The sequence below is a fragment of the Limnohabitans sp. Rim47 genome (genome assembly GCF_001517545.1).
Lineage (GTDB): Bacteria > Pseudomonadota > Gammaproteobacteria > Burkholderiales > Burkholderiaceae_C > Limnohabitans_A.
Map to the genome: position 1 here is coordinate 228,894 of NZ_FBYA01000002.1, position 57,079 is coordinate 285,972.

52 protein-coding genes and 1 pseudogene (2 of these 53 only partly in view) are annotated in these 57,079 nt (G+C 59.7%); 21 read left to right on the top strand and 32 right to left on the bottom strand.

Annotated features, from left to right (window positions below; all coding sequences use genetic code 11):
• From BN3544_RS06000 to BN3544_RS06060, 13 genes are all read right to left on the bottom strand, one after another.
• A protein-coding gene (locus tag BN3544_RS06000) for a formate dehydrogenase subunit alpha (RefSeq protein WP_019430050.1) crosses the window boundary here: on the bottom strand, positions 1-1,880 show its 5' portion. 1,081 nt of this gene lie to the left of the window's left edge; only the first 1,880 of its 2,961 coding nucleotides appear in the window; the start codon lies at positions 1,878-1,880; its stop codon lies off the left edge, out of view.
• A gap of 46 nt (positions 1,881-1,926) precedes the next feature.
• Entirely contained in the window at positions 1,927-2,133 is a 207-nt protein-coding gene (locus tag BN3544_RS06005) for a hypothetical protein (protein ID WP_019430051.1), read from the bottom strand.
• A 252-nt stretch (positions 2,134-2,385) separates the two neighbouring features.
• Positions 2,386-3,012 carry a TorD/DmsD family molecular chaperone gene (locus BN3544_RS06010; protein WP_019430052.1) on the bottom strand — a complete coding sequence of 209 codons (627 nt, stop codon included), beginning with the start codon at positions 3,010-3,012 and terminating at the stop codon, positions 2,386-2,388.
• A 10-nt stretch (positions 3,013-3,022) separates the two neighbouring features.
• Positions 3,023-5,140 carry a 4Fe-4S binding protein gene (locus tag BN3544_RS06015; RefSeq protein ID WP_019430053.1) on the bottom strand — a complete coding sequence of 706 codons (2,118 nt, stop codon included), beginning with the start codon at positions 5,138-5,140 and terminating at the stop codon, positions 3,023-3,025.
• Complete coding sequence (locus tag BN3544_RS06020; RefSeq protein ID WP_026036664.1) at positions 5,100-5,798, bottom strand: DUF3306 domain-containing protein; 699 nt, start codon at positions 5,796-5,798, stop codon at positions 5,100-5,102. Before BN3544_RS06020 ends, BN3544_RS06015 begins: the two co-directional genes overlap by 41 nt.
• Complete coding sequence (locus tag BN3544_RS06025; protein ID WP_019430055.1) at positions 5,795-6,352, bottom strand: DUF3305 domain-containing protein; 558 nt, start codon at positions 6,350-6,352, stop codon at positions 5,795-5,797. Before BN3544_RS06025 ends, BN3544_RS06020 begins: the two co-directional genes overlap by 4 nt.
• Before the next feature lie 30 nt (positions 6,353-6,382).
• Entirely contained in the window at positions 6,383-7,855 is a 1,473-nt protein-coding gene (locus tag BN3544_RS06030; protein ID WP_197409904.1) for a sensor histidine kinase, read from the bottom strand.
• Positions 7,856-7,943: 88 nt separating this feature from the next.
• The gene (fdhF, locus tag BN3544_RS06035; protein WP_019430057.1) at positions 7,944-10,730 is read right to left on the bottom strand and encodes a formate dehydrogenase subunit alpha; all 2,787 of its coding nucleotides are present in this window, start codon (positions 10,728-10,730) and stop codon (positions 7,944-7,946) included.
• A complete protein-coding gene (locus BN3544_RS06040) occupies positions 10,727-12,451 on the bottom strand; it encodes an NADH-ubiquinone oxidoreductase-F iron-sulfur binding region domain-containing protein (protein ID WP_019430058.1) in 1,725 nt (574 codons plus the stop codon). The genes fdhF and BN3544_RS06040 overlap by 4 nt, the downstream gene beginning before the upstream one ends.
• A 122-nt stretch (positions 12,452-12,573) precedes the next feature.
• Positions 12,574-13,866: a benzoyl-CoA 2,3-epoxidase subunit BoxA gene (gene boxA, locus BN3544_RS06045; RefSeq protein WP_019430059.1), complete on the bottom strand. Its 1,293-nt coding sequence runs from the start codon at positions 13,864-13,866 to the stop codon at positions 12,574-12,576.
• A gap of 392 nt (positions 13,867-14,258) precedes the next feature.
• Entirely contained in the window at positions 14,259-15,686 is a 1,428-nt protein-coding gene (gene boxB / locus BN3544_RS06050; RefSeq protein ID WP_019430060.1) for a benzoyl-CoA 2,3-epoxidase subunit BoxB, read from the bottom strand.
• A gap of 88 nt (positions 15,687-15,774) precedes the next feature.
• Positions 15,775-17,433 (bottom strand): 2,3-epoxybenzoyl-CoA dihydrolase, encoded by a 1,659-nt coding sequence (gene boxC, locus BN3544_RS06055; RefSeq protein WP_019430061.1) that lies wholly within the window; start codon positions 17,431-17,433, stop codon positions 15,775-15,777.
• A 158-nt stretch (positions 17,434-17,591) separates the two neighbouring features.
• Positions 17,592-18,506, bottom strand: coding sequence for a helix-turn-helix transcriptional regulator (locus BN3544_RS06060; RefSeq protein ID WP_019430062.1), 915 nt, complete (start codon positions 18,504-18,506; stop codon positions 17,592-17,594).
• Between the two features lie 208 nt (positions 18,507-18,714).
• Here BN3544_RS06060 and BN3544_RS06065 point away from each other — a divergent pair, with 208 nt between their 5' ends.
• Together BN3544_RS06065 and BN3544_RS06070 are read left to right on the top strand one after the other, a co-directional pair.
• Positions 18,715-20,286, top strand: a complete 1,572-nt coding sequence (locus BN3544_RS06065) for a 3,4-dehydroadipyl-CoA semialdehyde dehydrogenase (protein ID WP_019430063.1) — start codon at positions 18,715-18,717, stop codon at positions 20,284-20,286.
• A gap of 80 nt (positions 20,287-20,366) precedes the next feature.
• On the top strand, positions 20,367-21,935 hold the full coding sequence (locus tag BN3544_RS06070) for a benzoate-CoA ligase family protein (protein ID WP_019430064.1): 1,569 nt from the start codon (positions 20,367-20,369) through the stop codon (positions 21,933-21,935).
• Between the two features lie 40 nt (positions 21,936-21,975).
• Here BN3544_RS06070 and apbC read toward each other — a convergent pair whose 3' ends face one another.
• Entirely contained in the window at positions 21,976-23,064 is a 1,089-nt protein-coding gene (apbC, locus tag BN3544_RS06075) for an iron-sulfur cluster carrier protein ApbC (RefSeq protein ID WP_019430065.1), read from the bottom strand.
• A gap of 83 nt (positions 23,065-23,147) precedes the next feature.
• On the opposite strand from apbC, the gene BN3544_RS06080 reads away from it, so the two are divergent.
• The 6 genes from BN3544_RS06080 (at position 23,148) to panC (ending at position 30,541) form a co-directional block, all read left to right on the top strand.
• Positions 23,148-24,338 carry a patatin-like phospholipase family protein gene (locus BN3544_RS06080; RefSeq protein WP_026036665.1) on the top strand — a complete coding sequence of 397 codons (1,191 nt, stop codon included), beginning with the start codon at positions 23,148-23,150 and terminating at the stop codon, positions 24,336-24,338.
• Positions 24,339-24,432: 94 nt separating this feature from the next.
• A complete protein-coding gene (gene metG / locus BN3544_RS06085; protein WP_059355983.1) occupies positions 24,433-26,514 on the top strand; it encodes a methionine--tRNA ligase in 2,082 nt (693 codons plus the stop codon).
• A 179-nt stretch (positions 26,515-26,693) separates the two neighbouring features.
• Positions 26,694-28,373, top strand: a complete 1,680-nt coding sequence (locus tag BN3544_RS06090) for a SulP family inorganic anion transporter (RefSeq protein WP_019430069.1) — start codon at positions 26,694-26,696, stop codon at positions 28,371-28,373.
• A gap of 75 nt (positions 28,374-28,448) precedes the next feature.
• Entirely contained in the window at positions 28,449-28,655 is a 207-nt protein-coding gene (locus BN3544_RS06095; protein ID WP_019430070.1) for a DUF3460 family protein, read from the top strand.
• Between the two features lie 65 nt (positions 28,656-28,720).
• The gene (locus tag BN3544_RS06100) at positions 28,721-29,578 is read left to right on the top strand and encodes a segregation and condensation protein A (RefSeq protein ID WP_019430071.1); all 858 of its coding nucleotides are present in this window, start codon (positions 28,721-28,723) and stop codon (positions 29,576-29,578) included.
• Between the two features lie 114 nt (positions 29,579-29,692).
• The gene (gene panC / locus BN3544_RS06105) at positions 29,693-30,541 is read left to right on the top strand and encodes a pantoate--beta-alanine ligase (protein WP_019430072.1); all 849 of its coding nucleotides are present in this window, start codon (positions 29,693-29,695) and stop codon (positions 30,539-30,541) included.
• A gap of 27 nt (positions 30,542-30,568) precedes the next feature.
• Here panC and BN3544_RS06110 read toward each other — a convergent pair whose 3' ends face one another.
• The 4 genes from BN3544_RS06110 to BN3544_RS06125 form a co-directional block, all read right to left on the bottom strand.
• Positions 30,569-31,570 (bottom strand): NAD(P)H-dependent glycerol-3-phosphate dehydrogenase, encoded by a 1,002-nt coding sequence (locus tag BN3544_RS06110; protein ID WP_019430073.1) that lies wholly within the window; start codon positions 31,568-31,570, stop codon positions 30,569-30,571.
• An 18-nt stretch (positions 31,571-31,588) separates the two neighbouring features.
• A complete protein-coding gene (gene secB / locus BN3544_RS06115; RefSeq protein ID WP_019430074.1) occupies positions 31,589-32,053 on the bottom strand; it encodes a protein-export chaperone SecB in 465 nt (154 codons plus the stop codon).
• Between the two features lie 141 nt (positions 32,054-32,194).
• Complete coding sequence (gene grxC, locus BN3544_RS06120) at positions 32,195-32,455, bottom strand: glutaredoxin 3 (protein WP_019430075.1); 261 nt, start codon at positions 32,453-32,455, stop codon at positions 32,195-32,197.
• Between the two features lie 15 nt (positions 32,456-32,470).
• Complete coding sequence (locus BN3544_RS06125) at positions 32,471-32,872, bottom strand: rhodanese-like domain-containing protein (protein ID WP_026036667.1); 402 nt, start codon at positions 32,870-32,872, stop codon at positions 32,471-32,473.
• A 124-nt stretch (positions 32,873-32,996) separates the two neighbouring features.
• Between BN3544_RS06125 and gpmA the strand changes: the two genes are divergently transcribed.
• From gpmA to BN3544_RS06140, 3 genes are all read left to right on the top strand, one after another.
• On the top strand, positions 32,997-33,740 hold the full coding sequence (gpmA, locus tag BN3544_RS06130) for a 2,3-diphosphoglycerate-dependent phosphoglycerate mutase (RefSeq protein WP_019430077.1): 744 nt from the start codon (positions 32,997-32,999) through the stop codon (positions 33,738-33,740).
• Between the two features lie 98 nt (positions 33,741-33,838).
• The gene (locus tag BN3544_RS06135; protein WP_019430078.1) at positions 33,839-35,290 is read left to right on the top strand and encodes a S41 family peptidase; all 1,452 of its coding nucleotides are present in this window, start codon (positions 33,839-33,841) and stop codon (positions 35,288-35,290) included.
• An 18-nt stretch (positions 35,291-35,308) separates the two neighbouring features.
• Positions 35,309-36,067: a HesA/MoeB/ThiF family protein gene (locus BN3544_RS06140; protein WP_019430079.1), complete on the top strand. Its 759-nt coding sequence runs from the start codon at positions 35,309-35,311 to the stop codon at positions 36,065-36,067.
• Between the two features lie 77 nt (positions 36,068-36,144).
• Here the strand turns inward: BN3544_RS06140 and BN3544_RS06145 are convergent, their stop codons facing one another.
• A complete protein-coding gene (locus BN3544_RS06145; RefSeq protein ID WP_036075120.1) occupies positions 36,145-36,642 on the bottom strand; it encodes a thermonuclease family protein in 498 nt (165 codons plus the stop codon).
• Positions 36,639-37,163, bottom strand: a complete 525-nt coding sequence (locus BN3544_RS06150; RefSeq protein WP_019430081.1) for a MarR family winged helix-turn-helix transcriptional regulator — start codon at positions 37,161-37,163, stop codon at positions 36,639-36,641. The genes BN3544_RS06145 and BN3544_RS06150 overlap by 4 nt, the downstream gene beginning before the upstream one ends.
• Positions 37,164-37,278: 115 nt before the next feature.
• On the opposite strand from BN3544_RS06150, the gene BN3544_RS06155 reads away from it, so the two are divergent.
• The 4 genes from BN3544_RS06155 (at position 37,279) to BN3544_RS06170 (ending at position 42,407) form a co-directional block, all read left to right on the top strand.
• Positions 37,279-38,289, top strand: a complete 1,011-nt coding sequence (locus tag BN3544_RS06155) for a Bug family tripartite tricarboxylate transporter substrate binding protein (RefSeq protein WP_019430082.1) — start codon at positions 37,279-37,281, stop codon at positions 38,287-38,289.
• Between the two features lie 88 nt (positions 38,290-38,377).
• On the top strand, positions 38,378-39,352 hold the full coding sequence (locus tag BN3544_RS06160) for a Bug family tripartite tricarboxylate transporter substrate binding protein (protein ID WP_019430083.1): 975 nt from the start codon (positions 38,378-38,380) through the stop codon (positions 39,350-39,352).
• Between the two features lie 5 nt (positions 39,353-39,357).
• On the top strand, positions 39,358-40,698 hold the full coding sequence (locus tag BN3544_RS06165) for a sulfatase family protein (RefSeq protein ID WP_026036669.1): 1,341 nt from the start codon (positions 39,358-39,360) through the stop codon (positions 40,696-40,698).
• Positions 40,699-40,721: 23 nt separating this feature from the next.
• Positions 40,722-42,407, top strand: coding sequence for a SulP family inorganic anion transporter (locus tag BN3544_RS06170; protein WP_036075122.1), 1,686 nt, complete (start codon positions 40,722-40,724; stop codon positions 42,405-42,407).
• A gap of 6 nt (positions 42,408-42,413) precedes the next feature.
• On the opposite strand, the pseudogene BN3544_RS14265 reads toward BN3544_RS06170, so the two are convergent.
• From BN3544_RS14265 to nudB, 8 genes and pseudogenes are all read right to left on the bottom strand, one after another.
• Positions 42,414-42,497 (bottom strand): annotated as a pseudogene (locus BN3544_RS14265) (polyketide cyclase); the annotation flags it as partial.
• A 64-nt stretch (positions 42,498-42,561) separates the two neighbouring features.
• Entirely contained in the window at positions 42,562-43,518 is a 957-nt protein-coding gene (locus BN3544_RS06175) for a putative transporter (RefSeq protein WP_026036670.1), read from the bottom strand.
• A 280-nt stretch (positions 43,519-43,798) separates the two neighbouring features.
• The gene (locus tag BN3544_RS06180; RefSeq protein WP_019430088.1) at positions 43,799-44,614 is read right to left on the bottom strand and encodes a DUF429 domain-containing protein; all 816 of its coding nucleotides are present in this window, start codon (positions 44,612-44,614) and stop codon (positions 43,799-43,801) included.
• 4 nt (positions 44,615-44,618) lie between these two features.
• Complete coding sequence (locus BN3544_RS06185; protein ID WP_019430089.1) at positions 44,619-45,041, bottom strand: BLUF domain-containing protein; 423 nt, start codon at positions 45,039-45,041, stop codon at positions 44,619-44,621.
• Between the two features lie 3 nt (positions 45,042-45,044).
• A complete protein-coding gene (gene folE, locus BN3544_RS06190) occupies positions 45,045-45,773 on the bottom strand; it encodes a GTP cyclohydrolase I (RefSeq protein WP_019430090.1) in 729 nt (242 codons plus the stop codon).
• Between the two features lie 85 nt (positions 45,774-45,858).
• Complete coding sequence (gene clsB / locus BN3544_RS06195; protein WP_019430091.1) at positions 45,859-47,088, bottom strand: cardiolipin synthase ClsB; 1,230 nt, start codon at positions 47,086-47,088, stop codon at positions 45,859-45,861.
• A 2-nt stretch (positions 47,089-47,090) separates the two neighbouring features.
• On the bottom strand, positions 47,091-47,843 hold the full coding sequence (locus tag BN3544_RS06200; protein ID WP_019430092.1) for an endonuclease/exonuclease/phosphatase family protein: 753 nt from the start codon (positions 47,841-47,843) through the stop codon (positions 47,091-47,093).
• Positions 47,843-48,310 carry a dihydroneopterin triphosphate diphosphatase gene (gene nudB / locus BN3544_RS06205; RefSeq protein WP_036075126.1) on the bottom strand — a complete coding sequence of 156 codons (468 nt, stop codon included), beginning with the start codon at positions 48,308-48,310 and terminating at the stop codon, positions 47,843-47,845. Before nudB ends, BN3544_RS06200 begins: the two co-directional genes overlap by 1 nt.
• A gap of 41 nt (positions 48,311-48,351) precedes the next feature.
• Between nudB and BN3544_RS06210 the strand changes: the two genes are divergently transcribed.
• Together BN3544_RS06210 and BN3544_RS06215 are read left to right on the top strand one after the other, a co-directional pair.
• Complete coding sequence (locus tag BN3544_RS06210; protein WP_019430094.1) at positions 48,352-48,960, top strand: ABC transporter ATP-binding protein; 609 nt, start codon at positions 48,352-48,354, stop codon at positions 48,958-48,960.
• A 166-nt stretch (positions 48,961-49,126) separates the two neighbouring features.
• Complete coding sequence (locus BN3544_RS06215) at positions 49,127-49,555, top strand: RNA recognition motif domain-containing protein (protein ID WP_019430095.1); 429 nt, start codon at positions 49,127-49,129, stop codon at positions 49,553-49,555.
• A 240-nt stretch (positions 49,556-49,795) separates the two neighbouring features.
• Here the strand turns inward: BN3544_RS06215 and aspS are convergent, their stop codons facing one another.
• The 3 genes from aspS to BN3544_RS06230 form a co-directional block, all read right to left on the bottom strand.
• Complete coding sequence (aspS, locus tag BN3544_RS06220) at positions 49,796-51,610, bottom strand: aspartate--tRNA ligase (protein WP_019430097.1); 1,815 nt, start codon at positions 51,608-51,610, stop codon at positions 49,796-49,798.
• Between the two features lie 66 nt (positions 51,611-51,676).
• Entirely contained in the window at positions 51,677-52,348 is a 672-nt protein-coding gene (locus BN3544_RS06225; protein ID WP_019430098.1) for a DUF502 domain-containing protein, read from the bottom strand.
• A 24-nt stretch (positions 52,349-52,372) separates the two neighbouring features.
• Positions 52,373-52,705: an FmdB family zinc ribbon protein gene (locus BN3544_RS06230; RefSeq protein WP_019430099.1), complete on the bottom strand. Its 333-nt coding sequence runs from the start codon at positions 52,703-52,705 to the stop codon at positions 52,373-52,375.
• Positions 52,706-52,923: 218 nt separating this feature from the next.
• Here BN3544_RS06230 and BN3544_RS06235 point away from each other — a divergent pair, with 218 nt between their 5' ends.
• The 4 genes from BN3544_RS06235 (at position 52,924) to BN3544_RS06250 (ending at position 57,028) form a co-directional block, all read left to right on the top strand.
• Positions 52,924-54,063 carry an extracellular solute-binding protein gene (locus tag BN3544_RS06235; RefSeq protein ID WP_026036672.1) on the top strand — a complete coding sequence of 380 codons (1,140 nt, stop codon included), beginning with the start codon at positions 52,924-52,926 and terminating at the stop codon, positions 54,061-54,063.
• Positions 54,064-54,150: 87 nt separating this feature from the next.
• The gene (locus tag BN3544_RS06240; protein WP_019430101.1) at positions 54,151-55,269 is read left to right on the top strand and encodes an ABC transporter ATP-binding protein; all 1,119 of its coding nucleotides are present in this window, start codon (positions 54,151-54,153) and stop codon (positions 55,267-55,269) included.
• Complete coding sequence (locus tag BN3544_RS06245) at positions 55,266-56,207, top strand: ABC transporter permease (protein ID WP_019430102.1); 942 nt, start codon at positions 55,266-55,268, stop codon at positions 56,205-56,207. Before BN3544_RS06240 ends, BN3544_RS06245 begins: the two co-directional genes overlap by 4 nt.
• The gene (locus BN3544_RS06250) at positions 56,204-57,028 is read left to right on the top strand and encodes an ABC transporter permease (RefSeq protein WP_019430103.1); all 825 of its coding nucleotides are present in this window, start codon (positions 56,204-56,206) and stop codon (positions 57,026-57,028) included. Before BN3544_RS06245 ends, BN3544_RS06250 begins: the two co-directional genes overlap by 4 nt.
• Before the next feature lie 29 nt (positions 57,029-57,057).
• Here the strand turns inward: BN3544_RS06250 and ubiB are convergent, their stop codons facing one another.
• Positions 57,058-57,079, bottom strand: the final stretch of a protein-coding gene (ubiB, locus tag BN3544_RS06255) for a ubiquinone biosynthesis regulatory protein kinase UbiB (protein ID WP_019430104.1). The gene runs 1,544 nt beyond the window's last position; the window shows 22 of its 1,566 coding nt (coding positions 1,545-1,566); its start codon lies off the right edge, out of view; the stop codon is at positions 57,058-57,060.

The window sequence follows — 57,079 nt, forward strand, 5'->3', positions numbered from 1 at the left end:
TAGCCGATGGTCCAGACGCACTTGTTGATTTCGCGCAGGATATCTTCGGGCATGGGCTCGTCCATGCCCTTGACCTTTTGCATTTTGTAGTTCTTGGACAGCTCTTTGCCAAAGCCCAGCTTGTCGGCGAACTGCTGCATGATCATGTGATCGCTGCGGCTTTCCCACAAAGGATCAATGACCTTCTCGCGCCACTGCAAGGAGCGGTTGGACGCGGTGCACGAACCGCTGGTTTCAAACTGCGTGGCTGCTGGCAGCAGGTACACGGCGCGGTTAGGGTTCAGGTCTTCGGCCTTGCCCGGCATCGCGGCCATGGCGGCTGTGGCCGATGGATAAGGATCAACCACCACCAACAAGTCAAGCTTGTCCATGGCGCGCTTCATGTCCAGACCGCGGGTCTGCGAGTTGGGGGCATGGCCCCAATAAAAGACGCCGCGCAGGTTGCTGTCTTGGTCAATCAGCTCGTTGTTCTCAAGCACACCGTCAATCCAGCGGGACACGGTGATGCCGTTTTTGCCCATCATGGCGGGGCTGGCAAACTGCTTTTTGATCCACTCAAAATCAACGCCCCAAGCCTTGGCGAAGTGCTTCCACGAGCCTTCGGCCAAGCCGTAATAACCGGGCAGAGAGTCCGGGTTGGGGCCAACATCGGTCGCGCCTTGCACGTTGTCGTGGCCACGAAAAATGTTGGTGCCGCCGCCGGACTTGCCGACGTTGCCCAAAGCCAGCTGCAAGATGCATGAAGCACGCACGATGGCGTTGCCAATGGTGTGTTGGGTCTGGCCCATGCACCAGACGATGGTGCCGGGATTGTTCTCGTGCAGCATCTTGGCGATCTTGAAGACTTGGTCTTCTTTGACGCCACAGGCTTCTTCCACCTTATCGGGTGTCCATTTGGCCAGCACCTCGGCTTTGATCGCGTCCATGCCATAGACACGGTCGTTGATGTATTTTTTGTCTTCCCAGCCGTTTTTGAAGATGTGAAACAACACACCAAACAGGAACGGTATGTCGGTGCCTGAACGGATGCGCACGTACTCGTCAGCCTTGGCTGCAGTACGGGTGAAGCGTGGATCGACCACGATCATCTTGCAGCCGTTTTCTTTGGCGTGCAGCATGTGCAACATGGAAACAGGGTGCGCTTCGGCCGCATTGGAGCCAATGTACAAAGCGACCTTGCTGTTTTGCATGTCGTTGTACGAGTTGGTCATGGCGCCATAACCCCACGTGTTGGCCACACCGGCCACTGTGGTGGAGTGGCAAATGCGGGCTTGGTGGTCGCAGTTGTTGGTGCCCCAGAAGCTGACAAACTTGCGCAGCAAATAGGCCTGCTCGTTGTTGTGCTTGGAAGAACCGATGAAGTACACGCTGTCTGGGCCGCTGGCTTTGCGCAGCTCCAACATCTTGGCACTGATCTCGGTCAGGGCTGTGTCCCAGCTGATGCGCTCGTACTTGCCGTTGACCAACTTCATGGGGTAACGCAGGCGGTATTCGCCGTGGCCGTGCTCGCGCAGAGCAGCACCTTTGGCGCAGTGGGCGCCGAGGTTGATTGGCGAATCAAAGACCGCCTCTTGGCGGACCCAGACACCGTTTTCGACAACCGCATCGACCGCGCAACCCACAGAGCAGTGTGTGCAGATGGTGCGTTTGACTTCAACCTTGCCAGCCCCCAGGATGGCTGCGCCAGTCGCGGCTTGGGCTTTTTGCACCAAGCTCAGCTGCGATGCGGCCAGGCCCACGCCGACACCCAAACCAGAACGGCGCAAAAAGCTGCGTCGATCCAATGTGGGCAAAGCTTGCGACAAACCACGGCGCAGGCTGTGGATGAAAGGGGAAGATGCGACACCGGCCGTGCCGGTTTGTTTTTTGGTCAGCAACATGGAGGGCTCCAGTTGGAAATGAACAGGAAAGAGAGCGAAGGAGAAATCAGACGCGGGTGGTCTTGTAGTACTGCTGAACGTGTTCACTCAGCATGTAACCACCACCGCGTGTAGGTTTTGGCAAGGCCACAGCCACGGGGACTGCCTGCTTGACAACACCCGGCAAAACAGCGGACACAGCGGCTACAGCGCCAACGGTTGCAGCGCCCGAAAACAGGCTGCGACGCGAAAGAGGGGAAGTTTTGGAAGACATCAGAGACTCCAGGTAATGTTCAGCAAAACAACTAATGGCCTAGGCAATTAGTTTCATAGGACATGTTAACCGCGTCAATGGTGCTGCTCAAGGTCATAAACCCTTATGTGACTTGGGTACATGCTCAAATAATGAGCACCAAAAAGCTCATTTTCAACACGGCCAACTGCAGGACTCAGCGCAAGTGCTTGATCTTTTTAAGATTCAACTTTCAGATGACAGTTTCTCAACTCAAAACACAAATTTTTTCAATCAAGCAACCAAGTCGAATCCTTGTGACTCCACGCTGATGAAGGCTTCGGTGAAGGCGGCCAGCCGCGCATAAAAAACCGCCCGGGGCTGGGATTGCAGGGTCTGGCACATCGCGGGCAACCAAGATTGGACATGCTGGGTAAAAAACGCCTGCTGGCGGGTCAGGTTGGACACCGCTACGTCATCGCCCGCGATCAGGAAGCGCATGACCTCAAACACATAAGCCACATGGTCTTCGGTTTCAAACATGTCCTCGCTGCGGGCCAAACCGAGTTCGGCCAAGTCATCGCGCAAACGCACCAGTGGTTTTTCATTCAGAAAACCACTCAGGTAATGCGAGCCAAACAGATACACCTCGGGCTTGCCCACGCCGCCAAAGAGGCTGGTGAATTCTGCGGCAATCTGAGATTGGCTCAGGCTGCGGGCACTGGACACCAGCTCGCGCCAGGGCTCCTCCAAAAAGCCGCCGGCATCGGGTGCTTCGGTCACGGCCACTTGCAACTGGCTCAGCAGCTCGGCGCTGGGCGCTTGGTAATACAGCAGCGACAGCAGGCCATAGACTTCGGCGCGGGCGGTCTCTTCGTCCAGCGCGTGGCTGCTGGTGGACAGGTTCAGGTCTTGGCTCATGGCAAAAAAATCATTGGGGTTTGGAAGGCGACTGGGTGCCGCTGATGTGGACCTGGTTGGCGTCGGTGAACATGTCCACGACGCGACAGTCACCACACATTTTGAGGCGCTCGAGGGCCGCGCCCTGGAACATGCTGTGCCCTGCCAGACGGCCCAGCATAGTCTCGATGCCTTTGAGGGTGCCAAAAGGTTTGCTGCAACGAATGCAGGCATAGGGCGGGCTGCCGTGCAGCACGCGCGGTTGCTGGCGCTCGGGCACCAGCGACAGCCTAGACTGCAGCGCGATCGCGTCTTCAGGGCAGGTCTTGGCACACAAACCGCATTGCACACAGTTCTTCTCGACAAACCGGATCTCGGGCTGTAGCGGGTTGTCCTGCAGGGCTGACGACGGGCAAGCGCCGACGCAGCTCATGCACAGCGTGCATTTGCTGCCGTCGACCGTGATGGTGCCCAGTGGCGACCCTGCGGCGGGCAAGTCGAGTGCTTTGGGGCGAGTGGTTTCGTCCAGCGCCATCACGGGGGACTGGGCCATCAAATGGTCGATGACCAGCTCTAGGTTGCTGCGCTTTTCGGCTTGCACCGCATGGCGGGCGGCGATGGCCGGGCCTGTGGGCATGGCAGAAGCCTTGCGGCTGCGGGCACACAGTCGCTGCAAATCCCCGTCCAAAGAAGATGCGGTTTTTGCCTCGATTAATTGGAAGTGAACGCCGGTATAGCCCAGGCCGTTCAGCAGGCTTTGGGCCACGGCCATTTGTTCCATCAGCGCAGCGCGGTACTGCGGCGCTTCTTCGTGCGTGAGCAAGACCATGACTTGCCGTGCGCCATAGGCCACAGCCGACAGCCACAGCTCCATGCCCACGCTGGCCGTGTGCCACAAGGCCACTGGCATCACGCGGGCGGGCACACCTTGCATGACGCCCAGCCGCGCACCCCGGCCCAGCTCGTCGATCAAGGCCTGGCCACCGTCCTGGCTGTGCAAGAGCAAAGCGGCATCTCGCCCGCCTGCGGCCTGGTAGGTACCCAACAAGCTGCGGATCTTGGCGCCCTGCTCTGCCGGGCGCGGGTAGGCGTAGGTGAGTGCGCCTGTGGGGCAAGCCGTGGTGCAGGCACCACAGCCCACGCACAGGTTGGGGTTGACCACGATTTGCTGGCGGCTTTTGTCGGAGCGCACGGCTTCGGCCGAGCAGATGTCGATGCACGCATTGCAGCCGACTTGCTCGTTGCGGCTGTGAGCGCAGAGCTTTTGTTTGTACGCAAAGAAACGGGGTTTTTCAAACTCGCCAACCAGTTCACGCACTTTCAGCAAAGTTTTCAGGTCTTGGCCATCCCAGCGGAAATAGCCTTGGGGCAAAGCGTGCGCGCTGAAAGTAGGCGAGGCTTGGTCACCGCGCAAGTCCAGCACCACATCGAAGCGCTCGGTTTGGGGACGGGCAGCGCGGGTGAAATCGATGGCGCCTGCGGCCTCGCACACCTTGACGCAGTCGCGATGCGAGCTGCAGCGCGACAAGTCGATCTGGTAGTCAAGGCCAATGGCCTGTTCCGGGCAAGCGGCGACGCAAGCGTTGCAGCGGGTGCACAGGTCCAGGTCAATCGGGTTGCTGGCGTCCCACGACACGTCAAACGCGCCCAACCAGCCCTTCAGGCTTTGCAAACGCCCGGCCAACACCGGAAAGCGCCGCTCTTGGCTGCCGCCGGCCTTGCCCGGGCCCTGGGTAAATACGGTGACTTGCATCGCATCCGACAAGAAGCCCGCCGCGTGCTCGGCGGCATCCATGGCACCGATGATGAGCACGCGCCCTTCGCTTTTGTAAGTGACGGTAGGGACCGGCTCGGGCTCGGGCAGACGGGCTGCGGCCAGCAAGGCGGCCATTTTGGGCATGGCGTATTCGGCTTCACGGCCCCAACCACCGGTTTCGCGGATGTTGACAAAGCGAATGGGGGAGATCGCGCCCTCGGTCTGCTCGGCCAGTTCACTGAAAAGGCGTTTTTCCTGGGTGCAGGCCACCACCACGGTCTCACCGGTTTTCACGGCTTTCTGAAATTGCCCAGCCTCACGGCGGCACAAGGTCGTGTGCAGCGTCAGGTCTTCACCCAGTGCTTTGCCCAGGGCTTGGGCTTGCAGGGGCATGGTTTGGTTGCAGTTGCAAATCAGGGTGGTCATGTTCTATCGGTTCGGATGCCTGCAGCGCCGGAGTGGGCTGCGGTGCCTGGGTCATTGGGGATGGCGGCGACTGTGCCACAAGTGGCGAGCCTTCCGGCGCGTCAGGACTTTGGTCAGGGTTTTCCTGTACGTCGGTCGCATCGGCATGGGGCGTGTCGATCTGGGCCTTTTTAGGGAACAGGTTCAACAACTCGGCACCGACCATTTTTTCGAGCATGCCCGCAGGCAAAGGGTCTGGGGTGTTGTAGTCGCCGATGTAGATGTCGAGTCCATCCATCACGTTGAAGTGCGGATCGGTGAAAAGTTTTTTCATGGCCGCGTTGCGCACCTCACCAGGCACCCCTTGGCGCATGAACGTCTGAAAGTCAGAGGATGGCGTCAGCCCTTGCACGTCTTGCATGGTGGGCACTGGGGCTTGCGGCCCCTCGGCAGGTGCATTGGTGGCAACCAAGGCCGATCTCGCTGCGGTGCTTGGCTGTGGCTGTGGTTGTTCGTTAGCCCGAAGCTGGGGCAAAACGGCTGACGGAGCCGTTTGAGGTGGCTTGGCGGGCTCGGTCTTTGGCGTCTCGTTGGTATCAAGGCCCTGCTTGCGACGCGACCAACGACTTAAAAAGTGATCGCTCATGGGACCGGCCTTGCGCCTTTGCGTTTGCTGTCGGTGCTGACAGAGACGGGTTGGCCAAAACGGTCGGTCAGGCGCTGAAAACTCTGCGGGCGTTGGCGCTTTTTTTCTTCAGGTACAAAGTGCTGCTCGGCGAAAGCACGCATCCACTCGACCACGTCGGGAGAGGCCACTGCGGTTTCTACGGTTTCCTGTGCGTCCAGCCAACGGCCTGCATCGTGGTAACTCAGGCTCACGGCTTGTGGCACGGCCAGCGGCTCGCTGCCGTCTTCGGCGTCGATGACTCGCCACATGACGAAGTAGCACGGTGTGGGCGAGGTGGCATTGAGCCAATAGCCTTCGGCATCGTCGGCAAAAAGCGTCACCGACCAGCCAGGGTGAAGCCAAAGCGACTCCGTCTCAGCTTGGCGCAGCTTGCGGGGGGCTGCGCCAAAGCCGGCTTCGTTGGGCACCACATCGGCCAGCACCCAACGCCAAGCTTGCCAACGCGCCATGGGCCCTTGCACCGCCTCTCGGCGCATCAAAACAGCCACGTCAATTTGCGGACGAGAAGACATGAACAGCTAAACCCTTGGAGAAATGGAACATCAAGATGCCAACACATCGTCGCGTGTGGGCAAACTCAACAAGAATACCGTACCTTGGCCTGGCTCGCTCTCGAAGCTCAAATGACCGCCATGAGACGCCACAATCGACTGGCTAAGCCACAAACCCACGCCCATCCCTTTTGATTTGGATGTTTTGAACAGGGCAAATACGTCCTGTTTTTGAGCGTCATCGATGCCGCAACCGTTGTCTGCAATGCGCAAATCGATCCAGTCAGGGCGAACCTGCCCGGAAATTGAAATGCGGGAGGGCTGCACCGACTTTTCGACCAGTGCATCGATGGCGTTGTTCAGCAAATTGAGCACCACTTGCTGCAACTGGGTGGCGTCCCCTGTCAACAGCAAAGGCTCGTTCAAATTGAGGTCGATTTCGATGTCACACCGCTTGGCATGGGTGCGTGCGATGTTGACCACGTTTTGCACCTTTTGGGCCAGGTCAATTCGGGCATATTCACCCTTGCCGGTGGCAAACATGCTGCGCAAGGTGCGAATGATGGCGGCGGCTTGGCGTGTGTCTTCCCGGATAAGGTCGGCCAATTTGTGGGCTTCGGCCAGTGCGGCTTGCGGGTCACGGTTGCGCTGAAGGTGTGACTCAATCAGCTCGGTCTTGAGCACGATGGTGGTCAGGGGTTGGTTCAGCTCATGGGCGATGCTGGCCACCAACGCCCCCATGCCCGCACTTTTGTTAGACAGTGTCAGCTGTCGGATGATTTCTTCGCGTTCACTGAGAAGCACCGACAAATCTTCTGAGTGTTGCAGCAACAAAGCCGAGCGTTCCTGCTCACGCGCCAGGCCCTGCTCAGCCTGAATCTGACCTTTGTGAATCTGGTCCACAAATATTTGCATGAAGCCCACACTGAGCATGGTGACGGCGACAAACTGGCCCCCAAACACCACCGCTTGGTCCCAGGACATGTCGTACAAATCCACAGCACCCCAACCGCCCAATAATGCCAAGGTCTTGATGCCCAGACTACCCACCAGCAACCACCCGGCCAACTGCACGGCCCTGGAGCCAAAAGGGTCGTGCGTGACGCCAATGCGCCGTCCTGACACCACATATTCCAGGCAATTGAGGGTGTAAAACCCGTAAAAAAGAAGAATCACGCCGGCCTCGGAGCCACCCGAAAAGTAAAAGCCGTACGTGGCCAGCAGGTACACCCCGTAGAACGAACCCATGCCCCATAGCCAGCGGCGGTCGGCAGGTCCATCCAGAGAACGCAATGCGGCCTGCCTCCCGAAATTGCCCAAGGCCATGAACAACACGCCCCAAAAGACCACCGCATCGGTGGGCAAGAGGCCCCGGCAACCCAACACCCAAACCCCCAGCGCACTGAAGATGCCCGAGACACTCCACAACGTGACCAGCCCACTGCGGTAGCGCGCCATGCCATACCAGATGGCCGCGTGCAGCACCAGGTAAAGAAAAGCATCCATCCAGAAAATGGTTTGCACGTCAATGTTCAAGCGAAATCCCCCCCGGTGGTCTGGATGAAGCCCATGTGCTGCAAGGCATGCAGCACAAGAGGTGGGCAGCGCCGGATTATGAGGGCTGGAGCGCCGAGACCCGCACCGCGCAGTATTTGAACTCCGGGATCTTGCCAAACGGATCAAGTGCCGCATTGGTCAGCTCGTTGGCTGCCGCCTCGACATAGGCAAACGGAATGAACACCGCGCCCAGCGGCGTGCCGTCATCGCAGCGAACTTGCAGCTCAACTTCGCCCCGGCGTGACGCAATGCGCACGCGTTGCCCGGCTTGCAGGCCGAGTCGGGCTAAGTCGGCGCTGCACATCGACGCGGTGGCCGCAGGTTCGAGCGCATCGAGCACCGTGGCCCGGCGCGTCATGCTGCCGGTGTGCCAGTGCTCCAGCTGCCGCCCGGTAATGAGCACCATGGGGTAGTCGGCATCGGGCTGCTCGTTGGCCGGGATCACCTCGACGGGCACCAGCCAAACACGGCCATCTTGGGTAGGGAAATGGTCATGGAAGACGATGGGTTGACCGGGATCGTCAGCACTCACACAGGGGTAAGTGACCGAGCCCGCGTTCAGCCGCGCCCAGTCAATGCCGCCAATCGCCGGGGCCATGGCCTGACGCATTTCGTCATACACCGCTGCCACGCCATCGTGTTCGCCAGCGTAAGGCCAGCAGAGGCCCATGCGTTCGGCGATCTGCTGAATGATCCACAAATCGGGCTTAGCGTCGCCTGGCGGCAGCACCGCCTGACGGCCCATTTGCACCGTACGGTCGGTGTTGCTGACGGTGCCGGTTTTTTCGGGCCAAGCGCTGGCGGGCAGCACCACATCGGCCAGCCAGGCGGTTTCGGTCAAAAAGATGTCTTGAACCACAAGATGCTGCAAGCTCGCCAGCGCATGGCGGGCGTGGTTCAGGTCGGGGTCGCTCATGGCCGGGTTCTCGCCCATGATGTACATGCCGCGCACCTTGTGCGGGTCGCTCTCAGGTGCAAGCGCCTTGTGCATGATTTCGACCACCGTGTAGCCGGGCTGGTCGTCCAGTGTTGTGTTCCAAAATTTCTCGAACCAGTCGTGCGCCGACTTGTCATTCACGCGCTGGTAGTTGGGGTACATCATCGGGATCAAACCCGCGTCGCTCGCACCCTGCACGTTGTTCTGACCACGCAGTGGGTGCAGGCCCGTGCCGGGGCGACCAATCTGACCGGTGATGCTTGCCAGCGCGATCAGACAGCGCACGTTGTCGGTGCCGTGCACATGCTGGCTCACGCCCATGCCCCACAAGATCATGGCGGCTTTGGCAGTGGCATAGGCCCTCGCCACTTCGCGGATCGTCTCGGCCGGGATGCCGCAAACCAGGCTCATGGCCTCGGGCGTGAAGCCCTGCACATGGGCCTTGAGTTCGGCCACGTTGTCAGCACGTTGGCTCAAAAACTTTTCATCGCACAGGTTTTCGGTGACGATGACGTGCAGCATGGCGTTGAGCAAGGCCACATCGGTGTCGGCCTTGAACTGCAGCGTGCGCCAAGTGTGGCGACCGATGTCGGTGATGCGCGGGTCGGCCAGCACAATGCGGGTGCCGCGCTGGGCGGCGTTCTTCATCCAGGTGGCTGCCACCGGGTGGTTGGCCGTCGGGTTGGAGCCGATCACGATGATGAGGTCTGAATGCTCGACATCGCGCACGGGGTTGCTGACCGCACCCGAGCCCACGCCTTCAAGCAGTGCCGCCACGCTGGAGGCGTGGCACAGGCGAGTGCAGTGGTCCACGTTGTTGCTGCCAAAGCCGGTGCGCACCAACTTCTGGAACAAGTAGGCCTCTTCGTTGCTGCCCTTGGCCGAGCCGAAACCGGCGAGCGATTTGGGGCCATGTTGCTGGCGCAAAGCATTGAGCGGCTGCGTTGCAAGTTCGAGCGCTTCTTGCCAAGTCGCTTCGCGGAAGACCTCGCGCCAATCGGTGTGGCCGTCAATCAGATTCAGGTCCTTGGCCACGCCGCTTTTTCGGATCAGCGGCTTCGTGATGCGGTCAGGGCTGTGGATGTAGTCCATGCCGAAGCGGCCCTTGACACACAAACGCCCTTCGTTGGCCGGGCCTTCGCGGCCTTTGACGCTGACGATCTTTTCGTTTTTGACTTGGAAGCTGACGAGACAGCCCACGCCGCAAAACGGGCAGACCGAGTCCACCTCGCGGTCCACCTTTTGCGGACCCATTTGGCTCTTGGGCATGAGCGCGCCCGTCGGGCAGGCCTGCACGCATTCGCCACAGCCTACACAAGAGCTGCCGCCCATCGGGTCGGCCAGGTCAAACACCACCTGCGTGTGCGCACCCCGGAAGGCCAGACCGATCACGTCGTTGACCTGCAGGTCACGGCAAGCGCGTTCGCAGCGGTTGCACTGAATGCAGGCATCCAAGTTGACGGCCATGGCGGGATGGGACAGGTCGGCGGGGACGGCCTCACGGCGCAATTCAGCGAGTGCGGGGCGCACCTGCACGCCGTGGTGCTCGGCCCACTGACTCAGCTCACCATGCGGGGCTTCGGCACGGTCATCGAGCCATTTGTAGCCTTGCTCAGGCAGATCGGCCAGCAACATCTCAAGCACCATTTTTTGGCTTTTGACGGCACGTTCGCTGTCAGTGCGCACCTGCATGCCGGGTGTGGCACTGCGGCAGCAGCTGGGCGCGAGGGTGCGCTCACCGGCGACCTCGACCACACAGGCGCGGCAGTTGCCGTCGGGCACCAAGCCCTCCTTGTGGCACAAATGCGGAATGGACAGCCCCAAGTCTTTGGCGATGTTGAAAATGCTTTTGCCAACGGGTGCCTCGACGGCTTGGCCATTGAGCGTGAATTGAACGGTGCTCATGCGCGGCCCCCCACTTCGTGCGGAAAATAATCCAGCACACATCGGATCGGGTTGGGTGCGGCTTGGCCCAAGCCACAAATGGAGGCATCGCCCATGACCTGCGCCAAGTCTTGCAGCGTGTCAGCATCCCACAACCGGGCGGCCATGAGTTGCGCCGCTTTGTCGGTGCCCACGCGGCAGGGGGTGCACTGGCCACAGCTTTCGTGGGCAAAGAACTTCATCACATTCAAAGCCGCTTCGCGGGCACTGTCGTCCTGGCCCAGCACCATCACAGCGGCCGAGCCGATGAAGCAGCCATGCGGTTGCAGGGTGTCGAAGTCAAGCGGCACATCGGCCAGGCGGGCAGGCAAAATGCCGCCACTGGCCCCTCCGGGCAAATAGGCATACAGCGTTTGCCCCTCGGCCATGCCGCCGCAGTATTCGTCCACCAGTTCGCGCAGCGTGATGCCCGCAGGTGCGAGCTTGACACCCGGCTGGCTCACACGCCCGCTCACGCTGAAGCGGCGCAGGCCTTGGCGACCATGACGCCCATGTGCGGCAAAGCTGGCAGCACCCTGCTCAAGCAGCTCGCGAATCCAGTAAAGCGTCTCAAAGTTGTGCTCCAGCGTCGGTCGGCCAAACAGGCCCACCTCGGCGATGTAAGGCGGGCGCAGCCGTGGCTCGCCGCGCTTGCCCTCAATGCTTTCGATCATGGCGGATTCTTCGCCGCAGATGTAAGCCCCCGCACCCCGGCGCAACTCGATGCGCGGCAAGGCGCAAGGCGGGTTCAGTTTCAACGCGGCCAATTCTTCGGTCAGCAACACGCGCGCTTCGTGGTACTCGTCACGCAGGTAGATGTAGACCGCTTCACAGCCCACCACGCTGGCAGCTATCAGCACGCCCTCCAAAAAACGATGCGGGTCGGCCTCTAGACAGGTGCGGTCCTTGAAGGTGCCGGGCTCGCCTTCGTCGATGTTCACGGCCATCAGGCGCGGGCCTGGCTGGCTGCGCACGATGCGCCATTTGCGCCCAGCCGGAAAACCCGCGCCGCCCAAACCGCGCAGGCCCGAGGACTCCAGGCATTCGATGACCGATTCGTGGTGTTTCAAATCCGCCGCCACCTGCAAAGCCAACTGGTAACCACCCGCCCGTTGGTAAGCGTCGAAGCGAATGGCCTCTGGCAAGGGATTCGGTGCTGTCTGCTGTGCGGTCACACGCTGGGTCACCGCCGCCACCGTGGCTTGCGCCACAGCCTGCTGGCCCACTTGCACGGCCGGTGCCTGCTCGCAACGGCCCAGGCAAGGCACCGGCACCACCTTCACATTCAGCAACTCGTTTTGCAATTGGCGCAGCAAGGCGTTACTGCCTGCCAGGGTGCAGCTCAGGCTGTCGCACACGCGCACAGTGATGCTCGGGGCGACTTCGTTGTCTTTCAGGATGTCGAAGTGGTGGTAGAAAGAAGCGACTTCGAACACCTCGACCACGGGCAAACGCATCTCGGTGGCCAGTGCCACGATGTGGCGTTCGAACAGGCCATGAAAATGGTCGTTGAGCACATGCAAGTGCTCGATCAGCAAATCGCGGCGATGGCCGTTTAAGGGCGGCAAACCGATCAGGCCCTGCACCTCGGCGCGGGCCTCGGGCGTGGACTGACGGCCTTTGAGTTGCGACCGGGGCTTGCGCAATTGGTCACGCAGCGCATTCAGTCCGATACGGGTTTCAGAAATGGAATCGGTCTGCATGCGAAATTGTCACATCCGTTTGAGAAATTCATGGCGGCCATGAACAAGCGCTGATAAAGACTGGCCCCTGGCATACCCGCAGATCGAGACCTTCAGGTGCTTCATGAGGCGATGCGCTTAGATCAGTAAGTCTCAAGGTGCAGGCGGCCCTCTTTTTTGAGCGTGCCTCCGATGGCGTCCCAGTCAAGACCCGCGTTTTGTGCGATGTCGCGCAAGGCCATGACCACGCCCTCTTCCATGCTTTTAAGGCCACACACGTAAAAACAGGTGTTGCCGTCTTTGAGCAAAGCCGCCACATCGGCAGCACGGTCGCGCAGGGCATCCTGCACGTAACGCTTGGTCTTGCCCTCTTCGCGCGAGAAGGCGAATTCGGTGTCAATAAAATCTTTGGGCAGGTTGTTGAGCGGGCCAAAGTAAGGCAACTCGGCAGGTGTTCGAGCACCAAAGAAAAGCATCAACTTGCCACCCTCGAACTTGCCGCTGGCACGCAGGCGGCGACGCCATTCGGTCATGGCCCGCATGGGGGCTGACCCCGTGCCGGTGCAGATCATGACGATGTTGCTCTTGGGGTGGTTGGGCATGAGGAAGCTCGCGCCAAACGGCCCGATCACCTGGACCTTGTCACCCACATTCAAATCGCACATGTAGTTGGAGCCGACACCGCGCACGGGTTGGCCGTCGTGGTCTTCGAGCACGCGCTTGATGGTCAGCGACAGGTTGTTGTGACCCGGACGCTCGCCATTGCGGGGGCTGGCAATTGAGTATTGCCGAGCGTGGTGTGGCTTGCCTTTGGCATCTTCGCCGGGTGGCAGGATGCCGATCGACTGGCCTTCGAGCACGGGGAAAGGCAGGTTGCCAAAATCCAGCACGATGTGGTGGGTGTCGTATTCCTTGCCCACTTCGGTCACGCGCAGGTTGCCGGTCACGGTGGCAGTGATGGTTTTCTCTGCGGCTTTGGGGCCATACAGGTTGGTGTAAGCGTGGGCAGCCGACCACGGGGGAATGGTCGCACCAAATTGGGCCGAGTTGAAAGCCGAAGCGGTGGCGGTACTCACAACAGATGCGGCCGAGGCGGCATCGGCAGAACTGTCTTGCGTTGTCGCAGCGTCACCGGATTCACCACCGGCAGCCGCCAGCTCTGCATCATTGAGCTCGGCAGGCAGTTCATCCCACTTGAGTTGTTCTTCGATGCTGTAGGCCTTGGCCTTGGGCATCATGCGCCAGTTGTCAATCGAGCCTGTGGGGCATGGGGAGATGCAGTCCATGCACGAGTTGCAGATGTCGGCCTTAACCACGTAGTTGAGCGAGTCATGGGTGATGGCCCCGACCGGGCAGATCGCCTCGCAGGTGTTGCAGCGGATGCAGATCTCGGGGTCGATGACGTGCTGTTTGATCAGGGTCGATTCAGTGCTCATGTCTTGGCTTTCTTGTTGTGTCTTCGACTTTTGTTTTTGGTTTGCTCAGGTCCGCAACGCCATGGCTGGGGGCCATAGCGTCGCTCAGTGCCTACTCAAGCGCATGGAGTCTACCGGCACCCTTATGCACAGTGCACACCATGCCATTGAAAGGGCAAGGGGTGGGTGACGATTTTCGGTACCCCGTCATGAGGAACCCGCCCCTTGCCCTTTCAATGGCTGCCTTCCATCAAGGCAACACATTCAAATCACAAAGCAAACCCCATGCAGTTGACAGAGGAAGGGGCGGGTGAAAATTTTTCGGTACCCCGTATGAGAAACCCGCCTCTTCCTCTGTCAACTGCTGCCCCCGCAACCAAGCAGGAGCAGCAGTCGATCAAAAGCTCAACGCATCAGTTGAAACGGACGTAATCAAAGTCCACGGGCTGACGGTTGATGCCCATGACGGGTGGCGCGATCCAGTTGGCAAACTTGCCTGGCTCAACGACACGGCCCATCAGGCTGGCCACGTAAGCGCGGTCTTCGTTGGTAGGCAACCACTCACCCACCTGCGCCATCCACTGCTCATCGGTCACCACACGGCCATCGGGCGTGATCTTGGAGCCGGACAAAGAGCCGATGTTGCGGTGGAAAGCCTTGTGTGGCGCGGTCAATGTGAAAGGAATGCCTGCCTTGGAGATCACACGGTTCCAGCGCTCGATGCCGCCTTTGGAATCGGTGATGTAGTCGTCGCGCAGCACTTCGTTCAAAGCGTTGAGCATCGGCACTTCTTTTTCGATCAATTTGCCGTCTTCGACCGACAGGATCTTGTAGCTGTTGCCCTTCAGGACGTGGTCATCACCCCGCTTGCCTTCTTCGTAGCGGCCTTTCAAGCCAGAGCTGTAGAAGGTGGCGGCATTAGACGACTCGTCGGCACCGAACAGGTCGATGGTCACCGAAAAGTGGAAGTTGATGTAACGCTGGATGGTCGGCAGATCGATCACACCGGCAGCGCGCAGCTTGGCCACGTCGTCGGTTTTGAGCTGATTCATCACGTCGACTGTGCGCTGGATGGTGCGGCTCACGCCGGACTCGCCCACAAACATGTGGTGCGCTTCTTCGGTCAACATGAACTTGGTGGTGCGGGCCAATGGGTCGAATGCCGACTCGGCCAATGCGCACAACTGGAACTTGCCGTCACGGTCAGTGAAGTAAGTGAACATGAAGAACGACAACCAGTCAGGCGTCTTCTCGTTGAAGGCTTGCAAGATGCGTGGGTTGTCATCGTTGCCGCTGTTGCGTTGCAACAAGGCATCGGCTTCTTCGCGGCCATCTTTGCCGAAGTATTTGTGCAGCAGATAGACCATGGCCCACAGGTGACGGCCTTCTTCGACGTTGATCTGGAACAGGTTGCGCAAGTCGTACATGCTGGGCGCGGTCAGGCCCAAGTGGCGTTGCTGCTCAACAGACGCTGGCTCGGTGTCGCCCTGGGTCACGATGATGCGGCGCAGGTTGGCGCGGTGTTCGCCAGGCACGTCTTGCCAGGCTTTTTCACCGATATTGTCGCCAAAATGGATCTTGCGGTCTTGTTCACCGGGGTTCAGAAAAACGCCCCAACGGTAATCGCGCATCTTGACGTGACCGAACTGGGCCCAGCCTTGCGGGTCCACGCTCACGGCGGTGCGCAGGTACACGTCCATGTCGGTGGAGCCTTCGGGGCCCATGTCGTCCCACCAGTTGATGAAGTTGGGCTGCCACTGCTCGAGGGCACGCTGCAAGGTACGGTCTTCCGACAGATTGACGTTGTTGGGAATTTTTTCGCTGTAGTTGATACCGGACATGAGAGTCTCCAGAAATTAAAGCAACGGTGGGGTCAAATTTCGGTTGCAGCAGGCACCACCGGGAAGCCTGCTGCACAACGCAAAAACATCAGACGCGGTTCATGTCGAACTGAACTTTTTCGCCTTTGCCGTAAACCTTCAAGGCCCCTTTTTCGCCCACGGCGTTGGGGCGCTGGAAGATCCAGTTTTGCCAAGCAGTCAGGCGACCAAAAATGCGGGTGGCCATGTTTTCTTTTTGGGCAAAACGCAGGTTGGCTTCCAGGCCAGTCAATGCATCGGGCGACATGGAGGTGCGCTCTTCCAGAGCCAGGCGAATTTCGTCGGCCCAGTCGATGTCATCGGGTGCCGCTGTCACCAAACCCAAGGCCAGCGCCGCGTCGGCGTCCAGCGCCTTGCCGATGGCACCGCGTGCAGCGTCCATCGCAGGCACTTCTTCGTAAAAACGGCGCTGCAGACGGGTCTGGTCATTGACCATGGGGAAGAAACCGAAGTTCATTTCGTTCAACTGAATCTTGGGGGCCTTGTCAGCGTCGTCCGGCAAAGCCAGCATGTAGGCGCGGTCAGCACAGAAAGCCAGCTCGGCGAGTGTGCCGACAAAACATGTCCCTTCTTCGACCAAGGCGAACAGGCTGCGCGAGGTCACGTCCATGCGGGCCAGGGTGCGGCGCAGGTGGCCGATGGTTTCACGCACGAACCAGTGGTCTTTGTTAGCCAGCATGGTCGCGTCGGACGCCAACACAGCGGCGGCATCACCGGACGTCTTGATGATCCAAGTCCCCATTTCGAGTTCGTTGGTGCGCATGTGCAGGATGGCGTCGTCGAGTTCACGCACCATTTGCAGCGGCCACCAGTTCACACCTGCGGCTTGAATGCCTGCGATGTCGGTGGGTTGCGCTGTGGCCGGGGCCTTGACCGTGAAGGTGGCGATGCGCTTGGCGCGGTCGATCTCTACAGTCACGTTGGTGTAGCTCAGGCTGTCGGCCGCGATGGTGCGGTTCAAAGGTGTCAGGGTCACGCCTTTGACACCGACAGGGCGGTTGCTGCCAGCGGCCAGCTGGGTGGCGCGGGCCTGAACAGCCTCTTTGAACAAGGCCGGCTTGGCCACCGCGTCCACCAGCCGCCAGTCCACTGCTTTTTGGCCGCGAACGCCTTCGACGCTGGTGCAGAAAATGTCGGCCAGGTCGTGGCGCACATGGCGCTTGTCGGTCACGCGGGTCAAGCCGCCTGTGCCAGGCAAAACGCCCAGCAAAGGCACTTCAGGCAGTGACACGGCGCTGGAACGGTCGTCCACCAACACGATTTCATCGCAAGCCAGGGCCAGCTCGTAGCCACCACCCGCGCAAGCGCCGTTCAGGGCGGCGACAAATTTCAGGCCATCGTGCTTGCTGGAGTCTTCGATGCCGTTGCGGGTTTCGTTGGTGAACTTGCAGAAGTTCACTTTCCAGCCGTGGCTGGAAACGCCCAACATGAAGATGTTGGCACCGGAACAGAACACGCGGTCTTTCAGGCTGGTCACCACCACCGAGCGCACTTCTGGGTGCTCAAAACGGATGCGCTGCAAAGCGTCGTGCAATTCGATGTCCACGCCCAAGTCATAGCTGTTGAGCTTGAGTTTGTAACCAGGGCGAAGGCCGGCGTCTTCGTTGATGTTGATCGACAGGGTGGCGATCTCGCCGTCAAAGGCCAGGTTGATGTGCTTGTATTGAGAAGGGTTGGTTTGGTAGTCAACCTGTGGCGCTGCGGTCATGGATGTCTCCGTTAAGGGGTGGTGGATTTGATTTCTGTCAAAAAATGCATTTCACTGCATGTTGAGCTGAAGTTTAGTGCAGACACCCCGGAACAGCAACATGCACTTTATTGCATTTACTAAGTGTTTTCCCTAGGAAATGAAATATCACCACGGCATCAAGCCGGCAATTGCAAATGTTGGCGAACCGAAGTACGCAAGGCGTCAAATGCCTGGTCTTCGGTGCGCGCACTCGTATTGATAGCGAGATCGGCTTTGGAATAAAAGGCCGAGCGCCCTTCCAGAATGCGCTTGAGGTCTTCCATCGCCTCGCGGCTGGCAGCCATGGGGCGCATGTCGCCTTGAGCGGCCACGCGGCCCATGTGGTCGACCGCATCGGCTTGCAACCAGACGGTGGTGCAGTGCGAGAGCAGCAAGTTGAAGTTGGCCGAATCGGACACCAGACCGCCGGGGGTGGCGATCACCACTTCGGGGTAGATCTGGATGGCTTCTTCCAGAGCGCGACGCTCGTAACGGCGGTAAGCGTTGGCACCGTACAGGTTGTGGATCTCACTGATCTGGCAGCCCGCAAACTGCTCAATCTCGCGGCTGAGCTCAATGAAGGGAAAGCCCATGTCATTGGCCAGACGCTGCCCCAGCGAGGTTTTGCCCGCGCCACGCAGGCCAATCAAGGCGATGCGGTTTTTGCGCTCTTGCGCGTTACCGCCCTCGCCAAACATGTCGCTCAACTGCACGCGCACGCGGCGCAAATCGGCCTCGCTGCGTTTGGAGAGCAATTCACGGATCAGCAACCATTCGGGCGAAGTGGTGGTCACATCGCCCAGCAACTCGGCCAGCGAGCATTGCAGGGCATTGGCCACTTGCAACAACACCAACACCGACACGTTGCCGGTGCCGTATTCGAGGTTGGCCAAGTGGCGCTCAGACACGTCGGCCGCCACCGCCACGGCGCGGCGCGTCATGCCCTTGCGCGAACGCAAAGTGCGCACCCGATCACCCAGCGCTTCCAGAAACGGACTGCGCTTGGTCTCGGGCTCGGACGGCTCCATCAACGTGGACTCTTGAGATGTCATGCTCAACCTTTGATTACAAACAAGGGAAAACCCTTAAATTTCAACAACCCCAAAACATGCACTTTAATGCATACTCACAGGCAAGCACAATAGTGCATCAGCTGCTGTTTATACCGCCAACTGAACAGCAAGAACAGTTTTTTGTTGCATGCCAGTGCATGCTCACCCGAAACGGTCGTCTTCAATCGACCCTCTGAAAGCCAAGCACATGACCACCTCTTTGCTCCCCAACTTCATCGCAGGCCGCTGGCAAACCGGCACGGGCGAAGGCACGCCCCTGTTTGACCCCGTGCTGGGCACCGAGTTGGCCCGCGTCTCGAGTGCAGGCATCGACTTGGCCGAAGGCTTTGCGTTTGCCCGCGAACAAGGTGGCGCTGCGCTGCGCGCAATGAGCTACGGCCAGCGTGCCAGCTTGCTGAGCAAAATCACCGATGTGCTGCAGGCCAACCGCGACGCTTATGACCAGATCGCCACCGCCAACAGCGGCACCGTGGCCAAGGACTCGGGTGTGGACATTGATGGCGCCATCTTCACGCTGGGTTATTACGCCAAACAAGGTGCAGCTTTGGGCGAAGCCAAGCTGCTGCTGGACGGTCAGCGCATCCGCATGGCCAAAGACCCGGCCTTCCAGACTCAGCACATCCAGGTGCCCACCCATGGCGTGGCTTTGTTCATCAACGCCTTCAACTTCCCCAGCTGGGGCCTTTGGGAAAAAGCAGCCCCGGCTTTGCTGTCGGGCGTGCCCGTCATCATCAAGCCCGCCACCGCCACCGCGTGGTTGACCCAGCGCATGGTCAAAGACGTGGTGGATGCGGGCGTGTTGCCTGTCGGTGCGTTGTCGGTCATTTGCGGCTCGTCAGCGGGCCTCATGGACCAGCTCAAATCGTTTGATGTGGTGTCGTTCACCGGCTCAGCCGAGACCGGCAAGATCATCCGCAGCCACCGCGCCGTGACCGAGCTGTCGGTGCGCTGCAACATCGAGGCCGACAGCCTGAATTCGGCCCTGCTGTCACCCGCAGCCACGGCCGAGAGCGAGGCTTTCAAGCTGTTGGTGAACGAAGTCAGCCGTGAGATGACTGTCAAATCAGGTCAAAAATGCACCGCCATCCGCCGCATCTTTGTGCCTCGCGCTTTGTACAAGGCCACGGCTGAGGCCATTGGCGCGAAACTCGCCAAAACCACCGTGGGCAACCCCCGCAACGACTCCGTGCGCATGGGCGCTTTGGTCAGCCAGGAACAAAAAGCCAGCGTACTGGCAGGTTTGGTTCAGCTCAAGACAGAAGCTACCGTGCTGTTTGATGGCAGCGCCACCGCACTGGTGGACGCCGACGCATCGAGTGCCTGCGTCGCCCCTGTGCTGCTGGGCACTGAAACGCCCATGACTGCCCAAGTGCTGCACGCGGTCGAGGTGTTTGGCCCGGTGTCCACCCTGATGCCTTACGACAGCATTGAAGAGGCTTACACCATGATCCGCCGGGGCGAGGGTTCGTTGGTGTGCTCGGTCTACAGCGAAGACCCCGTTTTCACGGTCCAGGCTTCGGTCGAATTGGCCAGCAGCCACGGGCGTGTGCATGCGATTTCGCCCGATGTAGCGGCCCTGCACAGTGGCCACGGCAACGTGATGCCCATGAGCCTGCACGGTGGCCCCGGCCGAGCCGGTGGCGGCGAAGAACTGGGTGGCCTCAGGGCGCTCAATTTCTACCACCGCCGCAGCGCCGTTCAAGGCAGCTCGCTGGCCCTGGACCAACTGGCGACACAAGGCATGGCACTGCCCCTGTGAACCGGCAACGCGCCCCGTTAAATCCCCTATGGCCAGAACAAAAAATCTGGCCAACATAACAAACACCCGAGGAGACAAACATGACCCGCACCGTGAATGCACCATCTGCAGACTTCAACTTTGCACAACACCTGATCGCCAACAACGCCTCACGACCGAACAAAACCGCCTTGATCGACGATGTGGGTTCGGTGACCTATGGCGAACTGACCGAACAGATTCGTCGATTTGCGGGCGGCCTCAAGGCCATGGGCCTCAAACGCGAAGATCGCGTATTGCTGCTCATGCATGACAGCAGCGACTGGGTCGTGGCCTTTTTGGGCTCGCTTTATGCGGGCGTGGTCCCCGTGGCAGTCAACACCTTGCTCACAGCCGAAGACTATGCCTTCATGTTGACCAACAGCCGCGCCCAGGCGGCACTGGTATCAGGCGCTTTGCTGCCCACCTTGCAAGCCGCGATGGACCAGGTCAAAACCGAGGTGCAGCATGTGGTGGTTTCGCGCCCCAGCGCTGCGCTTTCGCAAGGACAATTCGACATGGCCGATTTCGTCCGGCAAAGCAACCCCGCGTTGCCCGCGTCCACGCTGGCGGATGAACCGGCTTTCTGGCTGTATTCATCCGGCTCCACGGGCAAACCCAAAGGCACTGTGCACAGCCAGGGAAACCTTTACTGGACGGCCGAGTTGTATGGCAAAGACGTGCTTGCACTGCGCGAAAGTGATGTGGTGTTTTCGGCGGCCAAGCTGTTTTTCGCCTATGGGCTGGGCAATGCCCTGACCTTCCCCTTGAGCGTGGGCGCGAGCGTGGTGTTGATGGCCGAGCGCCCCACCCCCTTGGCCACATTCAAGCGCATGGTTGATCACCAGCCCACCGTGTTCTATGGTGCGCCCACTGGCTACGGCGGCATGCTGGCCAGCCCTGACTTGCCCGCAAAGAACCGGGTCGCCCTGCGCCTGTGCTCGTCGGCGGGTGAAGCACTGCCACGCGACATCGGCGAGCGCTGGACCGCCCACTTTGGCTGCGAAATCATTGACGGGATCGGATCGACCGAAATGCTGCACGTCTTCCTGTCCAACCGCCCCGGCGACGTGCGCTACGGCACCACTGGCAAAGCCGTATCAGGCTACGAGGTGGAGTTGCGCAACGAAGACGGCAGCGTAGTCACCGGCCACAACGAAATCGGCGACCTCTACATCCAAGGTCCCAGCAGTGCGCTCATGTACTGGAACAACCGCGAAAAAACCCGCGACACCTTCCAGGGTGTCTGGACCAAGAGCGGCGACAAGTACACCCGCGACCCCGACGGCTACTACACCTATGCGGGCCGCAACGACGACATGCTCAAGGTCAGCGGCATCTATGTCTCGCCTTTTGAAGTTGAGGCCACCTTGGTGCAGCACCCAGCCATTCTGGAAGCGGCCGTGATCGGCAAGGAAGACACCGACGGTCTGACCAAGACCAAGGCCTTCATCGTGCTCAAACAGGGCCAAAGCCTGACGCAAGACGAAGTCAAAGCTTTCGTCAAAGAACGCCTGGCACCCTACAAATACCCACGATTCATTGAATTTGTGGCGGAATTGCCCAAAACAGCCACGGGCAAGATCCAGCGATTCCGATTGCGGGATCTGGAAAAGACAGCCCACTCATGAAACAAAAGCCTCGGCTGTTAATGCACGGGCAGATGTCAGATCAGGTGTCCTTGCTGACCTTGATGGTCGGGAACTTGGACGAAAAATCCTTGGCCTTGGCTGCGATCTTGACCGCCACCTGACGCGCAACAGCCTTGTAAATCTGGGCCACCTCGCCGTCAGGATCGGACACCACCGTGGGCTTGCCGTTGTCGGCCTGCAGGCGAATTTGCATGTCCAGGGGCAACGCGCCCAGATAGTCCATGCCGTACTCGGCGGCCATTTTCTTGCCGCCATCGGCGCCAAAAATGTGCTCCACATGGCCGCAATTTGTGCAGACGTGCACAGCCATGTTTTCAACCAAGCCCAAAATCGGCACGCCGACTTTCTCGAACATCTTCACGCCTTTTTTGGCATCCAGCAAGGCAATGTCTTGCGGCGTGGTCACGATCACCGCGCCCGTCATGGGCACGCGCTGCGACAAGGTCAGCTGGATATCGCCCGTGCCGGGTGGCATGTCCACGATCAAATAATCGAGTTCTTTCCAGTTGGTCTGACGCAGCAGCTGCTCCAGCGCTTGTGTGGCCATAGGGCCGCGCCAGATCATGGCCTCGTCTTGGCTGACCAGAAAACCGATCGACATGACCTGCACGCCGTAGTTCTCCATGGGGTCCATGGTCTGGCCGTCTTCGCTTTCGGGGCGGCCCTCGATGCCCATCATCATGGGTTGGCTCGGGCCGTAAATGTCGGCATCCAGCAAGCCCACTTTGGCACCCTCGGCCGCCAGCGCCAGCGCCAGGTTGACGGCGGTGGTGCTTTTGCCCACGCCACCCTTGCCCGAAGCCACGGCCACGATGTTTTTGACCTGCGGCAGCAGCGCCACGCCGCGCTGCGCCGAGTGGGCTGCGATCTTGCTGATCACATTAGCCGACACGTTGGTCACGCCCGCCACGCCCTTGGCTGCGGCAATCAGCGCCTGGCGCAGCGCCGGGATCTGGCTCTTGGCGGGATAGCCCAGTTCCACATCAAAGGACACATCACCGCCCTCGACCACCAAATTCTTGAGGGCTTTGGTAGACACAAAGTCCTTTGCGGTGTTCGGATCGATCACGGTTTGCAGGGCTTGGAGCAATTGTTCTGAGCTGGCCATCGGAATTCATTCACAAAAAAAGGTACCGAAGTCTACCCAAGCGCGGGTGTCCCCTGATTTCTCATGGTTGAAACGCCGCTAGGATGGACGTGATGAGTGACACAACAGGATTGATACTTTCAGGCGGCGGGGCCCGTGCCGCGTACCAAGTTGGTGTGCTCGCCGCCATCGCTCGCATGCGACGCGAAGCCGGCGCAGCCCAGGGCAATCCTTTTCCGGTGATATCGGGCACCTCGGCCGGCGCCATCAACGCCGCTTTTTTAGCCTGCCGTGCCGATCATTTTGACCAGGCCATGGAAGACCTCGTCCATGTTTGGAGCCACTTTCAAGTCGAACAAGTCTACCGATCTGACATCCTGGGCATGATCCGTTCAGGGGCACGCTGGGTGTCTCTGCTGTCACTGGGCTGGTTGATCACGCAAAAACGACTCCGCCCCAAATCGCTGCTGAACAATGACCCTTTGCGCGATTTGTTGCAAGAACGCATTGACCTGGAACGACTGCCACGCCTGCTTCGGGATGGGCATTTACAGGCACTCGCCATCACAGCGTCCAGCTACAGCACGGGCGAACACGTCACCTTTTATGAAAGCTGTCGCCCGGTCACCCCCTGGGTCCGGAACCAGCGATTGGCTCAACATGGCCGCCTGTCGCACCCACATTTACTCGCCAGTTCAGCGATTCCGTTCATTTTTCCGGCCATGCGGCTCGAGGGCCCTCAGGGAACAGCCTATTTTGGTGATGGCTCAATGCGGCAGACGGCCCCGATTTCACCGGCCATCCACTTGGGTGCCAGCAAAATCCTGGTCATCGGGGCTGGCCGCATGCTGGAGCCTCGCCAGGTGTCTACGCAAGAACCCTCGTACCCTTCTTTGGCCCAGATTGCCGGGCACGCTTTGTCGAGCATCTTTCTGGATTCATTGGCGGTTGATGTCGAACGCATGCAACGGATCAATCAGACCTTGCAACTGATTCCCATTGAAAAACGCCTGGACACCCACCTGCGACCCATTGAACTGCTGCTGATCGCCCCATCACAGCGGCTGGATGAAATCGCTGCTCGACACGCCGACGCCTTGCCGCAAACGGTCAAAAGCCTGCTGCGCACCCTGGGGGCAAGCCAGACCACTTTTCACGGGCAAGGCAATGCACTGCTCAGCTACCTGCTGTTTGAAGCGGCTTACACCCGTGAACTGATGGCCTTGGGCGAATCCGATGCCCAACAACAACGGGACGAGATTGCGCGGTTCTTTGGCTGGACCGCCAAGGCCTGATGGCCACAGAGGCGGCCATCCGGCACAGCGGAGCCGCAGGCTGTTAGCGTCTAAAATCAAAAGCTTGCCTTCAAGGTTTCAAGCCACCCCCGACATGTCCAAGCGCCAACTCTTCGTCACCACCGCCCTGCCCTACGCCAACGGCAACTTTCACATCGGCCACATCATGGAATACATCCAGGCCGACATCTGGGTGCGTTACCAAAGAATGCAGGGCAACCAGGTGAACTTTGTGGGTGCCGACGACACGCACGGCGCACCGATCATGATCGCCGCCGAAAAAGCCGGCAAGACACCCCAGCAGTTCGTGGCCGACATCGCGGCGGGCCGCAAGCCCTATCTGGACGGTTTTCACATCGCTTTTGACAACTGGCACAGCACCGACGCGCCGGAAAACCACGAGTTGGCCCGCCAGATTTACCGGGACCTGCGCGACATCAGCGCTGCTGATGGCGGCTCACTTATCGAAGTGCGTGCCGTCGAACAGTTCTTCGACCCCGAGAAGAACATGTTTTTGCCCGATCGCTTCATCAAAGGCGAGTGCCCCAAGTGCCACGCCAAAGACCAGTACGGCGACAACTGCGAGGTCTGCGGCGCGGTCTATGCCCCGACCGACCTGATCAAGCCGTTTTCGGCCCTGTCGGGGGCCAAGCCCGAGCTGAAAACCTCGGAGCACTTTTTCTTCAAGCTGTCTGACCCGCGCTGCGTGGCGTTTTTGACCCAGTGGACGCAAGACGGCAAACTGCAGCCCGAGGTGGCCAACAAGGTCAAAGAATGGTTCAGTGTGCGCACCAACCCCGATGGCAGCACCAGCGAAGGCTTGGGCGACTGGGACATTTCGCGCGATGCGCCCTACTTCGGCATCGAAATTCCGGATGCGCCGGGCAAATACTTTTATGTCTGGCTGGACGCGCCTGTGGGCTATCTGGCATCACTCAAAAACCTGCTGGACAAACGCGGTGAAGACTACGACGCCTACATGGCCAACCCGAATCTGGAGCAGATCCACTTCATCGGCAAGGACATCGTCACCTTCCACACCCTGTTCTGGCCCGCCATGCTGCACTTTTCTGGCCGCAAGACGCCCAACAAGGTGAACGTGCACGGCTTTTTGACGGTGAACAACGGCGAAAAAATGAGCAAGAGCCGGGGCACGGGCCTGGACCCGCTCAAGTACTTGAGCCTGGGCATGAACCCCGAGTGGCTGCGCTACTACCTGGCCGCCAAGCTATCAGGCCGCAACGAAGACATCGACTTCAATGCCGAAGACTTCATGGCCCGCGTCAACAGCGACTTGGTGGGCAAGTTCATCAACATCGCTTCACGCTCGGCCGGGTTCATTGCCAAGCGTTTTAACGGCCAACTGGGCACCGTCAGCGCCGACGGCCAAGCCCTGCTGGCGGCACTGCAAAGTGCAACGCCCGGCATTGCCGCCTTTTACGAAGAACGCGAATACGGCAAGGCTCTGCGCGAAGCCATGCTGCTGGCCGACAAGGTCAACGCCTATGTGGACCAAAACAAGCCTTGGGAGCTGGCCAAGCAAGAAGGCATGGATGCACGCCTGCACGATGTGTGCAGCGCCTGCATCGAAGCCTTCCGCCTGCTCACGCTGCAGCTCAAACCCGTGCTACCCGCTTTGGCCGCTCAGGTCGAATCGTTCTTGAACGTCGCCCCCTTCACCTTTGACGCAGCGCAGACCCTGCTGGGTGCAGGCCACGGCATCAACGCCTACCAGCACCTGATGCAGCGTGTGGACATCAAGCAACTTGAATCGCTCTTTGAAGCGCCAGAGCCTGTTGTGCCTGCACTCGTCCCCGGTGGCGAACCGATTGCAGAGACCATCTCCATCGACGACTTTGCCAAGGTGGACCTGCGCATCGCTGAAATCGTGAACTGCGAACCGGTGGAAGGCTCGGTGAAGCTCTTGCGCCTGACACTGGATGTGGGCGAAGGACGCACCCGCAATGTCTTCAGCGGCATCGCCAGCATGTACAAGCCCGAAGACCTGATCGGCAAACTGACGGTGATGGTGGCCAATTTGGCACCGCGCAAGATGAAATTTGGCGTGAGCGAGGGCATGGTGCTGGCCGCCAGCCACGCCGATGAAAAAGCCGAACCGGGCATCCACGTGCTGCACCCTTGGCCCGGTGCCAAGCCCGGCATGCGGATTCACTGATCCCTGAGCACACCCGAAACGCTGCACATGTTCCCCCTGATCCGTGGATGGACCGATGTGCAACGAAGCCCCGAGGCCTTGGCTGTGCTGCTCTGGCTGCTGAGCCTGCGCCCCTTGCTTGATGACTTGCTTCAACGTGCCGCGTGATTTTCGGCCACGCCTTGAATAAACACCATCCCATGAACTGGCCACAAGCAACCCACTTTTTCAGACCCCGATTGCTGGACAGTCTGGCCGGCTACAACCGCCAACGCTTGACCCAAGACATTGGCGCGGGCATTACGGTGGGGGTGGTTGCTTTGCCGCTGGCCATGGCCTTTGCCATCGCCTCGGGCCTGAAGCCCGAAGCGGGCCTGTTCACCGCCATCATTGCGGGCTTTTTGATCTCGGCCTTGGGTGGCAGTCGCGTTCAAATTGGCGGTCCGGCAGGTGCGTTCATCGTCATCGTCTACGGCATCGTCGAGCGCTACGGCCTGGCCAACCTGATTCTGGCCACGGCCATGTCGGGGGTTTTGCTTTTTTTGATGGGCTTGTTCCGGCTCGGCTCTTTGGTCCGTTTCATCCCGGTGTCGGTCGTGATCGGCTTCACCAACGGCATCGCGGTGCTGATCATGCTGTCGCAGGTCAAGGACTTGATGGGTCTGAAAATTCAGGCTATGCCCGCGGACTTTTTCAGCATGCTGAATGTCTTGGGCCAAAACCTGCACACCGCCAATCTGGCCGCATTGCTCGTGGCCTTGGGCTCTTTGTCGCTGCTGGTCGGCTGGATGCGTTTGGGCCGCCGCCTCGAAAACACCGCTTACCGCTGGGTCAGCTTGGTGCCGGGCTCCATCATTGCCTTGCTGTTTGCCACGCTGGCTTGCCTGGGGCTGTCCTTGCCGGTGGAAACCATCGGCAGCAAATTCGGTGGCATTCCGGCGGTCATGCCCAGTTTCCAGTGGCCTGCGTTCAGCTGGGACAGTGCCCGCTTTTTGCTCATGCCCACGCTGACCTTGGCGCTGTTGGGGGCGATCGAATCGCTGCTGTGCGCTCGGATTGCCGACGGCATGATCGGCGACCGACACAACCCCAACCAAGAGTTGATGGCGCAGGGCGTGGCCAACTTTGTGACCCCTTTCTTTGGAGGCATGCCGGCAACCGGCACGATTGCCCGAACCATCACCAACATCAAAAGCGGGGGCAGCAGCCCCATTTCGGGCATGGTGCATGCACTGACCTTGCTCGCCGTGGTCTTGCTGGCGGCGCCTTTGGCCGGGCACGTGCCCTTGGCGGCGTTAGCGGCAATATTGTTGTTTGTGGCCTGGAACATGGGCGAATGGCGCGAGTTTTTGCTGCTTCGCCATTACCGCCTGCCCTACCGCGCCACCTTGTTGGCGGTGTTCTTTTTGACGGTGGTGTTTGACCTCACGGTCGCTGTGGAGGTGGGCCTGATCACAGCCTGCCTGACCTTCATTTACCGAATCTCGAGCCTGAGCCGCAGCGAACCCGTCAGTGGTCTGGAGCATCCCGGACTGGCAGGGCACGAGGCCCAGATTCAGGCTTGGCGCTTGTACGGAGCGCTGTTTTTTGGGGCCGTCAAGTTGATCGAGGACATCGAAGACAAGACCCACACCCCCGTGCTGGTGCTTGACCTGAAAAACGTGATTTATGTGGATTCTTCGGGGGCCGATGCCCTGATGAACCTGATCGACACCTGCCGTAAAAAAGAGGTGCAGCTGATCATTTGTGGTTTGTTCCACCAACCTCTGGACATCGCCGGACGCAGTGGCCTGCTGGAACACCTGGAAGGGCGGCTCGAGCCAGACCTGCCTGCCGGCCTGCAGCGGGCCGTCAGCTTGGTGATGCGTCCGGGCCAGTAAAATCCTCACCTTCGGTTTGCAGCGTGCCTGATTGAGCACCCGGCTCACCCCACTTTGTCTGCCAGAAAGTCCTCCATGTCCATTTTTCGCCGTCCTGACTACACCTCGGACACCACACAGTTCATTGAGCAACTGAAGGCGCACCGCCCCGAGCTCGAAGCCGAGCAGCGTCAAGGCCGTGCTTTGCTGTGGGACAAACAACTGAGCCGTAACGAACAACAAGAATTCAAAGAAGCGCGTGTGGCCCAAAAGCCCTACGTTTACCAGACCCAACCGACCTGAATTTCAGGCTGAGCGCTGCGCGGGCGAACCCATTTCCTGCTGCGGCGTTCACCACTGGCTCGCCCATGACCGCTTTCACCCCACCCACCGAGCTGCCTGTGCCGCTGCAAGACGCACCTGCGTCCATGCCACTGGTGGTTGACCATGTGGCCGTGGCCCGTTTGTATGGCGAACCGCTGTTTTCGATGCCTACCGACCTGTACATCCCGCCGGATGCGCTGGAGGTGTTTCTGGAGGCTTTCGAAGGCCCTCTGGATTTGCTGCTCTATTTGATTCGAAAACAAAACTTCAACATCCTCGACATTCCGATGGCAGGCGTCACGCGCCAATACCTGACCTATGTTGAAGAAATCCGGCAGCGCAATCTGGAACTGGCGGCCGAATACCTGCTGATGGCGGCCATGCTGATCGAGATCAAATCGCGCATGCTGCTGCCGCCCAAAAAGGGGGCCGAAGGCGAAGAAGCCGAAGACCCACGAGCCGAACTGGTGCGCCGTCTGCTCGAATACGAGCAGATGAAGCTCGCCTCCATGCAGCTGAACATGATTCCTCAATACGGTCGCGATTTTTTGCAGACCCAGGTCTACATTGAGCAAAGTCTGCAACCGCGCTTCCCGGACGTCAGCATGGACGAACTGCAAGCGGCCTGGCGTGACATCTTGAAACGCGCCAATTTGGTTCAGCACCATAAGATCAGCCGCGAAGAACTGAGTGTGCGCGAGCACATGACCATCGTGCTCAAGCACCTGCAAGGCCGCAAATTTGTGGAGTTTGAGCACCTGTTCGACCCCACCTTAGGCACGCCCGTGCTGGTGGTGACCTTCATCGCCCTGCTTGAACTGGCCAAAGAAACCCTGATCGAGATCACCCAGGCCGAGGCCTTTGCGCCCATTTATGTGCGACTGGCTTACACGCCCAACTGAGCCCGGAACCCCTCACTGATCTTGCCCACAGGCCAACGCTTTTGCTCGAACGATGCGGGCGACGCAACAAGTTCACAGCAGCGCCACAGCCAACGACCCACCGCGACTTTATCCATGCTCATCGCCCGCTCCATCGCCGAACTGCGCCAGCACCTGGCCCACAGCAGCCGCCCCGCCTTTGTGCCCACCATGGGCAATTTGCACGCAGGTCACACCACTCTGATCGACCGAGCCAAACCGCTGGGCGACTGCACCGTGGCCAGCATCTTCGTCAACCGCTTGCAGTTTTTGCCCCACGAAGACTTTGACAGTTACCCCCGCACCTGGGAAGCCGACTGCGCCAAGCTGGAGGCCGCAGGCTGCGACGTCGTGTTTGCCCCGCGCGAGACCGACCTGTACCCCGAGCGCCAAACCGTCAAGGTTCAAGCCGACCCGGTGCTGGGCGACATCTTGGAAGGCGAATTCCGCCCGGGCTTTTTCACGGGTGTGTCCACCGTGGTCATGAAGCTGTTCATGAGCGTGTTTGCAGGCAAGGCCGAGGGCGTGGCCGTGTTTGGTAAAAAGGACTACCAGCAGCTCATGGTGATCCGCCAGATGGTGCGCCAGTTGGCGCTGCCCCTTGAAGTGATGGGCGTCGAGACCTGCCGGGCTGCCGATGGCCTGGCCTTGAGTTCGCGCAACGGTTACCTGTCAGAAGCCGAACGCGCCGAAGCGGTGCAACTGTCATTGGCTTTGCGTGAACTGGGGCGAGATGCCTTGGCGGCTGCCGATGCGCTGCACACCCATTTGCCCGCACTAGAGGCCAAGGCCATGGCAGGCCTGCGCCAACGTGGCTGGCAAACCGACTACCTCACGGTTCGCCGTCGCCACGACCTGCAAGCGCCGCAGGCGGGTGATGCGCTGGTGGTGTTGGGCGCGGCAAAACTGGGTGCCACACGACTGATCGACAACTTCGAAATCTGAGTCCACCGTCACGGCTGATCAGAGGTCTTAAACAGCTTCGCCCCGAGGCCCGCGACCCATCAAGACCTGCACCGCCTCAGACGCCTTCAGACGTCCATCGAGCAGCGCGACCACTGCCTCGGTGATGGGCATGTCAACGCCCAAACTCTGGGCGCGTTGCCACACAGTGCGCGCGCTGTAGACGCCTTCGGCCACATGACCCAGTGAGGTCACCGCCTGCGCCAGGCTCAGGCCTTGCGCCAACAACAGGCCTACTTTGCGGTTGCGGCTGAGGTCACCTGTGGCGGTCAACACCAAGTCACCCAAGCCCGACAGGCCCATGAAGGTTTCTGGCTTGGCACCCAGTGCCAGGCCCAAACGGGTCATTTCGGCCAGCCCACGTGTGATGAGTGCCGCCCGGGCGTTCAACCCCAAGTCCAGGCCGTCACAAAGACCCGTGGCAATGGCCAGCACGTTTTTGACGGCACCACCGACTTCAACCCCGACGATGTCGTCGTTGGCATACACACGCAGCGCAGCGCCATGAAAAGCCTTGACCAGCGCCTCGCGCACCGACGCGTGCGCACTGGCGGCCACCAGAGCGGTGGGCTGGCTGCGGGCCACCTCTTGGGCAAAGCTGGGCCCATTCAAAGCCCCGGCCAGCAGCGCGGGCGCGACCTGAGCTTGCACCTCATGCGGCATGAGGCCCGTGTCGGCCTCAAAGCCTTTGCTCAACCAGGCCACAGAGGCGGGCACACCCTGCAGCGCTTGCAAAGTGCTGCGCAGGCCAGCCATGGGGGTGGCGATGATGAACAGGTCTTCGGCGCTGGCGTGTTGCACCAGCGAGGCCAGCGGGCCCGACGTGATGGCCAGATCGGCAGGCAGCGCGATGCCAGGCAAATAGCGCTCATTACTGCGCTGCTGCTGCATGGCTTGCGCCTGGGCTGCGTCGCGTGCATGCAGACTCACCCGGTGGGCCATAGGCTGGCGACTGGCGGCAATGGCCAGCGCTGTGCCCCAAGCCCCCGCACCGATGATGGTGATCTGCATGCCGGGCGCGTGCTGTTTTTACTGCTGAGGGGCCGCAGCTTGCTGGGCTTGCTGCTGCTCGTACATGGCCTGGAAGTTGATTTCGGCCAAGTGCACAGGCGGGAAGCCAGCACGGGTAATCAAGTCGGCCACGTTGCCGCGCAGATAGGGGTAAACGATTTGCGGGCAGGCGATGCCCATGATGGCACCCATCTGGTCTTCGGGCACGTTGCGGATTTCGAAGATGCCGCCTTGCTTGCACTCGACCAAAAACACGGTCTTGTCGGCGATTTTGGTGTGCACTGTTGCGGTCACGCAGACTTCGAACACGCCATCGGCCACGGGGGTGGCTTCCACGCCCAACTGAATGTCCACGCTGGGCTGCTGCTGCTCCAGCAAGATAGCGGGCGAATTGGGCTGCTCGAGTGAAGCCTCTTTCAGGTAAACGCGCTGAATCTGAAAAACAGGGGCTTGGGCTTCGGTGTTGACAGCGGTATCGGTCATGAAAATCTCTTCAAAAAATACGGGCAGTTCACAGAGAACCGCCCAAGGATGAAACAGGTGAATTATCGGCGATCAGAATCAGGCCTCGGCCCGAGGCCTGCCTGTGAAAACCCTAGGGCGTCAGTGACAACCCACGCGAGTTCAGGCCGCTTGCAACAAAGGCAGCAAACCGCCTTTGGCATCGAGCGCCATCAGGTCGTCGCAGCCACCCACATGGGTATCGCCCACATAGATTTGCGGCACGGTGCGGCGGCCGGTGGTCTGCATCATGTGGTCGCGCTGAACAGGGTCCAGGTCGATGCGGATTTCTTCAATCTGCTCAACGCCTTTGGCTTTGAGCAATTGCTTGGCACGGATGCAATAAGGGCAAACGGCGGTGGTGTACATCTTGACGGCTTGCATGAGGTGCTCCTTGAATCAGGCTTTTTCAACAGGCATGCTGGCCGCTTGCCAGGCATTGAGTCCACCCGACAAAGACTGCACATTTTCAAAACCCAGCTTGCGGGCAGTCGCTGCAGCACGGGCCGAACGCGCGCCCACCTGGCAAACCATCACCACTTGGGCCGATTTACTTTTGACCAGTTGGGCCAATTTGTCTTCGAGTTGGCCCAAGGGCAGGTTTTTGGCACCGATCACATGGCCACGCGCAAATTCGTCGGGCTCGCACACGTCAATCACGATGGCTTTTTCGCGGTTCATCAGCTGCACCATGTCTTGGGGGCTGAGGCCACTGCCTTTGTTCAGAACAGGAAAAAGCAAAGCCACGCCCGAAGCCAAAGCCACGGTGATGAGCATCCAGTTGTCGAGGAGAAATTTCACGAATCAGACCTTTGTAAGCCAAAAAACACCGGTCCGTCAGCGGACCGCCAAGCAGCGATTCTAAAATGATGGACTTGTCCTCTGTTTTGACCCCTTGTTTTTACAGCCCAGCTGTTGCCTCACCATGTACAAAATCGTCCTCATCCGCCACGGCGAATCCACCTGGAACCTCGAAAACCGCTTCACGGGCTGGACCGATGTCGACCTGACCCCCACCGGCGTAAGCCAGGCCATGTCGGCCGGTAAGCTGCTCAAAGCCGAAGGCTGGGACTTTGATCTTTGCTACACCTCGGTCCTCAAACGCGCCATCCACACCCTTTGGTACACCCTGGACGAGATGGACCGCACCTGGCTGCCGGTGGTCAAGGACTACCGCCTGAACGAGCGCCACTACGGTGCCCTGCAAGGCCTGAACAAGGCTGACATGGCCAAGCAATTCGGCGATGAGCAGGTGCTCATCTGGCGTCGCAGCTACGACACGCCTCCTCCGGCGTTGGAAGCCACAGATCCCCGCTGCGAGCGCAGCGACCGGCGCTATGCCAATGTGGACGTCGAATCGGTGCCACTGACCGAGTGCCTGAAAGACACCGTGGCCCGCGTGCTGCCCGCCTGGAACGACAGCATCGCCCCCAGCATCAAGGCCGGCAAGCGCGTGCTGATCGCGGCGCACGGCAACTCGATTCGCGCCCTGATCAAGTACCTGGACGGCATTTCGGACACCGACATCGTGAACCTGAACATCCCCAACGGCATCCCGCTGGTGTACGAGCTGGACGACAATCTAAAGCCCATCCGCCACTACTACTTAGGCGATGCCGAAGCCGCAGCAAAAGCCGCTGCCGCAGTGGCCAACCAAGGCAAAGCCTGAGCCAAACCGACCTTGCACAAGGTGATTTATGGTTCGGACAAACACCCGTCACTGGCGGGTGTATATTGGGCCGCTTCTCACTGGGAACATACAAGCACATGGGACAAAAACTCAAGATCGCGGGCTGGATCGGCATAGGCGCACTGGCTGGCGCACTGACCACCATGTCTTTGCAAACGGTGGCACGCGGCAACATGGCGCCCTTGCCACTCGAAGAGCTGCAGCAACTGGCGGCTGTCTTTGGCATGGTCAAAAGTGACTACGTCGAGCCTGTGGACGAGAAAAAGCTGATCACTGAAGCCATTTCAGGCATGGTGGCCAGTCTGGACCCGCACTCTCAGTATTTCGACAAAAAGAGCTTCAAAGAATTTTCCGAGGGCACCTCGGGGAAATTTGTAGGCGTAGGCATCGAGATCAGCCAAGAAGACGGTTTGGTCAAGATCGTTTCGCCCATTGAAGGCTCCCCAGCCGACCGTGCTGGCCTCAAAACCAACGACCTGATCACCAAGATCAACGACACGGCGGTCAAAGGGCTGTCGCTCAACGAAGCGGTCAAGCGCATGCGTGGCGAACCCAAAACCAAGGTGTTGCTGACCATCTTCCGTAAGTCTGAAAACCGCACCTTCCCGGTCACCATCGTCCGCGAAGAAATCAAGACCCAGTCAGTCAAGTCCAAGCTGATCGAGCCGGGCTACGGCTGGATTCGCGTGTCGCAGTTCCAGGAACGCACGGTGGATGATTTCGCCCGCAAAATCGAAGAAATGTACAAAGAAGACCCCAAGCTCAAAGGCTTGGTGCTCGACTTGCGCAACGACCCGGGTGGCCTGCTGGATGCGGCGGTGGCCCTGTCTGCCGCCTTCTTGCCTGAAAACGTCACGGTGGTCACCACCAATGGCCAGCTCGAAGAAAGCAAATTCACCTACAAAGCCACGCCCCAGTTCTGGCGTCGCAACAGCAGCAACGACCCGATCACCCACATGACGCAAGCCACGGGCGGCGCCTTGAAAAAAGTGCCTTTGGTGGTGCTGGTCAACGAAGGCTCGGCCTCGGCCAGCGAAATCGTGGCCGGTGCACTGCAAGACTACAAGCGCGGCACCCTGATGGGCAGCCAAACCTTTGGCAAGGGCTCAGTGCAAACCGTGCGCCAATTGGGGCCTGACACGGCGCTCAAGATCACCACCGCCCGTTACTACACGCCCAATGGCCGCGCCATCCAGGCCAAAGGCATCGTGCCCGAGGTGATGCTGGACGAAACCGAAAACGGCAATGTGTTCTCGGCCTTGCGCACCCGCGAAGCCGATCTCGAAAAACACCTGTCCAACGGCAAAGAAGCCGAAGAGAAAAAAGACCCGGCCCGCGAAAAAGCCCGTGAAGACGCCCTCAAAAAGCTGGAAGAAGAGTCCAAAAAACCCGTGGCTGAACGCCGCCTGCCCGAGTTCGGCTCGGACAAAGACTTCCAGTTGATCCAGGCCCTGAACCAGCTCAAAGGCCTGCCGGTCAAAGCCAGCACCACACTGGCCGAACGCAAGACCGAAAAGAAAGAAGACTGAGCGCCATGGACAACGCGAATGGATGACGCGCAACTGCTGCGCTATTCGCGGCACATCCTGCTCAATGAGCTGGGCATCGACGGCCAGGAAAACCTGCTGGCCTCACACGCCCTGATCATCGGTGCCGGAGGGCTGGGCTCGCCGGTCAGCCTGTATTTGGGCAGTGCCGGAGTCGGCCACATCACCGTGGTCGATCACGACCTTGTGGACGCCACCAACTTGCAGCGCCAAATTGCCCACACTTTGGACCGGGTGGGCCAGTACAAGGCTGATTCTGTACGGACGGCCATTGGGCAGATCAACCCCGACACACAAGTGAGCGCCATCACTCAGCGGGCCGACGCGGCCTTGCTCGACAAACTGGTGGCCCAAGCCGACGTGGTGCTGGACTGCTGCGACAACTTCGAAACCCGCCAGGCCGTGAATCTGGCCTGCGTGAAACACCGCAAACCCCTGGTATCGGGTGCCGCCATCCGCATGGACGGACAAGTCTCGGTCTTTGACAGCACTCAGCACGACGCCCCCTGCTACGCCTGCATCTTCCCCCCCGAGCAAGCGCCTGAAGAAACCCGCTGCGCCACCATGGGCGTGTTCGCACCGCTGGTGGGCATCATCGGCACGGTGCAAGCCGCCGAAGCCCTCAAGATTTTGAGCGGCATGGGCAGCCACATGGCCGGGCGTTTGCTGATGCTCGACGGGCGCGCGCTGTCGTGGACCGATATCCGCATGCAGCGCAACCCGCTCTGCCCGGTGTGCGCGGCGTACCGTCAAGGTTGATCCGGTCCGCGCCAGCCACCACTTATAAACAGAACAAGCTGCTGCAACCTGCGCATCAATGCAAGCGCTAGCGGCGCTCAGCTGCCGTGGCAAGTGCCATGGAATTTTCTGAACACAGATGGCGACATGGCGACTTCGTCTGCCGCAAACATCCCTATTTTTTGTGTTTGGGCCTGGCGTTGCAGGTCTGCATACGGGCCTTTACCCGTGCGAAACCGGTAGGCCCAAGCCATGCCGGAGCGCACCATCTCGGCCCCCAAATCCACACCGTCTATGGACAAACGGCCAATCTGTCGGCCATAAACATCGTGGCCATGGTCAAGCACCTGAACCGGCTTGCGCAGCGCCAGGCGGATCATTGCATCGCGGGCTTCAGCTCCGCCGGGTTGGCAAATTTCGGGGGCGTCAATGCCTTCAATGCGCAATTTGACAGGCTCATGCTGGCCTTCACGCACCAATAAAACCGTGTCGCCATCCATGACCCAACTGACCCAGCCTGTCCAAACCTCAGAAGCCTGCCCCGCACAAGGCAGTGCCAAGGCCAAAGCACAAAACCACTGACGCCATAACGTCATGAAGCATCCTTGCCGCGTTGTCCCTGGCGGCGATTGGCCTTGGGCAGGTCGGGGCTCAGCTCGGTCAACAAGCTTTGGGCGCGGGCCTGTAAGCGCTCCAGCGCTTCGTCAAATCGAGCGGCTTCTTCGGGCTGCAGTGCTTTCAAAATTTGGCTGTTGATGGCCTGAATCTGGGGCATCAAAGCTTCATACAGCTGCCGCCCTGCTGGCGTCAGGCTCACCAACGCGCTGCGCCGGTCGTTGGCGGGGATGGTGCGCAGCACCAGTTGTTTGTGCCCCAATGCCGTCAAGGTGCGCGAGGTGCGGGCGCGATCACGGTGCATCCGCTCGGCCAGGGCCGACGGCGGTAAGCTGCCGTTTTCATAGAGTTGGGCCACCACGGCCCATTCGCGCCGGGTAATGCCATAACCGCCCTCACACAAGCGCACCACCATGGTCCCCGCCACGCTCGACAAACGGCCCAGCCTGTACAAAAGCAGGTCGTCAATCGACGCCAAACGTTGGGATGGGGACAAAGGCATCAGGGTTTTCAGGGGGGATGGTTGATTAGATCAATTGTCGGTCAAGCCACTACATTCTGCGTTGGCTTGCGCTTTTAACAGGGGACGTTTCAGCCCCGCACAAACGGAGACATTCATGCATTCGATCCAAAGCACCACCGGCCACAGCACCCGCCACTTCAGCCGCCACTTCAGCCGCTGGAGTTTGGGCCTGCTCGCGCTTTCTTTGGCTGCACTCTCGCCCAGCCTGCAGGCGCAAGACAAACCGCCGCTCAAGATCGTGGTGGGTTTTCCGCCCGGCGGCTCCGCAGACATTTTGGCCCGCATGGTGGCCGACGCCCTGCGTGAAGACTTTGGCACCATCGTCGTGGACAACAAACCCGGCGCAGGTGGACGCATTGCCTTGAATGCAGTCAAGGTCGCCAAACCCGATGGCCAGACTGTGATCGTGTTGCCCAGCGGCCCCATGGTGTTGTTTCCCCATGTTTATAAAAAGCTCGACTACGACGCGGTAAAAGACTTCACCCCCGTCTCGCAGATCGCCCGCTTCCAGTTTGGCGTGGTGTCCGGCCCCGCCAGCAACGTGAAAAATGTGGCTGAGTTGGTGGCCAAAGCCAAGAGCGATCCAGGCAATGCCAGCTACGGCACCCCTGGCGCGGGCACCTTGCCACACTTCATGGGCGTGTTGATGGAGCAATCGGCGGGCATCAGCCTGAACCATGTGCCTTTCCAGGGCGGCGCACCGGCCAACAACGCGCTGCTGGGCGGCCACATCGGCTACAAATTTGACGTGGTGTCCGAAACCGCCGAAATGCACCGCGCGGGCAAGGTCCGCATCATTGCCGTGACCGGCAGCCAGCGCGACCCGCAAGTGCCCGAAGTGCCCACGCTCAAAGAATCAGGCATCAACATGGATGCAACGGCCTGGTTTGCCATGTATGGCCCTGCCGGACTCAAAGGCGATGCACTTGGTCGCCTTGAAAAAGCCATGATGAAAATCGCGCGCGACCCGGCCATGAAAGACAAGATGCTCAAGCTCGGCTATGAGCCCATTGGCTCTAACTCGGTCGATCTGGCTGCAGCACAAAAAGCCGATCTCAATCGCTGGGAAAAACCCATCAAAGCCACGGGCGTTCAGCTGGACTGAAGGGGTGGCCTGTCCGCACTCTGCTTTCCAAGCGCTCCGCACTCTGCATCGGCTGCACGCTGATCACCCACCGACACACAAAACGCACATGAAAAAATCACTGACACCTTGGCGCGCAGCGCTTTGCCTGAGCATGGCCGCCTGCACCCTTTCAGTCCCTGCATGGGCCCAAAGCTACCCCAGCAAACCCATCAAATTCATCACCAACTTCCCGGCGGGCGGCCCGGCTGATTTTTTAGCCCGTTCAGTCGGTGAGTACATCACCACCCAGTCCAAGCAGGCGGTCGTGGTTGAAAACAAAGCCGGCGCAGGCGGCAACATCGGGGCTGACTTTGTGGCCAAGAGCCCGTCCGATGGTTACACCGTGTTGTTCGGCATCGACACCACCTTCACGGTCAATCCATACATCTACAAAAACATGGCCTTCAAGCCGGCGGACCTGCGACCCATCATGGTCATGGTCTCTTCGGGCCTGCTGGTCGGTGCACACCCCAGCACCGGCTTCAAAACAATCAAAGACCTGATCGCCCAAGGCAAAGGCAAGGGTCTGAACTTCAGCAGCGCAGGCAGTGGCAGCCCGGGTCATTTGGCAGCCGAAATTTTCATGGACGCGGCGGGCATCACCATTCAGCATGTGCCCTACAAAGGCAACACCCCAGCCGTGACCGCTGTGCTGGCTGGCGAAGTGGATGCGGGCGTGCTGGCCACACCCGGCATGCTGCCCCATGTGAAGACCGGCAAGATCACCGCGCTGGCCGTGACCAGCCGCCAGCGTTCACGCTCGGCACCGGAGATTCCCACTGTGGCCGAAGCGGGCTTGAAGGATCTGGAGCTGGAGGTGCTCTACATCGCCATGGTGCCCGCAGCCACACCCGAGCCCGTGGTGCAATGGCTGCAAAAAGCCTTCACCGACGCCTTGAACCGGCCCGACAAACAAACTCAACTGGCGGGCATGGATCTTTTCTACGAAGGTCTGATCGGAGCGGACGCGGTCAAACGTCTGAGCGACCAATCCCAGCGCTACGGCCGCGTGGTCAAGTCCACGGGCATGAAAGTCGAATGAACGCCATGACCCACACCACGGCACAACGCCCCAACATCATCTTCATCGTGGCCGACGACCTCGGCTTTGCCGACCTGGGCTGCTACGGCGGCCGCGATGCAAAGTTCGGCAAAGTCTCGCCCGTGCTCGACCAACTGGCCGCTGCAGGCCTCAAGTTCACTCAGGGTTATGCCAATTCACCCGTGTGCTCGCCCACGCGTTTTGCGCTCATGACGGCGCGCTACCAGTACCGCCTTCGCGGCGGGGCCGATGAGCCCATCAACAGCAAAAGCAAAGGCAGCACCGTGCTGGGCCTGCCACCCGAGCACCCCACACTGCCATCACTGCTCAAGGCCAGTGGCTACCGCACCGCGCTGATTGGCAAATGGCACCTGGGCTACCCGCCCCACTTCAGCCCGATCAAGTCTGGCTACGAAGAATTTTTTGGCCCCATGTCGGGCGGGGTGGACTACTTCACCCATGCCAGCAACAACGGCACGCACGACCTGTACACCAACGAAGAAGAAAAGCACGAAGACGGCTATCTGACCGACCTGATTTCACAAAAAGCGGTGGACTTTGTGAACCGCATGGCCCCCGGCGCTGCACAGGGCACACCATTTTTCTTGAGCCTGCACTACACCGCGCCGCACTGGCCCTGGGAAACGCGCGAAGACCACGCATTGGCCCAAGAGGTCAAGGACAACCTGTTCCACCTGCATGGCGGCAACATCCACACCTACCACCGCATGATCCACCACATGGACGAAGGCATTGGCTGGGTGGTGGACGCCCTCAAAAAGACAGGCCAGATCGACAACACCCTGATCGTCTTCACCAGCGACAACGGCGGCGAACGCTTCAGCGACAACTGGCCTCTGGTCGGCGGCAAGATGGACCTGACCGAAGGCGGTATCCGTGTTCCGTGGATCGCGCATTGGCCCGGCTTCATCGCGCCGGGTGGCACCTCGACCCAGCACTGCATGACCATGGACTGGTCGGCCACCATGGTCGAACTGGCTGGCGCAAAAGCGGATGCCAAGCACCCTTTTGACGGGGTGTCGCTGGCTCCCGTGCTGCGCGATGCACAGCACCAGTTCGAGCGGCCCCTGTATTGGCGCATGAACCACCGTGGCCAGCGCGCCCTGCGCATGGGTGACTACAAATACCTACGGGTCGACGGCAACGACTATTTGTTCAACATCCCGGCTGATGAGCGCGAACGCGCCAACCTGGCCAAACACCAGCCCGGAAAGCTGCAAAGCCTGCGAGCCGCTTGGGAAGCCTGGGATGCCAGCGTACCCGCCATTCCCGAAGACGCGACCATCAGTCTGGGTTATTCGGTCAAAGACATGCCGCAGCGCTGAACGCAGGGCGGCTAAGATCAGGCATGCCTGATATGCAACGATTTTTAACCTTCCGCCACTGGCCTCGCCTGACCGCCCATCTGGCCCGCACCGAAGTGCTGGCCGGGCTGACGGTGGCTCTGGTCATGGTGCCGCAGGCCGTGGCCTACGCGGGGCTGGCTGGCATGCCGCTGGTCACAGGCCTTTACACCTGCCTGATTCCCGCCCTGCTGGCCGTATTGTTCGGCAGCGCCAACCGCTTGTCGGTGGGGCCAGCCGCGCTCACTTGCGTGCTGATTGAGGCATCGCTGACGGGCATGGCCGAACCCGGCTCGCCCGAATGGGTGGCGCTGGCGGTGTGGTTGTCACTGCTGTCGGGGGCCATTCAACTGTTGCTGGGGCTGGGCAACTACGGCTGGCTCATCAACCTGGTCAGTGCGCCCGTGATGATGGGGTTCACCCAAGCGGCCTCCTTGCTGATCATGGCTTCGCAAGTGCCCGGTTTGCTGGGCATAGAAGCCTGGCATTGGCATGTGCAAAGTTGGCCCGCCTGGCTGACCGGCTGGTCCGCCCTGTTCGGACTCAGCAGCCTGGTGGCGCTGCTTTTGTTGCGGCATTCCAAGCCGCGCTGGCCCGGCATCATGATCGTCATGGGCATCGCCTCGGCCGTCGCTTATGCCACCGATTACCAGGCGCACGGCGCGGTGGTCGGTTTGCTGCCTTCGGGCTTGCCCGGCTTTTATGGGCCCCATTGGCCCGGCCTGACGGTGCTCAACCAGCTTTGGGTTCCCGCCATGGTGATCGCGTTGGTCAGTTTTTTAGAAACCGCCTCCAGTGCCCGCATCGAATGTAGACGCGACGGCAAGCGCTGGGACGACAGCACCGAACTGTTCAGCCAGGGACTGGCCAAACTGGCCTCTGCCTTTTCAGGCAGTTTTGCCACCAGCACCTCGTTTTCGCGCTCCGCACTCATGCTTTATGCCGGTGCACGCTCGGGCTGGGCCGTGGTCGCCTCGGTGGGCTTTGTGCTGCTGGCCTTGCTGATACTCATGCCCGCGCTGCAATACGTGCCGCGCTCGGTCATGTCGGCGGCCGTGATCGTGGCTGTGCTCAATTTGTTCCAGCCCCGCCAGTTTTTGACGCTCTGGCGCATCGGCCGCATCGAAACCATGACAGCGGGCATCACCTTTGTCATGACCTTATTGACCGCGCCGCGCATTTACTGGGGTGTGATGACCGGGGTGCTGGTGGGCCTGAGCCACTTTTTGCACACGCGCCTGCACCCGCGCATCATCGAAGTGGGCCTGCACCCCGACGGCAGCCTGCGCGACCGCCATCTGTGGAAACTGCCCCCACTGGCTCTGCACCTCTACGCGCTGCGCATGGATGCCGAACTGGACTTTGCCGCCGCCAGCGACTTTGACCGGGCCATCACCGACCACCTGGCCCGCCACCGCGAGGTGAAGCATGTTTGCCTGTTTGCGCAACCCATCAACCGAATCGACGTGACGGGTGTGGAGACCTTTGGCCAGCTGCACCGGCAACTGGCCAGCCGGGGCATCACCCTGCACATCAGCGGCATCAAACTGCCCGTGGAAACCGCCTTGCGCCGCGCAGGTGAGCTCCAGGACAGCCCTTATCTCAAGCTCTACCGCACCGATGCCGAGGCCCTGCAAGCCTTGGCGCAATTGGCCCCACTGCCCGACGACATTGCGGCAGCGGCCATTTGAAGCGAGTCAAGCCGGAATTTCAGCCTTGACCAACAGCGCCAGCAGCTGCAAGGACTCCTGCCAACCCAAGCCACAAGCTTCAGCGGAAATCAGGTCAGAAGCAACCACCTGATCCATGTTCGGCTCGATCCCTGCCAAGTCTACTTGCCGACCCTTATGCCAAGCTCTTTTCAAATTCGGTCAAGCGCTTGTGAATCGAACGCAATTCTGTGATGTCGGTCCATCGCTCAATCAGGTAAGAAAACGCTTCATTGACTTTGCCAAACGCATTGCTCACTTGCTGAATCACGCCCAGCGTGATCAGCCCGGTAAACAGCGATGGCCCCATCAGCAGGTACGGAAAAATCACCGTCGACTGGCTGTAAAAATTGCTCCAGAGGTTGAAGTAGGCGTAATGGTTGAACAAGCGGAAATTGTTCAAGCGCACCCCGGCGAACAAATTCAAAACCGTGGGCAAGTCCATGCGGCTGCGGTCGTCTTCGGCATACACCAAATCCTTGCGCAAAGCGGCCTCGGTCTTCTGGTTGTTGTACTCCAGCCCCGGCAAGTGAATGCCCACAAACCACGACAACACCGTACCGCCCAGCGCAGTAAACAGTGCCACCCAAAACAGAGACCCCTCAAACTGCAACCAAGCAATGGCCATGCCCTGAGACAGCCCCCACAAAATCGGAATGAACGATGCCAGCGTGAGCACCGCCCGCACCAATCCCAAGCCCAGGTTCTCGGTCTGGCGGGCAAAACGCATGCAGTCTTCTTGAATGCGCTGCGAAGCCCCTTCGACCGTCTCGCTCGTTTTTTGCCAGCGCGGCAAATACGTCTCGGTCATGGCCTGACGCCACCGAAAAGCGTAGTGCGAGGCCAAATAGGTTTCAAGGCTGCGCAGCAACATGTAGGGAAAAGCGATCCACGCAAACTGCTGCATGAAACCCCAAAACATGGCCAAACCACCCGCTTGTTCAGGTTTTTGCAGCAAGTCATAAAACTGGCCATACCAAGTGTTGAGCTTGACCGTCTGCTGCACGGTGATGAACACCAGCGCCACCAACACCAACAAACCTCCCCAAGACCACAAGGCCCAGCGGCGTGAGAGAAAGAAACTTCGGAACATAGGGCCTTCTTATTCAGGGTTTGACACTGTCGACCGTCTCGGTCTCGACGACCGCAGGCAGCACCACTTAGAGCAACTTCAGATCCTCGCTGTGCCCGATTCGGCGGCCCTGAAGCCGCTTTGGGAAAAGGTCCCATGGGCGCAAGCCCGGTGCCATAGCGCTGATACTGAATGTACCCGGCTTAAGCCAATCGCCAGTTTGAGTCAAAGACTCTTCAACAGTTGCCGGCTTGTTGAAGCCTACCGTCAACTGCCCCCAATAGGCCGTATTGGATGGGCATCAACAGGTAACGATCCATCCCTCCAGCGGATCGCAAGGCGGTAGGCCGTATTGCGGGTGTCCGGCTTCGTGCTGTTGCTGCGCCCAAGCCGCCTGCATCAGGCAAAGGGTGGCATCGAGTGCATCACCGCTGGCATCGTCAGCCAGACGACCCATCAGAGCGTTGCTGGCCACCAGGCGCAAGCCCAGGCGGGTTTGCCCGCGCTCCAGTGCGCTCAGCAGTTCGCGCCGGGCCAACAGGCGTTCGGGGGTTTGTTTGGCTTTGTCGTCGCTTTTGTAGCTGGTGTTGCCCAGTACCTCGCGCGCCAGCAGGCCGGGGTAGGCCTCTAGCGCCACACGACGCACATCGCCTGCGTGCAGGCCGGGCAGGTGCACACCCGCCTGACGCAGCAGAGGCACGCCCGCGTGCAGCATGTAGGCCACAGGCGGGTTGACCCATTTCATAGAGGGGCTGGAACCCGCGGGTTTGTCGGCAGCGCGGTGGGCAAACTTGCCACCCACTGGGCGGGCGTTGCAAAACGCTGCAAATTGCTCGCGGATTTGGGGGCGCTCCAAGGCGCAGTAGTGGTCCATGCAGGCGGCCCAGTTGGTGGGCCAGCCCAGCGTCTGCACCAGCTCTCGTGGAAGGCCAAAGGGCAAGTCAAAGCCGCCCACCCAGTCGGCAGGCTGCGCAAGCCATTGGCCAAACGCAGTCAGGGTGTCAAAGGTTTTCAGCGCTTGCAGTTGCACCCTGCCCTGGCGGGCTTGGCCCAGCGCCAGCACGATGGGCTTGCGTTTGCTGGGGCTGCTGGAGAAGTCGCAGCCGATGAGCTGCATCGGATCAGGCGCGCCCGATGATGGACGCGGTGGCCATCAGCTCTTCGAGCAAAGCCAATGAGACTTTGCCCGACACGCTGTACGGGTCCAACTCGGCACGCTCGGCGTATTTGAGCAGGATGTTGGTGTTGACTCGCGAGGTGTCGACCTGGCCCATCGTCCAGCCGCCAAAGCGGCGCTCGGTGATCTCTTCGTAATGCAGCAAGACCACTTCTTTGTGGCGGGCATCTTTCTGGATGTGTCCGTACAACTCGCTGACAGCCCCACGGCCGCCTTCGATGGCTTGCAGGAAAATACCACCACCATAGCAAAGGATGCCGGTGATGCCGGTACTGGGGTTGAATTGGCGCGACTGGGCGAGGATCGAGTCGATCATCTCGGGGCGGGGGTCTACAGCGCGGCTGGCGTAAAGCAGGCGTACCAACATGGATCAGTTCTTTCCGGGAATCAGGGCCAAAAATTCACGACGCAGGTTGACGTCCTTGAGGAAGGCACCGCGCATGACCGAGTTGATCATTTTGCTGTCCATGTCTTTCACGCCACGCCACCCCATGCAGTAGTGGCTGGCTTCCATGACGATGGCCAGACCATCAGGTTGGGTTTTGCGCTGGATCAGGTCGGCCAGTTGCACCACGGCTTCTTCCTGGATTTGGGGACGACCCATGATCCATTCGGCCAAGCGGGCATATTTGGACAGGCCAATCACGTTGGTGTGTTCGTTGGGCAGCACGCCGATCCAGATCTTGCCAATCACGGGGCAAAAGTGGTGGCTGCAGGCGCTGCGCACGGTGATGGGGCCGACGATCATCAGCTCGTTCAGGTGCTCGGCATTGGGGAATTCGGTGATCTCGGGCCCCTCAACATAGCGGCCTTTGAACACTTCTTTCAGGTACATCTTGGCCACGCGGCGCGCGGTGTCGCCCGTGTTGTGGTCGTTCACGGTGTCGATGACCAAGCTGTCGAGCACACCCGCCATTTTGCCGGTGACTTCGTCCAGCAATTTTTCCAACTCGCCGGGTTCGATGAATTCGGCAATGTTGTCGTTGGCATGGAAGCGCTTGCGGGCCGCATTGATGCGCTCGCGGATCTTGACGGAAACAGGTACGCCTTCGTCTTCGGGCGTGGCGGCAGAAGCAGTCATGGCGTCTGGGGCTTTCATTAACATGGCGAGGATCGTAACAGCGATTGATACCCCTGCTTCCCCTGAGACATAACGCCCATTCCAAGCGGGGGGGATCACCCGCTCAGTAGCGGTTACCGCTCAAAAACAGCGCCAGCCGCATCAAGCCAAAGGCCAACCGGTCACGCCACCTTTGGTGCCAGGCCCTTTGGAGATCCAACTCAGCCAGCACCGGCTTGCTTTGCTGCACGATCGCCGAGTGCAAGCGCTGGTAAAGCTGCTGGGCAAAAGCTTTGTCGGCCACCACCACATTGGCCTCACGCGCCAACAAGAGGCTGAGCGGGTCCAGATTGGACGAGCCCACCGTGGCCCAGGGCCGCTCGTTGTTCGGGTCGATCACGGCCACTTTGGCGTGCAAAAAGCTGGCCTCGTACTCGTGGATCTCGATACCAGCAGCCAACAACACGCCATACACCGGGCGGGCTGCGTGGTATTGCATGAAGTATTCGTAACGTCCTTGCAGCAGCAAACGCACCCGCACGCCCCGCTGCGCAGCGTGGATCAGGGCTTTGCGCAAGCGGCGTCCAGGCAAAAAATAGGCGTTGGCGATGACGATTTCATGACGGGCAGCGCCAATCGCTTTCAAATAAGCGCGTTCAATCTGGCTGCGGTACAACACGTTGTCACGCAACAGCAAGCCCGCCTTGGCCACCAAACGGCCATCCAGCGCGTGCGCATCGTCACGGGTCCAGGGCAAATGCAGCCCTGCCGCCCGAAAGGAGCTGAACGCCTCCGGAAACTGTTGCTGCCGGACATGACGCACACCCTGGATGCGCCACCACAGTTGCGCCATGGTTTCTTGCATTTGCTGCACCAAAGCGCCCCGTGCGCAAACGGCAAAGTCCAGCCGCGGCTGGGCCAGGGTGCCATGGTGCGGGTCGTACCAGTCGTCAAGAATATTGATGCCGCCACAAAAAGCCAGATGCCCGTCGATCACGCACAGCTTGCGATGCAGGCGCCGCCAACGGCTGGGGATCAACAAACCCAAAGTGCCCAAGGGGGAATACACCCGCCATTCAACCCCCGCACGCACAAAACGCTCACGCCACTCAGGCGGCAAGCTGGGGGTGCCCACCCCATCGACCACCACCCAAACGCGCAAACCCCGCAAAGCGGCCCGCTCCAGCGCCTCGGCCACCATGGCCGCTGCGCCATGAAAATCAAAAATATAGGTCTCGATGTGCACCTGCGACCGGGCCTGCTCCAGCGCAGAGACCAAGGCCTCGAAATAGGCTTGCCCGCCTTCGATCAAGCGGATCTGATGACCGTCTCGCAAGGGCGGGCCGTAGCGCATGTTCAATCCGTCCAGGCGAACTCGGCGACCAAGGGCAAATGGTCAGACATGCGCTGCCATATGCGACCGACAGGGGCCATGGCGTGAACGGGGGTCAGCCCGCGTGCATAGACATGGTCAAGCTGGTTCAGGGGCAAACGCGAGGGATAGGTGGGCGTGGGCTGCTCACGCCATTCGCCAAAGCCCGCCTTGGCCATGCGCCGCCCCAGGCCAGTGCCCCAGTCATTGAAGTCACCCGCCACCAACACGGGCGCATGGGCCGGGATGGTCTGGTCGATGAAGGCCAGCAACTGCGCCACTTGACGCACCCGGCTGGCGGGCACCAGGCCCAAATGAACCACAACCACATGCAGTAGCCGGTCTACCACTTGAACCGTGGTGTGCAGCAAACCCCGCTGCTCAAAGCGGTGGTCCGAGATGTCTTGGTGGTGGTGCGACAACACGGGCCAGCGCGACAGCAAGGCATTGCCGTGCTCGCCATGGCGGGTGATGGCGTTGGTGCGGTAAACCGACTCGTAGCCTTCAGGCGCCAGATAGTCGGCTTGCGGCTGACTGGGCCACTGAGAAAAGTAGCGTTCTTCGCGGCGGTGCATGCGGCGCACTTCTTGCAAACACACGATGTCGGCGTCGAGCTGCTCCACCGCGTGCGCCAAGTTGTGGATCTCCAGCCGCCGCGCAGGCCCCAAGCCCTGCACACCTTTGTGGATGTTGTAGGTGGCCACGCGCAAGATGGGGTGCTCGTGTCGCTGCGGCATCAAAGGCCAATCTGGTTCTCAAAACGCGGCAGCATCAAAATGGCCTCGGCATTGGATGGCGAAAAACAATGGTCCGCAGCGGCCCGCCAATGCAGCCATTGCCAATCGGTGTGCTCGGCAGGGCTTAGGGTAATGGGCGTTTGCTCGGGCACGCACAGGCCAAACACCCGCTCGGTGTTGCGGCTGACTTCAGGGGCATAGCGCCAGCGCCACATGGGGTAAATGTCGTACACGTTTTCCAGCTGCCAGTCTTGCAAGCGGCACTGGGGGTGTCGCGCATCAATGCCGGTTTCCTCTTGCACCTCGCGCGCGGCCGTATCGGCCCAGTCTTCGTCCCAAAAATCCTTGCTTCCGGTGACCGACTGCCAAGTGCCTGCGTCGGTCCGCCGAATCAGCAAAACTTGGCCGCTGAGGGTGTAGATCACCACCAGAACAGATTGGGGAATTTTGTAGTTCGTTGAGGTCACGCAGTCATTCTAGGCAGCGCAGGTCTTGCTAGGATTGAGCCATGTCGTCTTCACCCGCCAATTTAGTGCCTTTGTTGCTGCAAACCTGCCGATTAAGCGGCGGGCCTGCCGACCACATGGCCATTGAAAATCTGAGTTTTGCCTGGTCTGCCGGCTTGCACTGGGTGTGCGGTGACGAGGGCTGCGGCAAAACCAGCCTGCTGCGACTGCTGGCAGGCGATTTGCAGCCGCTCGGGGGCACTCTCAAAACGCCACCGGGCGGCGTCTTCTGGGCCGACCTGAAGGGCCCCGAGCACGACCAAACCACCGTGCAAGCCTGCTGGGACCAGCTTCAAACCCGACACCCCCAATGGAACAATGAACTGCTGCAAAACCTGTCCGAAGCGCTGGGCATGGAAAGGCATCAGCACAAACCGCTGTACATGCTCTCCACTGGCAGCCGCCGCAAAGTCATGCTGATCGCTGCCCTGGCATCGGGCGCCACCGTCACCTTGCTTGACCAACCTTTTGCCTCGCTTGACCAAGCCTCCATTCGGGTGATCAAAGACTTTTTGCATGAAAACGCTGAGCACTCCGACCGTGCCTGGATCGTGGCGGACTATGAAGTGCCTGCGGATTTGCCACAGACTTCGGTGCTGCAAATGGCATAAAAACTCCCGCAAGCTGATCTATGCCCCATAATGCGTGCGTGTACGTCATAAAAAACGGCACAAGTCAGGTGATCGGTCAGTTTCGCGCGCTACGGCGGCAGTTTTCAGTTTGTTGTGCTTTCGGGACCCCATCGCTTTGTTTTTTTGTATTTCTGAGGAGTCCTCCATGGGCAATAAACTTTACGTCGGCAACCTGCCGTACACCGTCCGCGACGAAGACCTGCAGCAGGCATTCGGCGAATTCGGCGCCATCACCAGCGCAAAAGTCATGATGGAACGCGACACAGGTCGCTCCAAAGGCTTCGGTTTTGTGGAAATGGGCAGCGATGCCGAAGCACAAGCCGCTATTGCTGGCATGAATGGCCAGTCTTTGGGTGGCCGTAGCATCACCGTGAACGAAGCCCGTCCAATGGAGGCACGTCCTCCACGTACTGGTGGTTTCGGTGGTGGTGGCGGTTACGGCGGTGGCGGTGATCGCTCCGGTGGCGGCGGCTACGGCGGTGGCCGTTCCGGTGGTGGCGGCTACGGCGGTGGCGGCGATCGCTCCGGCGGTGGCGGCTACGGCGGTGGTGGCGGCGGCCGCGGCGGCTACTAAGCCCTGCGAATCCCGTTAACGGCAGCAATGCCGTTGCAAAATTTCCAGTTCAGCGTCTCGCTGAGCTCAGACATCAAAGGCTTCAAGACTTCGGTTTTGAGGCCTTTTTTGTGTCGCAACACATCCTCTGGAGTTGAAAGAAGCTGCACAGTAAACGACACGACAAGCCGGAGTCCACAAAAACCAATGCCACCCGAAGGTGGCATTGTTTATGGCGGGTGTTGGGTTAGCTAGCGCGACTTACGCTGCTTTGACCGCGTCCAGATTGCGCAAGCGAATGTGCAATTCGCGCAACTGCTTTTCGTCCACCGGGCTTGGGGCTTGGGTCAGCAAGCACTGGGCACGTTGGGTCTTGGGGAAAGCAATCACGTCTCGAATGGACTCAGCGCGGGTCATGAGCGTAACGATGCGGTCGAGGCCGAAGGCCAGGCCGCCGTGTGGAGGCGCACCGTATTGCAGTGCGTCAAGCAAAAAGCCGAACTTGAGTTGGGCTTCTTCGGGCGTGATCTTGAGCGCATCAAACACTTTTTGCTGCACGTCAGCGCGGTGGATACGCACCGAGCCGCCGCCCATTTCCCAGCCGTTCAACACCATGTCGTAGCCCTTGGAGATGCACTTCTCGGGGGCGGTGACCATCCAGTCTTCGTGGCCATCTTTGGGCGCGGTGAAGGGGTGGTGTACAGCGGTATAGCGCTGGTTTTCGTCGTCGTATTCGAACATGGGGAAGTCAACCACCCACATCGGCGCCCAACGGTCTTCAAACAGGCCATTTTTCTTGCCGAACTCGCTGTGACCAATCTTGATGCGCAAGGCACCAATGGCGTCGTTGACGATTTTTTCCTTATCGGCACCGAAGAAAATCAGGTCGCCGTTTTGGGCACCCGACCGCTCCAGCACAGCGGTCAAGGCCGCGTCATGGATGTTCTTGACGATGGGCGACTGCAAGCCATCGCGGCCTTTGGACAGGTCGTTGACGCGGATGTAGGCCAAGCCTTTGGCACCGTAGATCTTGACGAACTCGGTGTAGGCGTCGATCTCGCCACGGCTGATGCCGCCGCCTTCGACCGAGCCGTTGGGCACGCGCAGTGCGACCACGCGGCCACCTTTCATGTTGGCCGCACCCGAGAACACTTTGAAGTCCACATCGCCCATGACATCGGTCACTTCGGTGAACTGCAGTTTCACGCGCAGATCAGGCTTGTCGGAGCCGTAGATGTGCATGGCATCCTGGTAAGTCATGACCGGGAACTCGCCCAGGTCAACACCAATGGTTTTCTGGAAAACGCGCTTGATCATGCTCTGGAACATGTCGCGGATTTCTTCTTCGGTCAGGAACGATGTTTCGATATCGATCTGGGTGAATTCGGGCTGGCGGTCAGCACGCAGGTCTTCGTCGCGGAAGCACTTGGTGATCTGGTAGTAACGGTCATAGCCCGCCACCATGAGCAGCTGTTTGAACAGCTGAGGCGACTGGGGCAAGGCAAAGAACTGGCCATCGTGAACACGGCTGGGCACCAAATAATCACGCGCACCTTCAGGTGTGCTCTTGGTGAGCATGGGCGTTTCGATGTCGATGAAACCGTTTTCATCGAGGTACTTGCGCACTTCCATCGAGACCTTGTAGCGCAGCATCAGGTTGTTTTGCATGTACGGACGGCGCAGGTCTAACACGCGGTGCGTGAGGCGGGTCGTCTCGGACAGGTTTTCTTCGTCGATCTGGAAAGGCGGTGTGACGGAGGCATTGAGCACGATCAGTTCGTGGCACAGCACTTCGATCTTGCCGCTTTTCATGTTGTCATTGGTGGTGCCATCTGGGCGGGCACGCACCACGCCTTTGATCTGCACGCAATACTCGTTGCGCACGTCTTCGGCCACCTTGAACATCTCGGGGCGATCCGGGTCGCACACCACCTGCACGTAGCCTTCGCGGTCACGCAGGTCGATAAAGATCACGCCGCCGTGGTCACGACGGCGGTTGACCCAGCCGCAAAGGCTCACGGTTTGACCGGTCAGGGCTTCGGTCACCAGACCGCAATAGTGGGAACGCATGGACATGTTGTTGGACTTTCTTAATTCTGAAATTGTGTGGCGTGCAAGCTGGAAGGCAATGGGCTAACCCGCTCACAAAGGCTGTTTGGAGGCCGCTGGGGCGACAGGCAAGGCGTCGGGACCGCCTGGAACCACAACACCCATGGAGATGATGTATTTCAACGCGTCATCAACGCTCATCTCGAGTTCGATCACATCGGCTTTGGGCATCATCAGGAAGAAGCCCGAAGTCGGGTTGGGTGTGGTGGGCACATAAACACTGACCATGGGCTGGCCCAAGTGTTTGGCCACCTCACCGCCGGGTGTGCCGGTCAAAAAGGCAATGGTCCATGAACCTTGGCGCGGGTACTGCACCAGCAAAGCCTTTGAAAAAGCATTGCCGCTGCCCGAAAACAGGGTGTCAGCCACCTGCTTGACGCTGGTGTAAATGCTGCGCACCACCGGGATGCGGTTCATCAGGTTGTCCCACTTGCGCAGCCACCATTGGCCAAACATGTTGGCCACAAAAACACCCGTGGAAAAAATCACCAAGGCCACCAAAATCACGCCAAGGCCAGGCACACCGCGCAGCAACTCGGCCAGCTTGTGCATGCCTGGGATCAGGGTGTCTGCGGCCAGCAAAATGGCCAGAAAAATGCCATCCAGCAGCCCTACTAACCAGGTCAAAACCCAGACGGTGATGCCCATGGGCAGCCACACCAGGAGACCGGTGATGAAGTACTGTTTGAAGCTGCGTTGTTTCATGAAGGGACAATCAATGTGGGCAAGTCAGTGGCAGGCGCAAGATGCCGCACAGCCACCGGAGGCCGCTGGCGTGCTCGACTCGGCTGCACCCGCACTGGCACTCGGGGCGTCAGAAGTGGCAGATGCTGCGGCATCAGTAGCAACGGCTGTGGAGGCTGCGGCACCTGTGGCTCCGCCGCCCTTGAAATCGGTGGCATACCAGCCTGTGCCCTTGAGCTGGAAACCAGGGGCTGTCAGTTGTTTGCTGAACTGGGGGGCACCGCAGGCGGGGCATTCGGTCAGGGCCGCATCGGACATTTTTTGCAGCACATCCTTAGCATGGCCGCAGGCGTCGCACTTGTAGGCGTAAATGGGCATGAAGAGGTTCCTGGAAATATTTTTTCAACCCTAAATTGTAAGTCGAACCCCTTGCCTGCCTGGACATGCTGCTTGAAACATCTCGGCCCCGAAGTCACAGGGGTGGTCAAACCACGCAGACACGGGCAAAGTTCTCTCTTATACAATTCTGCGCAGGCCTGTCTGGTGGCGACCCGATGCGGCCCTGCACCCCCAAGATTTATGGAGCTTTCACGATCATGAACAAACGTTTTTTACTGACCGCTTTGTGTGCTTTGGCCTTGGCCGCGTGCGGCAAAAAAGAAGAAGCCCCCAAGGCCCCCGTGACTGCAGCGGCCCCGGTCAACACCGAAGAGAAAGTGTTGAACATTTACAACTGGCCCGACTACATCACCCAAGATATGGTGGCCAATTTCGAAAAAGAAACGGGCATCAAGGTCAACTACCAAACCTTTGAGAACAACGAAGCCCTGCAAGCCAAGCTGATCGCTGGCAACTCGGGTTATGACCTGGTGGTGCCCGGCGCGGTTTTTGCCAAGTCCCAAATCGAAGCCGGTTTGCTGCGCCCCCTGGACAAGGCCCAAATCCCCAATCTGGCCAATCTGGACCCCGCCATCATGGCCAAGCTCGACAAGGTTGATCCCGGCAACGCTCACCTGATTCCTTGGGCTTGGAGTTTCACCACCGTTGGCATCAACAAAGCCAAAGTGGCCAAAGCGCTGGGCAATACCCCCATGCCCGAAAACGCTTGGGATCTGGTGTTCAACCCTACCTACACCAGCAAACTCAAGTCCTGCGGCATTGCTTACCTCGATTCGCCCACCGAAATCATGCCGCCAGCCCTGCACTACATTGGCAAAGACGCCTACTCTGCGGACCCGGCTGACCACAAGGCCGCTGGCGAGATGCTGAGCAAAGTGCGCAAAGACATCCGCTTGTTCTCCAGCACCATGATCGACGATCTGGCCGGTGGCAAAGCCTGTGTGGCCTTGGGCTGGGCGGGTGACATCAACATCGCCAGCTCGCGCGCCGTGGAAAACAAGAGCGGTCAAGAGATCGAAGCCTTGTTGCCCAAAACCGGTGGCCTGCTGTTCTTTGACAACCTGGCCGTGCCCAAGGATGCCAAGCACCCCAACAACGCCATGGCCTTCATCAATTACTTTTTGAAGCCAGAAGTGTCTGCATCGCTGACCAATGAGCTGAGCTACGCCACCGCCAACAAGGCCAGCGTGGCACAAGTCACCCCCGAAGTGGCCAACAACAAGGCTGTTTTCTTGGATGCTGCCGCACTGCAAGTGGCGGTCTCGCCTTCCAGCCTGTCCAACGCCACGCGCGAATCCATGACATCGGTCTACACCGCCTTCAAAAAAGGCAAATGACAACGCGCCTCTTGCCGCGTGATTGAAATCAGGCTGTGCACATGTGTCCCATGTGCACAGCCTTTTTCTTGAGTTCAGAAAGACGACATGACGCCCCCTGTGCCCTCCGACCGAGCCGAATTTCTCCAGATTCAGAACCTGGTCAAGCGATTTGACAGCGTGACCGCGGTCGACGATGTGTCGCTGAACATTGGCAAAGGTGAAATCTTTGCCTTGCTTGGCAGCTCCGGTTGCGGCAAGTCGACCTTGCTGCGCATGTTGGCTGGGTTTGAGACGCCTTCGGCAGGTCAGATTTTTTTGGGCGGCCAAGACATCAGCCAGCTGCCGCCTTATGAGCGCCCCATCAACATGATGTTCCAGTCGTATGCGCTGTTTCCCCATCTGTCGGTGTGCGAAAACATCGCCTTTGGCCTGCGCCGCATGGGCATGGACAAAGACAGCATCAGCGAGCGCGTGCAAGCCATGCTCGACTTGGTGCAATTGCAAAAATTTGCCAGCCGCAAACCGCACCAACTGTCAGGCGGGCAGCAACAGCGTGTGGCCTTGGCCCGCAGCCTGGCCCGCAAACCCCAGCTGCTGCTGCTGGACGAGCCCTTGGGCGCATTGGACAAAAAACTGCGCGAGCAAACCCAGTTTGAACTGGTCAACATCATCGAATCAATTGGCGTGACGTGCGTGATGGTCACCCATGACCAAGAAGAGGCCATGACCATGGCTTCGCGCATCGCCGTGATGAGCCATGGCCGCATCTTGCAGCTGGGCAGCCCCACCGAGGTCTATGAAGCCCCCAGTTGCCGCTTTGTGGCCGATTTCATTGGCAATGTGAACCTGTTTGACGGGCACTTGTCGCGCACCGAGGCCAGCGAATCCGAGCTCACCACGCCGCAAGGCCGTTTCACGCTCGGCCATGGCACCTCTCACCCTTTGGGCATGGCGCTGGCATTGGCCGTTCGCCCAGAAAAAATCCAGATCGACAAACGCGCCCCGCTGGCCGGATCGGCTGAAACTGCCAATGTGGTCTCGGGCGTGGTGCGCGAAATCGCCTACATGGGCAGCTACAGCACTTATGTGGTGCAGTTGTCCGATCACAGCGTGATCAAGGTCACCCAGACCAACCGCAGCCGCAACCACGAAGGCGATATCGTGTGGGGCGACACCGTTTATTGCTCATGGGGCACCCAGGCCGGGGTGTTGTTGTCGTCATGATCCATTTGCTGTCTCAATTGGTGGAGCGCCTGCGCTTGGGGCGGCGCACGGTGCTGGGCATCCCCTTTGTGTGGTTGTGGGTGTTCTTTGCGGTGCCCTTTTTGATCCTGATGCGCCTGAGCGTGACCGACATGGGCGATCAGCTCAACCCCTTTGCCAGCTTGTTGTCGCACACCGAAGCCGGTGGCTGGAAAATGCATCTGAAGTTGAGCCACTACATCAGCCTGGTGGTCGATGACAGTGGTGAATTGGGCCAGACGCTGTACACCGAGTCGTATCTGCTGTCGCTGAAATACGCTTTTTGGACCACGTTTTTTTGCCTGCTGCTGGGCTACCCCTTTGCCTACTTTTTGGCCAGATCGTCGGCCAACACGCGCCCTGTTTTGCTGCTGATGGTGATGCTGCCTTTTTGGACATCGTTTTTGCTGCGCGTGTATGCCTGGAAAGGCATCTTGGCCGACCAGGGGATCATCAACAACGCGCTGATCGCCTTGGGCCTGATCACCGAGCCGGTGCAAATGCTTTACACCGACATTTCGATGCTGGTGGGCATGACCTATGTTTACCTGCCCTTCATGGTGTTGCCGCTGTACGCCACACTGGTCAAGCTGGACACCCGATTGCTCGAAGCGGCGTATGACTTGGGCGCCAGCCCTTGGAAGGCGTTTTGCTTGATCACCGTACCGCTCAGCCGTGCTGGCATCGTGGCGGGCTCGATGCTGGTGTTCATCCCGTGCTTGGGTGAATTTGTGATTCCCTCGCTGCTCGGTGGTGCCGAAAACGTGATGATCGGCCGTGTGGTTTGGGATGAAATGTTCAGCAGCAACAACTGGCCGCGCGCTTCAGCACTGGCCATCATGATGATTTTGTGGGTTGTCATTCCGCTGGCTTGGTACAACGCCCGGGTCTCCCGTCAGGCCCAAGAGGAGCGAGCATGATGCGCCACATCCAAGCCCACATTGGCAAAGTGTGGATGAGCTGCATCTACGCCTTTTTGTACGCACCCTTGGCGTTCTTGGTGGTGTTTTCTTTCAACAGCACCCGACAAGACAGCCATTTCACGGGCTTTTCTTGGCGCTGGTACGAAGCGCTGGCCCGCGACTCGCGACTGCTCGAAGGGTTTTGGCTCTCGCTCAAAGTGGCGGTGATCAGCGCCTCTTTCTCGGTGGTGTTGGCCACCTTGGCCGCCTATGCACTGGTGCGTTACACCCGTTTCAAAGGCCGCAACCTGTTCAGTGCCATGCTCAATGCCCCACTGGTCATGCCCGAAGTGATCATTGGCCTGTCGCTGCTGCTGCTGTCGGTGGGCACACAGCGCGTTTTTGGCTGGCCCGAACGCGGCATGACCACCATCGTGCTCGGCCATGTGCTCTTGGGCATGGCTTATGCCACCGTGGTGATCCAGTCACGCTTGAAAGAAATGGACCGCTCGATCGAAGAAGCTGCCATGGACTTGGGGTGCAAGCCCAGTCAGGTGTTTTTTCTGGTGACTCTGCCCAACATCTCTCAAGCGCTGTTGGCCGCCTGGCTGCTGACGTTCACCTTGTCATTTGACGATGTGGTCGTCTCAGAGTTTTTGTCGGGTCCGGGCGTAACCACCTTGCCGCAGGTCATCTTCAGTTACGCCAGACGGGGGGTCAACCCCTCCATTTACGCAGCGGCCAGCCTGCTCATGCTGGTGGTGACCTTGGCGGTCATCGGCTTTGGCATTTACACCGCGCGGCAGGCACACAAGGCCCGGGTGTCAAACGGCGCCTAAGCCGAAAGCTACCCGTTAAGGGCCTCGGTTTAAAGGGTCGGCAAATAAACC

Excerpts from the sequence above, each read along its gene's own strand:
- BN3544_RS06005 (WP_019430051.1), bottom strand. The coding sequence starts at position 2,133 with ATGTCTTCCAAAACTTCCCCTCTTTCGCGTCGCAGCCTGTTTTCGGGC.
- BN3544_RS06010 (WP_019430052.1), bottom strand. The coding sequence starts at position 3,012 with ATGAGCCAAGACCTGAACCTGTCCACCAGCAGCCACGCGCTGGACGAA.
- BN3544_RS06015 (WP_019430053.1), bottom strand. The coding sequence starts at position 5,140 with ATGCCCCTGCAAGCCCAAGCCCTGGGCAAAGCACTGGGTGAAGACCTG.
- BN3544_RS06020 (WP_026036664.1), bottom strand. The coding sequence starts at position 5,798 with ATGAGCGATCACTTTTTAAGTCGTTGGTCGCGTCGCAAGCAGGGCCTT.
- BN3544_RS06025 (WP_019430055.1), bottom strand. The coding sequence starts at position 6,352 with ATGTCTTCTCGTCCGCAAATTGACGTGGCTGTTTTGATGCGCCGAGAG.
- fdhF (WP_019430057.1), bottom strand. The coding sequence starts at position 10,730 with ATGAGCACCGTTCAATTCACGCTCAATGGCCAAGCCGTCGAGGCACCC.
- BN3544_RS06040 (WP_019430058.1), bottom strand. The coding sequence starts at position 12,451 with ATGCAGACCGATTCCATTTCTGAAACCCGTATCGGACTGAATGCGCTG.
- boxA (WP_019430059.1), bottom strand. The coding sequence starts at position 13,866 with ATGAGCACTGAATCGACCCTGATCAAACAGCACGTCATCGACCCCGAG.
- boxB (WP_019430060.1), bottom strand. The coding sequence starts at position 15,686 with ATGTCCGGTATCAACTACAGCGAAAAAATTCCCAACAACGTCAATCTG.
- boxC (WP_019430061.1), bottom strand. The coding sequence starts at position 17,433 with ATGACCGCAGCGCCACAGGTTGACTACCAAACCAACCCTTCTCAATAC.
- BN3544_RS06060 (WP_019430062.1), bottom strand. The coding sequence starts at position 18,506 with ATGACATCTCAAGAGTCCACGTTGATGGAGCCGTCCGAGCCCGAGACC.
- BN3544_RS06065 (WP_019430063.1), top strand. The coding sequence starts at position 18,715 with ATGACCACCTCTTTGCTCCCCAACTTCATCGCAGGCCGCTGGCAAACC.
- BN3544_RS06070 (WP_019430064.1), top strand. The coding sequence starts at position 20,367 with ATGACCCGCACCGTGAATGCACCATCTGCAGACTTCAACTTTGCACAA.
- apbC (WP_019430065.1), bottom strand. The coding sequence starts at position 23,064 with ATGGCCAGCTCAGAACAATTGCTCCAAGCCCTGCAAACCGTGATCGAT.
- BN3544_RS06080 (WP_026036665.1), top strand. The coding sequence starts at position 23,148 with ATGGACGTGATGAGTGACACAACAGGATTGATACTTTCAGGCGGCGGG.
- metG (WP_059355983.1), top strand. The coding sequence starts at position 24,433 with ATGTCCAAGCGCCAACTCTTCGTCACCACCGCCCTGCCCTACGCCAAC.
- BN3544_RS06090 (WP_019430069.1), top strand. The coding sequence starts at position 26,694 with ATGAACTGGCCACAAGCAACCCACTTTTTCAGACCCCGATTGCTGGAC.
- BN3544_RS06095 (WP_019430070.1), top strand. The coding sequence starts at position 28,449 with ATGTCCATTTTTCGCCGTCCTGACTACACCTCGGACACCACACAGTTC.
- BN3544_RS06100 (WP_019430071.1), top strand. The coding sequence starts at position 28,721 with ATGACCGCTTTCACCCCACCCACCGAGCTGCCTGTGCCGCTGCAAGAC.
- panC (WP_019430072.1), top strand. The coding sequence starts at position 29,693 with ATGCTCATCGCCCGCTCCATCGCCGAACTGCGCCAGCACCTGGCCCAC.
- BN3544_RS06110 (WP_019430073.1), bottom strand. The coding sequence starts at position 31,570 with ATGCAGATCACCATCATCGGTGCGGGGGCTTGGGGCACAGCGCTGGCC.
- secB (WP_019430074.1), bottom strand. The coding sequence starts at position 32,053 with ATGACCGATACCGCTGTCAACACCGAAGCCCAAGCCCCTGTTTTTCAG.
- grxC (WP_019430075.1), bottom strand. The coding sequence starts at position 32,455 with ATGCAAGCCGTCAAGATGTACACCACCGCCGTTTGCCCTTATTGCATC.
- gpmA (WP_019430077.1), top strand. The coding sequence starts at position 32,997 with ATGTACAAAATCGTCCTCATCCGCCACGGCGAATCCACCTGGAACCTC.
- BN3544_RS06135 (WP_019430078.1), top strand. The coding sequence starts at position 33,839 with ATGGGACAAAAACTCAAGATCGCGGGCTGGATCGGCATAGGCGCACTG.
- BN3544_RS06140 (WP_019430079.1), top strand. The coding sequence starts at position 35,309 with ATGGATGACGCGCAACTGCTGCGCTATTCGCGGCACATCCTGCTCAAT.
- BN3544_RS06145 (WP_036075120.1), bottom strand. The coding sequence starts at position 36,642 with ATGACGTTATGGCGTCAGTGGTTTTGTGCTTTGGCCTTGGCACTGCCT.
- BN3544_RS06150 (WP_019430081.1), bottom strand. The coding sequence starts at position 37,163 with ATGCCTTTGTCCCCATCCCAACGTTTGGCGTCGATTGACGACCTGCTT.
- BN3544_RS06155 (WP_019430082.1), top strand. The coding sequence starts at position 37,279 with ATGCATTCGATCCAAAGCACCACCGGCCACAGCACCCGCCACTTCAGC.
- BN3544_RS06160 (WP_019430083.1), top strand. The coding sequence starts at position 38,378 with ATGAAAAAATCACTGACACCTTGGCGCGCAGCGCTTTGCCTGAGCATG.
- BN3544_RS06165 (WP_026036669.1), top strand. The coding sequence starts at position 39,358 with ATGACCCACACCACGGCACAACGCCCCAACATCATCTTCATCGTGGCC.
- BN3544_RS06170 (WP_036075122.1), top strand. The coding sequence starts at position 40,722 with ATGCCTGATATGCAACGATTTTTAACCTTCCGCCACTGGCCTCGCCTG.
- BN3544_RS06175 (WP_026036670.1), bottom strand. The coding sequence starts at position 43,518 with ATGTTCCGAAGTTTCTTTCTCTCACGCCGCTGGGCCTTGTGGTCTTGG.
- BN3544_RS06180 (WP_019430088.1), bottom strand. The coding sequence starts at position 44,614 with ATGCAGCTCATCGGCTGCGACTTCTCCAGCAGCCCCAGCAAACGCAAG.
- BN3544_RS06185 (WP_019430089.1), bottom strand. The coding sequence starts at position 45,041 with ATGTTGGTACGCCTGCTTTACGCCAGCCGCGCTGTAGACCCCCGCCCC.
- folE (WP_019430090.1), bottom strand. The coding sequence starts at position 45,773 with ATGAAAGCCCCAGACGCCATGACTGCTTCTGCCGCCACGCCCGAAGAC.
- clsB (WP_019430091.1), bottom strand. The coding sequence starts at position 47,088 with ATGCGCTACGGCCCGCCCTTGCGAGACGGTCATCAGATCCGCTTGATC.
- BN3544_RS06200 (WP_019430092.1), bottom strand. The coding sequence starts at position 47,843 with ATGCCGCAGCGACACGAGCACCCCATCTTGCGCGTGGCCACCTACAAC.
- BN3544_RS06210 (WP_019430094.1), top strand. The coding sequence starts at position 48,352 with ATGTCGTCTTCACCCGCCAATTTAGTGCCTTTGTTGCTGCAAACCTGC.
- BN3544_RS06215 (WP_019430095.1), top strand. The coding sequence starts at position 49,127 with ATGGGCAATAAACTTTACGTCGGCAACCTGCCGTACACCGTCCGCGAC.
- aspS (WP_019430097.1), bottom strand. The coding sequence starts at position 51,610 with ATGTCCATGCGTTCCCACTATTGCGGTCTGGTGACCGAAGCCCTGACC.
- BN3544_RS06225 (WP_019430098.1), bottom strand. The coding sequence starts at position 52,348 with ATGAAACAACGCAGCTTCAAACAGTACTTCATCACCGGTCTCCTGGTG.
- BN3544_RS06230 (WP_019430099.1), bottom strand. The coding sequence starts at position 52,705 with ATGCCCATTTACGCCTACAAGTGCGACGCCTGCGGCCATGCTAAGGAT.
- BN3544_RS06235 (WP_026036672.1), top strand. The coding sequence starts at position 52,924 with ATGAACAAACGTTTTTTACTGACCGCTTTGTGTGCTTTGGCCTTGGCC.
- BN3544_RS06240 (WP_019430101.1), top strand. The coding sequence starts at position 54,151 with ATGACGCCCCCTGTGCCCTCCGACCGAGCCGAATTTCTCCAGATTCAG.
- BN3544_RS06245 (WP_019430102.1), top strand. The coding sequence starts at position 55,266 with ATGATCCATTTGCTGTCTCAATTGGTGGAGCGCCTGCGCTTGGGGCGG.
- BN3544_RS06250 (WP_019430103.1), top strand. The coding sequence starts at position 56,204 with ATGATGCGCCACATCCAAGCCCACATTGGCAAAGTGTGGATGAGCTGC.